This window comes from Labrenzia sp. 011, assembly GCF_003075075.1.
In the GTDB taxonomy this organism is placed as follows: domain Bacteria; phylum Pseudomonadota; class Alphaproteobacteria; order Rhizobiales; family Stappiaceae; genus Roseibium.
Window position 1 is genome coordinate 1 of record NZ_QCYM01000020.1, and the last position, 56966, is coordinate 56966.

Annotated in this window: 50 protein-coding genes, 1 tRNA gene and 2 pseudogenes (1 of these 53 running past the window's edge); 20 read left to right on the forward strand and 33 right to left on the reverse strand. The window is 62.4% G+C overall.

Features of this window, described 5'->3' with window-relative positions; all coding sequences use genetic code 11:
- Positions 1-187, reverse strand: a 187-nt coding sequence (locus tag DCO57_RS23725; protein WP_205756208.1) for a hypothetical protein, incomplete at its 3' end; no start/stop codon positions are given.
- A 253-nt stretch (positions 188-440) separates the two neighbouring features.
- Positions 441-1408: pseudogene (locus tag DCO57_RS18040) on the reverse strand (IS3 family transposase); the annotation flags it as partial.
- A 67-nt stretch (positions 1409-1475) separates the two neighbouring features.
- Between DCO57_RS18040 and DCO57_RS18045 the strand changes: the two are divergent.
- Positions 1476-2489: an IS110 family transposase gene (locus DCO57_RS18045; protein WP_116700372.1), complete on the forward strand. Its 1014-nt coding sequence runs from the start codon at positions 1476-1478 to the stop codon at positions 2487-2489.
- A gap of 248 nt (positions 2490-2737) precedes the next feature.
- Here the strand turns inward: DCO57_RS18045 and DCO57_RS18050 are convergent.
- Together DCO57_RS18050 and DCO57_RS18055 are read right to left on the reverse strand one after the other, a co-directional pair.
- Positions 2738-2854: pseudogene (locus DCO57_RS18050) on the reverse strand (transposase); the annotation flags it as partial.
- 168 nt (positions 2855-3022) lie between these two features.
- A tRNA-Ser gene (locus DCO57_RS18055) sits at positions 3023-3112 on the reverse strand.
- Between the two features lie 321 nt (positions 3113-3433).
- Here DCO57_RS18055 and DCO57_RS23345 point away from each other — a divergent pair.
- From DCO57_RS23345 to pabB, 5 genes are all read left to right on the forward strand, one after another.
- Complete coding sequence (locus tag DCO57_RS23345; RefSeq protein ID WP_133192708.1) at positions 3434-3748, forward strand: hypothetical protein; 315 nt, start codon at positions 3434-3436, stop codon at positions 3746-3748.
- A gap of 214 nt (positions 3749-3962) precedes the next feature.
- Positions 3963-4631, forward strand: a complete 669-nt coding sequence (msrA, locus tag DCO57_RS18065; RefSeq protein ID WP_116700312.1) for a peptide-methionine (S)-S-oxide reductase MsrA — start codon at positions 3963-3965, stop codon at positions 4629-4631.
- 268 nt (positions 4632-4899) lie between these two features.
- Entirely contained in the window at positions 4900-5223 is a 324-nt protein-coding gene (locus DCO57_RS18070; RefSeq protein WP_208978021.1) for a hypothetical protein, read from the forward strand.
- Positions 5220-6710 carry a methyl-accepting chemotaxis protein gene (locus DCO57_RS18075; protein WP_116700313.1) on the forward strand — a complete coding sequence of 497 codons (1491 nt, stop codon included), beginning with the start codon at positions 5220-5222 and terminating at the stop codon, positions 6708-6710. Before DCO57_RS18070 ends, DCO57_RS18075 begins: the two co-directional genes overlap by 4 nt.
- A gap of 190 nt (positions 6711-6900) precedes the next feature.
- Positions 6901-8709 carry an aminodeoxychorismate synthase component I gene (gene pabB, locus DCO57_RS18080; protein WP_116700314.1) on the forward strand — a complete coding sequence of 603 codons (1809 nt, stop codon included), beginning with the start codon at positions 6901-6903 and terminating at the stop codon, positions 8707-8709.
- A 94-nt stretch (positions 8710-8803) separates the two neighbouring features.
- On the opposite strand, the gene DCO57_RS18085 is transcribed toward pabB, so the two are convergent.
- Positions 8804-9445: a nucleotidyltransferase family protein gene (locus DCO57_RS18085; RefSeq protein ID WP_116700315.1), complete on the reverse strand. Its 642-nt coding sequence runs from the start codon at positions 9443-9445 to the stop codon at positions 8804-8806.
- A 152-nt stretch (positions 9446-9597) separates the two neighbouring features.
- Between DCO57_RS18085 and DCO57_RS18090 the strand changes: the two genes are divergently transcribed.
- The 3 genes from DCO57_RS18090 to DCO57_RS18100 all read left to right on the forward strand — a co-directional run bounded on the left by DCO57_RS18090 (position 9598) and on the right by DCO57_RS18100 (position 10812).
- On the forward strand, positions 9598-9936 hold the full coding sequence (locus tag DCO57_RS18090) for a hypothetical protein (protein WP_116700316.1): 339 nt from the start codon (positions 9598-9600) through the stop codon (positions 9934-9936).
- A 55-nt stretch (positions 9937-9991) separates the two neighbouring features.
- Positions 9992-10321, forward strand: a complete 330-nt coding sequence (locus DCO57_RS23825; protein ID WP_208978022.1) for a hypothetical protein — start codon at positions 9992-9994, stop codon at positions 10319-10321.
- 152 nt (positions 10322-10473) lie between these two features.
- Positions 10474-10812, forward strand: coding sequence for a hypothetical protein (locus tag DCO57_RS18100; protein ID WP_116700317.1), 339 nt, complete (start codon positions 10474-10476; stop codon positions 10810-10812).
- Between the two features lie 63 nt (positions 10813-10875).
- On the opposite strand, the gene pheT is transcribed toward DCO57_RS18100, so the two are convergent.
- The 4 genes from pheT to DCO57_RS18120 all read right to left on the reverse strand — a co-directional run bounded on the left by pheT (position 10876) and on the right by DCO57_RS18120 (position 16445).
- Positions 10876-13293 carry a phenylalanine--tRNA ligase subunit beta gene (pheT, locus tag DCO57_RS18105; RefSeq protein ID WP_116700318.1) on the reverse strand — a complete coding sequence of 806 codons (2418 nt, stop codon included), beginning with the start codon at positions 13291-13293 and terminating at the stop codon, positions 10876-10878.
- A 60-nt stretch (positions 13294-13353) separates the two neighbouring features.
- Positions 13354-14007: a phenylalanyl-tRNA synthetase subunit alpha gene (locus DCO57_RS18110; protein WP_116700319.1), complete on the reverse strand. Its 654-nt coding sequence runs from the start codon at positions 14005-14007 to the stop codon at positions 13354-13356.
- A gap of 30 nt (positions 14008-14037) precedes the next feature.
- Positions 14038-15120 (reverse strand): phenylalanine--tRNA ligase subunit alpha, encoded by a 1083-nt coding sequence (gene pheS / locus DCO57_RS18115; RefSeq protein ID WP_116700320.1) that lies wholly within the window; start codon positions 15118-15120, stop codon positions 14038-14040.
- A gap of 407 nt (positions 15121-15527) precedes the next feature.
- Complete coding sequence (locus tag DCO57_RS18120; protein WP_116700321.1) at positions 15528-16445, reverse strand: LysR substrate-binding domain-containing protein; 918 nt, start codon at positions 16443-16445, stop codon at positions 15528-15530.
- Between the two features lie 133 nt (positions 16446-16578).
- Between DCO57_RS18120 and DCO57_RS23585 the strand changes: the two genes are divergently transcribed.
- Positions 16579-16719 (forward strand): hypothetical protein, encoded by a 141-nt coding sequence (locus tag DCO57_RS23585; RefSeq protein ID WP_165814783.1) that lies wholly within the window; start codon positions 16579-16581, stop codon positions 16717-16719.
- A gap of 250 nt (positions 16720-16969) precedes the next feature.
- Here the strand turns inward: DCO57_RS23585 and DCO57_RS23955 are convergent, their stop codons facing one another.
- Together DCO57_RS23955 and lepA are read right to left on the reverse strand one after the other, a co-directional pair.
- Complete coding sequence (locus DCO57_RS23955) at positions 16970-17548, reverse strand: alkylphosphonate utilization protein (protein ID WP_244287970.1); 579 nt, start codon at positions 17546-17548, stop codon at positions 16970-16972.
- A 277-nt stretch (positions 17549-17825) separates the two neighbouring features.
- Positions 17826-19631, reverse strand: coding sequence for a translation elongation factor 4 (gene lepA, locus DCO57_RS18135; RefSeq protein WP_116700323.1), 1806 nt, complete (start codon positions 19629-19631; stop codon positions 17826-17828).
- Positions 19632-19885: 254 nt separating this feature from the next.
- On the opposite strand from lepA, the gene DCO57_RS18140 reads away from it, so the two are divergent.
- Positions 19886-20404: a GNAT family N-acetyltransferase gene (locus DCO57_RS18140; RefSeq protein WP_116700324.1), complete on the forward strand. Its 519-nt coding sequence runs from the start codon at positions 19886-19888 to the stop codon at positions 20402-20404.
- Positions 20405-20468: 64 nt separating this feature from the next.
- On the opposite strand, the gene mepA is transcribed toward DCO57_RS18140, so the two are convergent.
- Positions 20469-21590, reverse strand: coding sequence for a penicillin-insensitive murein endopeptidase (gene mepA, locus DCO57_RS18145; RefSeq protein WP_244287971.1), 1122 nt, complete (start codon positions 21588-21590; stop codon positions 20469-20471).
- Between the two features lie 77 nt (positions 21591-21667).
- On the reverse strand, positions 21668-22753 hold the full coding sequence (locus DCO57_RS18150) for a patatin-like phospholipase family protein (protein ID WP_116700325.1): 1086 nt from the start codon (positions 22751-22753) through the stop codon (positions 21668-21670).
- Positions 22754-23055: 302 nt separating this feature from the next.
- Here DCO57_RS18150 and DCO57_RS18155 point away from each other — a divergent pair, with 302 nt between their 5' ends.
- Positions 23056-24099 carry a M20/M25/M40 family metallo-hydrolase gene (locus tag DCO57_RS18155; protein ID WP_116700326.1) on the forward strand — a complete coding sequence of 348 codons (1044 nt, stop codon included), beginning with the start codon at positions 23056-23058 and terminating at the stop codon, positions 24097-24099.
- A gap of 126 nt (positions 24100-24225) precedes the next feature.
- Here the strand turns inward: DCO57_RS18155 and DCO57_RS18160 are convergent, their stop codons facing one another.
- The 7 genes from DCO57_RS18160 to DCO57_RS18190 form a co-directional block, all read right to left on the reverse strand.
- Positions 24226-24804, reverse strand: a complete 579-nt coding sequence (locus DCO57_RS18160; protein ID WP_116700327.1) for a hypothetical protein — start codon at positions 24802-24804, stop codon at positions 24226-24228.
- 188 nt (positions 24805-24992) lie between these two features.
- Positions 24993-25667, reverse strand: a complete 675-nt coding sequence (locus DCO57_RS18165) for a dienelactone hydrolase family protein (RefSeq protein ID WP_116700328.1) — start codon at positions 25665-25667, stop codon at positions 24993-24995.
- 2 nt (positions 25668-25669) lie between these two features.
- Positions 25670-26941: a TCR/Tet family MFS transporter gene (locus tag DCO57_RS18170; protein ID WP_116700377.1), complete on the reverse strand. Its 1272-nt coding sequence runs from the start codon at positions 26939-26941 to the stop codon at positions 25670-25672.
- Positions 26942-26987: 46 nt separating this feature from the next.
- Positions 26988-28589 (reverse strand): B12-binding domain-containing radical SAM protein, encoded by a 1602-nt coding sequence (locus DCO57_RS18175; RefSeq protein ID WP_116700329.1) that lies wholly within the window; start codon positions 28587-28589, stop codon positions 26988-26990.
- A 118-nt stretch (positions 28590-28707) separates the two neighbouring features.
- Complete coding sequence (locus tag DCO57_RS18180) at positions 28708-30024, reverse strand: tetratricopeptide repeat protein (RefSeq protein WP_116700330.1); 1317 nt, start codon at positions 30022-30024, stop codon at positions 28708-28710.
- 299 nt (positions 30025-30323) lie between these two features.
- Positions 30324-30527: a cold shock domain-containing protein gene (locus tag DCO57_RS18185; RefSeq protein ID WP_116700331.1), complete on the reverse strand. Its 204-nt coding sequence runs from the start codon at positions 30525-30527 to the stop codon at positions 30324-30326.
- A gap of 268 nt (positions 30528-30795) precedes the next feature.
- Positions 30796-31254: a YtoQ family protein gene (locus DCO57_RS18190; RefSeq protein WP_116700332.1), complete on the reverse strand. Its 459-nt coding sequence runs from the start codon at positions 31252-31254 to the stop codon at positions 30796-30798.
- Positions 31255-31466: 212 nt separating this feature from the next.
- Between DCO57_RS18190 and DCO57_RS18195 the strand changes: the two genes are divergently transcribed.
- Positions 31467-32102 (forward strand): peroxiredoxin, encoded by a 636-nt coding sequence (locus tag DCO57_RS18195; RefSeq protein ID WP_116700333.1) that lies wholly within the window; start codon positions 31467-31469, stop codon positions 32100-32102.
- Between the two features lie 108 nt (positions 32103-32210).
- On the opposite strand, the gene DCO57_RS18200 is transcribed toward DCO57_RS18195, so the two are convergent.
- The 5 genes from DCO57_RS18200 to DCO57_RS18220 all read right to left on the reverse strand — a co-directional run bounded on the left by DCO57_RS18200 (position 32211) and on the right by DCO57_RS18220 (position 38507).
- On the reverse strand, positions 32211-33068 hold the full coding sequence (locus tag DCO57_RS18200; RefSeq protein ID WP_116700334.1) for an SDR family oxidoreductase: 858 nt from the start codon (positions 33066-33068) through the stop codon (positions 32211-32213).
- Positions 33069-33896: an RNA methyltransferase gene (locus DCO57_RS18205; protein ID WP_116700335.1), complete on the reverse strand. Its 828-nt coding sequence runs from the start codon at positions 33894-33896 to the stop codon at positions 33069-33071.
- A complete protein-coding gene (locus DCO57_RS18210; protein WP_116700336.1) occupies positions 33893-34846 on the reverse strand; it encodes a class I SAM-dependent methyltransferase in 954 nt (317 codons plus the stop codon). Before DCO57_RS18210 ends, DCO57_RS18205 begins: the two co-directional genes overlap by 4 nt.
- 297 nt (positions 34847-35143) lie before the next feature.
- A complete protein-coding gene (locus DCO57_RS18215) occupies positions 35144-37579 on the reverse strand; it encodes a HAMP domain-containing methyl-accepting chemotaxis protein (RefSeq protein ID WP_116700337.1) in 2436 nt (811 codons plus the stop codon).
- A 169-nt stretch (positions 37580-37748) separates the two neighbouring features.
- Entirely contained in the window at positions 37749-38507 is a 759-nt protein-coding gene (locus tag DCO57_RS18220) for an SDR family oxidoreductase (RefSeq protein WP_116700338.1), read from the reverse strand.
- Positions 38508-38636: 129 nt separating this feature from the next.
- Between DCO57_RS18220 and DCO57_RS18225 the strand changes: the two genes are divergently transcribed.
- Both DCO57_RS18225 and bfr read left to right on the forward strand, forming a co-directional pair.
- Positions 38637-38879: a (2Fe-2S)-binding protein gene (locus DCO57_RS18225; protein WP_116700339.1), complete on the forward strand. Its 243-nt coding sequence runs from the start codon at positions 38637-38639 to the stop codon at positions 38877-38879.
- Between the two features lie 15 nt (positions 38880-38894).
- A complete protein-coding gene (bfr, locus tag DCO57_RS18230) occupies positions 38895-39380 on the forward strand; it encodes a bacterioferritin (protein ID WP_116700340.1) in 486 nt (161 codons plus the stop codon).
- On the opposite strand, the gene DCO57_RS18235 is transcribed toward bfr, so the two are convergent.
- From DCO57_RS18235 to DCO57_RS18250, 4 genes are all read right to left on the reverse strand, one after another.
- Positions 39350-40051, reverse strand: a complete 702-nt coding sequence (locus DCO57_RS18235; protein WP_116700341.1) for an ATP-binding cassette domain-containing protein — start codon at positions 40049-40051, stop codon at positions 39350-39352. The two genes, bfr and DCO57_RS18235, sit on opposite strands and share 31 nt — an antisense overlap.
- A 9-nt stretch (positions 40052-40060) precedes the next feature.
- Positions 40061-41752, reverse strand: a complete 1692-nt coding sequence (locus DCO57_RS18240; RefSeq protein WP_116700342.1) for an ABC transporter permease subunit — start codon at positions 41750-41752, stop codon at positions 40061-40063.
- Positions 41753-42976 carry an ABC transporter substrate-binding protein gene (locus tag DCO57_RS18245; RefSeq protein ID WP_116700343.1) on the reverse strand — a complete coding sequence of 408 codons (1224 nt, stop codon included), beginning with the start codon at positions 42974-42976 and terminating at the stop codon, positions 41753-41755.
- Positions 42977-43109: 133 nt separating this feature from the next.
- Positions 43110-43565 carry an Lrp/AsnC ligand binding domain-containing protein gene (locus tag DCO57_RS18250; RefSeq protein ID WP_116700344.1) on the reverse strand — a complete coding sequence of 152 codons (456 nt, stop codon included), beginning with the start codon at positions 43563-43565 and terminating at the stop codon, positions 43110-43112.
- Between the two features lie 154 nt (positions 43566-43719).
- Between DCO57_RS18250 and putA the strand changes: the two genes are divergently transcribed.
- Positions 43720-46860: a bifunctional proline dehydrogenase/L-glutamate gamma-semialdehyde dehydrogenase PutA gene (gene putA / locus DCO57_RS18255; RefSeq protein ID WP_116700345.1), complete on the forward strand. Its 3141-nt coding sequence runs from the start codon at positions 43720-43722 to the stop codon at positions 46858-46860.
- Positions 46861-46991: 131 nt separating this feature from the next.
- Here the strand turns inward: putA and hrpB are convergent, their stop codons facing one another.
- The 4 genes from hrpB to DCO57_RS18275 form a co-directional block, all read right to left on the reverse strand.
- Positions 46992-49478 (reverse strand): ATP-dependent helicase HrpB, encoded by a 2487-nt coding sequence (gene hrpB / locus DCO57_RS18260; RefSeq protein ID WP_116700346.1) that lies wholly within the window; start codon positions 49476-49478, stop codon positions 46992-46994.
- Positions 49479-49482: 4 nt separating this feature from the next.
- The gene (glk, locus tag DCO57_RS18265; protein WP_116700347.1) at positions 49483-50517 is read right to left on the reverse strand and encodes a glucokinase; all 1035 of its coding nucleotides are present in this window, start codon (positions 50515-50517) and stop codon (positions 49483-49485) included.
- Positions 50514-50945 carry a methylglyoxal synthase gene (locus DCO57_RS18270; RefSeq protein WP_116700348.1) on the reverse strand — a complete coding sequence of 144 codons (432 nt, stop codon included), beginning with the start codon at positions 50943-50945 and terminating at the stop codon, positions 50514-50516. Before DCO57_RS18270 ends, glk begins: the two co-directional genes overlap by 4 nt.
- Before the next feature lie 212 nt (positions 50946-51157).
- A complete protein-coding gene (locus DCO57_RS18275; protein ID WP_116700349.1) occupies positions 51158-52009 on the reverse strand; it encodes a DUF1194 domain-containing protein in 852 nt (283 codons plus the stop codon).
- Between the two features lie 595 nt (positions 52010-52604).
- Here DCO57_RS18275 and DCO57_RS18280 point away from each other — a divergent pair.
- From DCO57_RS18280 to DCO57_RS18295, 4 genes are all read left to right on the forward strand, one after another.
- The gene (locus tag DCO57_RS18280) at positions 52605-53585 is read left to right on the forward strand and encodes a sugar-binding transcriptional regulator (RefSeq protein ID WP_208978024.1); all 981 of its coding nucleotides are present in this window, start codon (positions 52605-52607) and stop codon (positions 53583-53585) included.
- 67 nt (positions 53586-53652) lie between these two features.
- Positions 53653-54654, forward strand: coding sequence for a BMP family ABC transporter substrate-binding protein (locus DCO57_RS18285; RefSeq protein ID WP_116700379.1), 1002 nt, complete (start codon positions 53653-53655; stop codon positions 54652-54654).
- A 157-nt stretch (positions 54655-54811) separates the two neighbouring features.
- Positions 54812-55807, forward strand: coding sequence for a BMP family ABC transporter substrate-binding protein (locus DCO57_RS18290; RefSeq protein ID WP_116700350.1), 996 nt, complete (start codon positions 54812-54814; stop codon positions 55805-55807).
- An 82-nt stretch (positions 55808-55889) separates the two neighbouring features.
- Positions 55890-56966, forward strand: partial view of an ABC transporter ATP-binding protein gene (locus tag DCO57_RS18295; protein ID WP_116700351.1) — the 5' portion only. The gene runs 480 nt beyond the window's last position; 1077 of the gene's 1557 nt are visible here — the first part of the coding sequence; it begins with the start codon at positions 55890-55892; its stop codon lies beyond the right edge, outside the window.

Below are 56966 nucleotides of genomic sequence, written 5' to 3' on the forward strand. Positions count from 1 at the left end.
TTTTATTTCTGTCTCTTTCCGAGACTACCTCTTTATCAATTTTATCAATTCTTCTCAATCTTGAAACGACTTTGTCGCTCAAATCCCGTTTAATACGATCCTCTAATTCAATCTGCTTCTTTATGATATCATCGAGCTTATTATTATAAGCGCCAAAATAATTGTTTATGATTTTTCTTATTATCATTTCTGAATTCCCGAGCTCGATCTTTAAGATAACATAATTTAACGATTTAAGCCTGCATTATTGAAGCCCATTATATAATTGAACTGGGTTTAAGACTCCAGACATGTTGCTAGCTGTGGTTTCTGATCAGGTTGTTCCGTTGAGTGCCTGAGTTGGCGTTTTGTCATTGATGCCCATGTTTGGCCGTTTGTTATTGTACCCGTCAAGTGGTAATGGTTATCATCCCATTTTTGGCGGGTTTTAAAACTGGACTTCAGGCCGCTGTTTTCAGTTTCATTGCGGGTGTGATGCCGCCGATGGCCATGTTGGGCCGCTCGTTGTTGTATGTCCATAGCCAGCGCGTGGCGTGGTCCTGTGCCTCCTCGATCGTTTCGAATATGTATTGTCCGAGCCATTCATGGCGGACGGTTCGGTTGTAGCGCTCGACATAGGCGTTCTGTTGCGGTTTTCCGGGCTGGATGTATTCCAAGCCGATCCCACGTCTTGAAGCCCATATTTGCAGGGCGGCACTGACGTTTTCCGGACCATTGTCCACCCGGATGTTCAAAGGCTGTCCGCGCCATTCGATGATCCGCTCCAGAGTGCGGATAACCCGAAGGGCCGGAATGGAAATAGCCACTTCAATGCCCAGGCCCTCACGGTTGAAGTCGTCCAGAACGTTCAAGGTCCTGAAGCTGCGTCCGTCGGCCAACTGATCCGACATGAAGTCCATAGACCAGGTCATATTGGGGCCATCGGGAACTGCCAGAGGCTCCGGCTTTTCCCGAGCCAGGCGCTTTTTCGGCTTGATGCGCAGGTTCAGTTCAAGCGCCCGGTAAATCCGCCGGACGCGCTTGTGGTTCCATGCGAAGCCTTTGACATTGCGCAGATAAAGGAAACACAAGCCGAAGCCCCAGGTTCGGTGCGTTGCCGTCAGCCGGACCAGCCAGTCCGCGATCTCGGCATTCTCGTCACTGAGTTTGCGCTCATAGCGATAACAGCTCTCGCTGATCTGGAACGTGCGGCAGGCAAGCGCGATGCTCACACCACGCAGATGGATTGCATTCATGGCCATCTCTCGACGCTGAGACGGCCTCAAGGCTTTTTTCCCAGAGCATCCTTCAGCAGTTCGTTCTGCATCGCCATCTCGGCATACTTCTTCTTCAGACGGCGGTTCTCCTCGACCATGGCCTTCATTTCCGCCATCAAGGACGCATCCATACCGCCGTACTTGGATCGCCAGTTGATGGGATGGACGGCTCTCCCTCTACACTCAGTGCTGGAAGCCTTGAATATGGAGGAGAAGACAATGAGACTGCACTATCTTGGGATTGATCTGGCGAAGAATGTGTTTCAGCTGCACGGTGAAGATGCCGAAGGCAACGTTGTCTACCGCAAACGCCTTGGGCGTTCGCGGCTTCTCGAGGATGTCGGTCGATTGCCGGCTTGTCAGATCGGTATCGAGGCCTGTACTGGCGCATTCTATTGGCAGAGAGAGTTTGAAGCGCTCGGCCACTCGGTTCGGATCATCGCCCCACAATACGTCAAACCTTTCGCCCGGCATCAAAAGAATGATCAAAACGATGCAGCTGCTATCTGTACGGCACTGCGTCAGCCGAACATGCGGTTCGTTCCACCAAAATCGCTTGGTCAGCAGGACATTCAAGCATTACATCGTGGACGCCAACGGCTCGTCAATCATCGAACTGCCCTTGTCTCTCAGATGCGCGGATTGCTTCTGGACCGTGGCCTTGCCTTCGGTCTGTCAATTACTCGCGCCAGACGCGAGATCCCGCGTTTGTTGACCATGGAGCGCGGCAGGCTGGGTGATCTGTTCGCCTCTCTGCTAGAGCAGCTCTTTGAGATGTTATGTGAACTGGATCGGCGTGTTGCCTGGTTTGATCGTGAGATCAATCGGGTGTTCCGCAGTAATGAAGCCTGTCAGCGTATCGCCAAGATCCGTGGCGTGGGTCCCAAAACAGCGACTGCTATTGTCGCGGCGATCGGAGACGGAACCGAGTTCAAGAACGGTCGTCATCTGGCCGCGTGGCTTGGTCTAGTTCCAAAACAGCATTCGAGTGGGAACAGGCAAATGCTCCTGGGCATATCAAAGCGTGGTGACCGACATCTTAGAACACTGCTGGTTCACGGGGCACGTGCGGTTCTGCGAACGGCACCAAAGCACCACGATGCGGTCAGTCAGTGGGCCATTGGTCTCCAGGAGCGACGAGGGGCTGCCAAAGCGATCGTCGCAATCGCCAACAAGAACGCGCGGATCATATTTGCCATGCTGCGACAAAACACGGAGTTCCGTACCGCTTAAACAGGAGGGGTACGGCAGAGAGGTGCAAGACTGCGAGAAATGTGACGACCGGTTTGAATCCGGTGTGAAGGGAACCTGAGTATTATAATGGCTCATCGAAGCCGGCCACTTGTCGAGGCCTTCACACACGCGGATTTCCCATTTGGGCGCACCAGCACCGTTCTGGTGACGCCGGATAGATGTTGGCACCCAGATACCGGCTTCGATCAGATCTCAAAAACCTTGCATCGGGAGAGCTGTCCATAGATGTAGTACGTCGCGTTGCTGATCCCGTGTTCCCGGCAAAGATCGGCAACCGGCACACCGCTCTCTCCCTGCTTCAAAATCGTCAGGATCTGGCTTTCCGTAAATCTTGATTTCTTCATGTCGTTCTCCAAGCGCATCAAAGGCCGGAGAAGTCCAATTTTCAACCCAGTGGTTTTTGGGGATGATTACCAACAAGGTAGGCCAAGAGGTGTGATGGTCGCGCAACAGTGAACGCACACGCCAGCGACTCAGTAGGATCGGTGGAAAATCAATTCGATAAAATAAAATGGCGGACAGAGAGGGATTCGAACCCTCGATACGGTTGCCCGTATACACGCGTTCCAGGCGTGCGCCTTCAGCCACTCGGCCACCTGTCCTTTTCAGGCGTTGATCCCGCCTGAGTGCCGCGCAATATACCCATGACGCGGTCAAGCGCAAGCGCCTTGCGGTGTTTTTTTGCAGTTGCCCTCAAGCTTTGGAATTTTCTGGGAAATTTGCCGAACCGGAGACCGGCCGGAGGAGGGCGGCGAAGGGGCTTCGCGGCAGAAATGTTGCGAAATTGTGTTGCATATCAGCTCTTGTAAATTATTTCCGTGCTATTACCCTAGGGGAATGCTCAATAGGGGGCGTGACTGCCTTTTTCGGCAGCGTCACGTGAGTATTAACTATTTAAAATGTAGTGTGTGGGAAGATATACGATGATTAGTGTTTTAAAATTTTTATTCAGGTTACTGGGATACGGATTTCTCGCCGTGGCGATTGTTGCCGGTATTTCGGATGCAAGCACTTCAATTGCTCAATCACAAGTTTATATGGCGCCGCTCGGCTATGTGTGGGCCGGCCTGTCGCCGCAGACCCTGGAGCTGGTTCAACAGTCCGCGCCTGCGGGACTGTGGGGCGTCGCGCAACAGACCGTGCTGCTCTGGCCGGTCTGGGCTGTCCTGGCACCCCTGGGCATGCTGCTGTTGTGGCTGGGTGCCAGACGTCGGCGCCAGCTTGCGCAGTTCGCCTGAGGATCTGCCGTCCGGATGTGAGCGGGACGGCCGGGCGCGCTCAGCCGTTGGCGCCCGGATCGCTAACATGCGTGTCAATTTGGCCGAAGCCTCTTGGAATGGATGGCAAGCTGCGCCACATTTACCGGTGACCATCAACCGGTAAGCGCACCCGGTTCGCCGCCGTCTGTCCCTCCCGGGAAGGGCGCGCGCCTCAGTGCGCCGGAGATCCGCCATGTCTTTCATGACTCTGCTGTCCAAGAAGTTTTCGCTGCCAAGCAAGGAAGAGGCCCTGCCCGGGCGCGCCAATGCGATCGTCCCTGCCGGGCCGCATCACGTCAACGGCCGGGCCCTTGCCGGGCCCTATCCGGCGGGGTTCAGGACCATGATCTTCGGCATGGGCTGTTTCTGGGGTGCAGAGCGCCTGTTCTGGCAGCTCCCCGGCGTCCATGTGACCGCCGTCGGCTATGCCGGGGGGCTGACGCCCAACCCCACCTACAACGAAACCTGCACCGGCCGTACGGGCCATACCGAGGCGGTCCTGGTCGTTTACGATCCCGACCAGGTGACGCGCGGCGATCTTCTGAAGGTGTTCTGGGAAAACCACGATCCGACCCAGGGCATGCGCCAGGGCAATGACACCGGCACCCAATACCGTTCGGCGATCTACGTGCCCGACGAGGAAGACCTCGCGGCCGCGGTGCAGTCGAAGGAGGCCTATCAGCAGGCCCTGCGGGCGGGTGGCGTTCCGGCCTCCATCACCACGGAGATCCGCCAGCTCGATACCTTCTATTTCGCCGAGGACTATCATCAGCAGTATCTGGCCAAGAATCCGGCCGGCTATTGCGGCATCGGCGGCACCGGCATCGCCTGTCCGACGGGCCTCGGGCCGGCCGCCGGATAGGGGGCGTCGAACAATCCCGGGGAGTGCCGGCCGCCTTCCGCCCCCGGCGGCAGGCGCAACCGGAGAGCCGCGCGGGCAGCGATGATGTTTGCGGTGTCTCTGCGTCTGGTGCCCTATGCGTAGAAATCGGCCGCTTCGCGACAAGACGGGCATCAAATCCCTCGCAGAAATATCGATGTTTTTCGGCATTCGCCCCGAGAGCTTCAGAATTTATTAAACCATAAGGTGCAATTCTGTTCACGAAAGCACCCAGGTGAGGTTTGGTTTGATGTCGTCATCCGCAAAGATATTTGCGGTTACCTATTTCCTCGGCGCCAGCATGTTGATGTGTGTCGGCGTGCTCATGCCGGGAGACAAGGGGCTGGTCGCCGTGTTTGCGAAACCGGGTGGCCCGACGGCCGCCGAGGTCATCGCAAGGGCGGACGGTGGGATCATCTTTGTCCGCGACGGATCCTGGGTCGCACTGACCGAGTCGGAAGATCATGAATTCATCGCCAGCCTGTACCGGGCCGGGGCGGGTTTTGTCGCCTCTTCGGCCGTCGCACAGGTCTGCGCGCGCTGGAATGGGTTTTTGGGGGATACTAGGATATGAGTGAAACCGAGAATACGAGAACAGGTCTCGATTCCTTTCGGGACAATTTCGCCAGGATCGTCGTCTGGTTCACATGGCTGAACGTTCTTCTGGTCATCGCAACCGCCTGGCTGGTGGGCACCGTGTCCCTCGTGGCCGTGGGCGGCGCCGCGCTGATCCTGGGCGGGGCGGCCACGCTCACCTGGATGAAATGCGGATCCGGCGTGGAGACGCGCCTTGCAACGGCCATGTCTCTGGCCGGACTGGTGGCCCTGCTGGTCGCCTCCCTCGCCGTACCGGCCGGGCAGAACTCCTATCAGCTTGACGGGCACATGTACTTCTTTGCGGTGCTGGCGATCCTGGCCAGCTGGGTCGACTGGCGGGCCCTGATCGCTTATGCGGCCGTGGTCGCGGTCCATCATATCGTGCTCAATTTCGCCATGCCCTGGGCCGTGTTCCCCGATGGCGCGGATTTCGCCCGGGTGCTGCTGCATGCGACTGTCGTCGTGATCGAGGTCGGCATCCTGTGGTGGATGACCAACAATCTGGCAAAGGCCTTCGATATTTCCGACAAGGCGCGGCACGAGGCCGAGGAAGCCCGGTCCCAGGCGGTCGCCCTGCAGCATCAGAGCGCGGCTCACGATGAAGCTCAGCGCGAAAGGGAAGCCTTCGTCAACGAACGGATCGCCGCCTTCCAGAACGACATTGCCGCCAAGCTGGACGAAGTCGGCCGCAAGGTGCACGAAATGCGCGGCTCGGCGGAAGAGCTGGGGTCCGTGGCCGAAGATACGACCGACCGTGCCGCATCGGTTTCGGACGCCTCCGAAACCGCCTCGTCCAATGTACAGATGGTCGCCTCGGCTGCCGAGGAACTCACCTCATCCATCGCGGAAATTTCCCGCCAGGTCGAGCAGACCACCGGCATCGTGGTCCAGGCGACCGAGAATGCCCAGACAAGCAACCAGAAAGTCGCCGGCCTTGCCGAAGCGGCGAACCGGATCGGCGAGGTCGTCACTCTCATCCAGGCGATCGCCGAACAGACCAATCTTCTCGCGCTCAACGCCACCATCGAGGCGGCACGTGCGGGCGAAGCGGGACGGGGCTTTGCGGTTGTTGCGGCCGAGGTGAAGGAACTGGCGACCCAGACATCCAAGGCGACCGAGGAAATCGGCGCGCAGATTGCCGCCATCCAGGCGGAGACCAAGGATGCGGTCGCCTCCATCGGCCTCATCGCGACGACCATGGACGAGGTCAACAGCTATACCGCGGCCATTGCCGCCGCTGTCGGCCAGCAGGGCTCGGCCACGGCCGAAATCTCCCGCAACGTGGCCGAAGCGGCCGATGGCACCGGCCGGGTCGCGGAGAATATCGGCGGGGTGCGCGAGGCGGTCGAGCGAACCGGCAAGTCGGTCACCTCCATGGTGGAAGCCACGGAAGTCCTCGATGGAGAAACCTCCGATATGCGGCGTTCGATCGACGCCTTCCTGAAGGACGTTGCCGCCGCCTGATCCGGCAGCGCCATTGTGAAAATACCAACAAGGACCGCCGCTCTCGGCGGTCCTTTTTTATGGGTGGCCGCCGCGGTTCTTGACGGATCGCCGTATGGATGTCATGAGCGCCTGTCGCCGAACAGCCGCGCGCTCCGCTGCGTGGCCCGGCCTTCTGCAGCCCCGCTCTCTTCTGCCTGGTCTTTCCCGCATGCCTGACAGCGCATTCCCGTCCGGTTCGGTGTTGCTCCTGGATCTTCTGCAAGAGCGGACAGCCCGGTTTTTCACAGCACCGTTCGAAATCGTCACCTGCCGCCGTCTGGAGGACGTGCGCGCTGCACTGACACGGCTCGAGGCGGCACAGAGGGACGGCGCATATGCGGCCGGGTATCTTGCCTATGAACTGGGGTATGCCTTCGAGGATGCGCTTGCCCGCACCTTCGAGCCAACCGGCGAACCGTTGCTCTGGTTCGGACTCTACGACCGGGCCGAAGCGCTGCCCCTCGAGGCGGCACGGGCCATGCTGAAGGCCGCGGGCGGCGCAGCGCCGCGCGTTTGCGACCCGGTTTTCGACATGGACAGGGCCGCTTATGATGCGGCTTTCCAGCGGGTCCGCGGGCATCTCGCCCGGGGCGATGTCTACCAGGTCAATCTGACACTGCGCGCCGCCTTCCGGTATCTGGGCGCACCGGAGCGCCTGTTCGAGGAACTGATGCACAGGCAGCCGGTCGAATTCGCCGCCTTTGTGCGGACGACGGACCGGACAGTCCTGTCCCTTTCGCCGGAACTGTTTCTCGAGCGGAAGGGCAACGTGCTGCGCACGCGACCGATGAAGGGAACCGCGCCCCGCGGCCGCCATCCCTCAGAAGACGCCGCAATCGCCATCGCGCTGGCGAAGGATCCCAAGCAGCGCGCCGAAAACACCATGATCGTCGACCTGATGCGCAACGACCTGTCGCGCGTCGCCAGGACGGGGAGTGTCGTGGTGACGAAACTGTGCGAGGTGGAGCGCTATCGGAGCGTCCACCAGATGACCTCCACGGTGGAGGCCCGGGCGACGCAGGACACAGGGTTTGCCACGCTGATCGAACGGCTCTTTCCCTGCGGCTCGATTACCGGCGCGCCGAAACTCAGCGCCATGCGGATCGCCCGTGATCTGGAAACCGGTCCGCGCGGCATCTATACCGGCGCCATCGGGCACCTGGAACCGGGCGGCGACTTCCGGCTCAATGTGGCCATCCGTACCCTGGTGCTGCGCGATGATGGAAGCGGGGAGGCCGGAACGGGATCCGGGGTGGTGTTCGATTCCGGGGCTGCGCCCGAATATGACGAATGTCTGCTGAAACTGAAATTCATGACGCAGGCAACGCCGCGCTTCGAGCTGATCGAGACGATGGCCTTCGACCCGGAGGAGGGCTATCTGCTGCTCGAGCGGCACCTGCTTCGGCTCCAGGCGTCGGCGGCCTATTTCGGCTTCCCGTTCGACCGTCAGGCCGTCGAAGCCACGCTTGCGGACCGGGCGCAGGTATTTCGTGGAGCGCAGCGCGTGCGTCTGCTGCTCGGGGCCGGTGGCGATCTTTCCGTGACCGCAACTGCCCTGACACCGCCGGACGGGGCGGCGGTCACGCTGGTGCTTGCCGGCGAACCGGTGTCCTCCACCGACCGCTTCCTTTTCCACAAGACCACAAACCGTGCCTTTCTGGACGACGCCCGCAAGGACCTCCAGGCGCGGACCGGCTGCCGGGAAGTGCTTTTCTGCAACGAAAACGGCTTTCTCACCGAAGGCAGCTACACCACGCTGTTCGTGAAACGCAACGGCCGCCTGTTGACCCCGGCCCTCGGACACGGCCTTCTGCCGGGAACCCTGCGGGCAGGGCTCCTGGAACGCGGTCTGGCCGTGGAGGCGGATCTGATGCCGCGGGATCTGCTCACCGCAGACGCGATCTTCGTCGGAAATTCCGTGCGCGGGCTCATGCAGGCGCGCCTTTTGGAACTCGGTGACCGATTGCAAGACGCCTGATCCGGTCAGGCGGAACTCCGCTGCTTGGGAGGCTGGCCGCCCGTCGGTCGCGGCTCCGGACGGCACGCCCGGAAAAGGACGGGGACAGCCATGTTCACCGCCAGGCAATGACCTCCAGCTCCGGCCACAGCGCCTTCATGCGCTCCGCCTTTTCGGCATAGGTCTGCTTGTTTTCCCGTCCGTAATTGGGCACCAGGCGCATGGCGAAGAGATTCGCGAGGCCGAAGGGCGCATGAAGGAGGAGGCCGTCATCTGCGCTCAGCCGCGCGGCGACTGCATGGGTGCGGGCCGCATAGGTGGTCAGGGCGTCCATGGAACAGTCCAGCGGCCGGCAGGGGTGTCCGAACCGCTTTTCGTACCATAGGTGCACCCGGGCCTGGTTGCGCACCTCCAGAAGGGGCGCAAGATCCGGCAGGGCCGCGCTCACCATGCGGATAACGGTGTCTTCCGCTTCCCATGAAAGGTCCGACCCGTCGAAATAGATGATGTCGAAATCCTTGATGCCGTGCAGATGCGGCCGGCCGGTCAGAACGTTCCAGACGCTCTGGTAGATCCCGCCGGATACCAGCCAGGCGTCGGGCAGGTCGAGATCCCGGATGGTGGCGAGGATCCTCATGACGTGAGGAAGCCTGCGCAGGATCTGCTCGAGCCGTTCGATCCGCGCGTCTTCGCAGGCGGCATAGGAAGCGCCCAGTCTTGTGTCCGGGCCGGCCCTTGTGTCGGTTTCCGCAGTCATGACAGGGACCTGTGTCTCGGGGGAACGGGAGACGAAGAGTAACCGATTCCGCCCGGGTGGAAATCCGGACGCTCAAAATTGCACAGCTGTGGCTTGACTATCGTCCTCCAGACGCCATTTCGCTTTCAGGACCAACGAACCGGGAAACGCACATGAATCATCTGAACAGGGGACGGCTTGCCGGAAAAGGCAGGGTTGCGGGAATCGTTATCGCCGGGGCGGTGCTGACCTTGTCGGCGCTGCAGCCCGCCGGGGCCCAGTCGGGACGGCCGGACTCGCGGTCGATGACCTGCGCCCAGGTTCAATCGCTGATCGCACAGCGCGGCGCGGTCGTCCTGAGCACCGGGCAATATACCTTCGACAGATATGTGGCGAACCGGAACGCCTGCCAGCACGGCGAAATTCTCAAACGCGACTATGTGCCGACCAAGGACAACAACAGGTGCTATGTGCAAAGATGCGCCAGCAACCAGCCGTTTGAATTCGACTGAATGAGCTGATTGTCCGCTGACCCCGGGCCTGTTGCCGATCGGGAGGGATATGCAGATGAAGGGAATGGTCACGATGCTTGCGCGGACGGTGCCGGTCCTTGCCGCTGCCGGAGCATTTTTCCTTCTGCCCGGGCTTCTGCAGGTTCACGCGCAGACCGCGCGGCCGGATACCCGCTCCATGACCTGCACCCAGGCGCAGGCGCTGGTAAAGCAGCGGGGAGCGGTTGTCATGTCGACCGGGCCGACCACATATGAAACCTTTGTCGCCGATGCCCGCTATTGCGTGCCACGGGCGAATTCGGTCCGGGCCAGATTTGCGCCGACAAAAGACGATGCGAAATGTCCGGTCGGCTACAGGTGCTATCAGAACCGGAACAATCGCTAGCGCGGGACGTCGGGTTTTCGGGCGCAACAGCCATTGCAATTAGACCCCGTTTCACAAATATGAAACAAGGAGTGTCAGGGCCCTGGACAGGGGCCGGACATGACGCCCATTTGTAAAATGAATTTGCCTGAAATCCAGAAAAAGGCCTTTTGATGCACGCGAACAACAGCAGGAAGCAGTCTTCAGTTGCGGGGTTCGCCCTTGGGTCGGGGCTCGTTTTCGGCGTTATCTGCCTGACTGGACTGTCCGCGGAGGCGCAGACCCGGCGGCAACCGGACACCACCAGGCTGACCTGCGCGCAAACGCAGGCCCTGATCGAAAAGTTCGGTGCGATCAATCTGAAATCGGGGCCGTACAAGTTCGACCGCTACGTAGCGGGCAGAACTCAGTGTGTTTCGGCAGGCCGGGATATCAGAACGACCTATGTTCCGACCAGCGACGATACCAGTTGTCCGGTCAAGGTCTGCATCGAGCAGGGGCAGCAGCAATAGGCGAAGCAACCGCCGCACGGTTTTGGCCGCGCGGCGTCTGCATCCTGCCCCTCATGCCGCCGGTCAGCCCCTCAGGGTGCCGCCGGTCGCTTTCTGGACATTTGCGATGATCTTGCCTGAGACCGCGTCGATCTCCTCGTCCGTCAGCGTCTTCTGGCGCGGTTGAAGCGTCACATCGATGGCGACGGATTTCTGGCCCTCCGGAACACCCTTGCCTTCGTAGATGTCGAACAGCGTCACGTCGGAAATCAGTGTCTTTTCCGCACCGCGCGCCGCTTTCAGGAGCGCTCCCGCACTCACATCCTTGTCGATGAGGAACGCGAAGTCGCGCCGCACGGGCATGAGATCGCTTGCGTTCAGCGCGCCCTTGGAGCCGCCGCCCTTGCCCTTGGGCTGCGGCAGGGCATCGAGGTAGATTTCGAAGGCTGCCAGCGGGCCGGCGATATCCAGCTTGGCCAGCGTGCGCGGGTGAATTTCCCCGAACACGGCGAGCGTGTTCTTCGGGCCGAGTTTCAGGCAGCCGGAGCGGCCCGGATGGAATGTTGCCGGAGCATCCGCCGTTACCTGCAGCTTGTCGACCGGAGCACCGATTGCCGCGAGCGCGGCTTCGGCGTCGGCCTTGACGTCGAACACATCCACATCGCCGGAGGCGCCCGACCAGTGGCGGCCGGCGCCCTGCAGCTTGGCCGTGCCACGGCGCACGCCCGCGGCTGTCATCTTCTGGCCGTCCGGCGTGTCGTCCTCGAAGACCTGGCCGATTTCGAAAAGGGCGACATCGCCGAAACCGCGGTCGGCATTGCGCTGCGCGGCGGCCAGAAGGCCGGGAAGCAGGCTCGGGCGCATGTCGGACATGTCGGCTGAAATCGGATTGGCCAGAGCCAGAACCGGGCTGCCGCCACCGAAGAGCTCGGCCTGGTCCCTGGCGATGAACGACCATGTGACCGCCTCGTTGAACCCGCGGGCGGCAAGCGCGCGCCGCGCCTTGCTGCGGCGGATCTGGCCGGTGGTCAGGACCTTCTGTCCCACGGTGCCCTGGCGCGGCAGCGGCGTCAGCGGTACGCGGTCGAGGCCGATGATGCGCACGACCTCCTCCACGAGATCCGCCTTGCCCTCGATATCAGGACGCCAGCTGGGTACGGCAACCCTGACGGTATCGCCGGTGCCGGAGATCCAGAAACCGAGGGATTTCAGGACGACATTGGCTTCCGCGTTGGAGACATCGATACCCGACAGCCGCCGGATTTCCGAATAGGGGAAATCGACGATGTTGCTGGTGTCCGGAATCGCTCCGGTCTGGACGGGTTCGGAGGCCTCGCCGCCGCACAGGTCCAGAACCATGCGCGTGGCATATTCCAGTCCCGGCATCATGTAGTCCGGATCGACGCCGCGCTCGAAGCGATAGCGGGCGTCCGTGTTGATGCCGAGCTTGCGGCCCGTGGCCGCGATGGCGTCCTCGTCCCACAGGGCAGACTCGATCAGCACGTTGACGGTCTCGTCGGTGCAGCCGGAAGGCGTGCCGCCGAGAATGCCGCCAAGGCTTTCGACGCCGTTGTCGTCGGAAATGACGCAGACGGTCTCGTCGAGTTCGTAGGTCTTGCCGTTGAGGCCTTCGAGGGTCTCGCCCCTCTTGCCCCGACGGACCACCAGATCACCCCTGACCTTGTCGGCGTCGAAGACGTGCAGCGGCCGGCCCTGATCGAAGGTGATGTAGTTGGTGATGTCCACAAGGATGTTGATCGGCCTCAGGCCGATGGCCGTCAGGCGGTCCTGGAGCCATTGCGGCGAAGGGCCGTTCTTCACGTTCCGGACCATGCGCAGGCCGAAGGCCTTGCACATCGCGGGAGTGCCGGCGAAGTCAAGCTTTACATCGACGGGACAGGGATAGCTGCCGCGGATCTGTGCGTGAGAGCGTTCCTTCAGCTTGCCGAGCCCGGCTGCGGCCAGGTCGCGGGCGATGCCGTAGACGCCCGTGCAATCGGGGCGGTTGGGGGTCAGGCCGATCTCGATGACCGGTTCGTCCAGTCCCGCCCATTCGGCATAGCTCATGCCGACGGGGGCATCTTCGGGAAGATCGATGATGCCGTCATGTTCTTCGGACAGTTCCAGCTCGCGCTCCGAGCACATCATGCCGAAGCTTTCCACGTCGCGGATCTTGCCGACCGACAGGGTGATGTCCAGGCCGGGCACATAATCGCCCGGCTTGCCCAGCACGCCGACAAGACCGGCGCGGGCATTGGGCGCACCACAGACGATCTGGACCGGGTCGCCTTCGCCGGTGTCGACCTTCAGCACGCGCAGGCGGTCGGCATTGGGATGCTGTTCGGCCTCCAGAACCCTGGCGATGCGGAAGGGCTTCAGCCGGTCGGCCCGGTTGCTGACCTCTTCCACTTCCAGCCCGATCATCGTGAGGCGTTCCACGATCTCCTCCAGGCCGGCATCGGTGTCCAGGTGCTCCTTGAGCCAGGATAGGGTGAATTTCATGAGTGTTGCTCTTTGTCGGTCGTGCGGCGGGACCCCACCGCGAATCTGGTGAAATGGCGGCTAGTTGCTGAACCGGTCCAGCTCTGGAATGATCGTGGCGTGGCCGTAGCTGTTGGCGAAGCGGCGGCCGATATCGGACAGGTCCTGGGTCCACAGCCGCACCATGTCCGGTGTGATCTGCTGTCCGGTGGCAATTGCCTGGGCCGCTTCCGTCTCGATCCGGTCCCGCAGGATGCCGAGCTCGAACTGGGCGGAATATTCCGCCCGGTACTTGCCGAGCCAGCCCATGGCGACAATCACCACCATCACCAGAACCGCGGCACTGCTGGCAAGCCCGGCCCATCGGGCCGTACCGCGGATGCGCCGGTCGCTGGCAATCAGCACGATGGAGGCGATGGTCAGAAAGGCGACGATATAGATTGCCTGCAGAAAGCTCTGGTACTTTTCCGCAGAACTGGCCTCATGGGCCGCCCGAAGCCGGGTGATGCGGTCGCGCAGATAGAGCAGCGCATCGGCTTCCGTGCCGAGCTTGTCGCGGAAATAGGTGTCGCAAAAGCGCAGCCGGCCGCGGCTCTCGATCTTTTCGGCGCAGGCCTCAAGAAACGACGTTGGCTTCGCGATGCGGCTGTCCTGATCCTTTGTCTGGGCCGCCGCCGGAAGGAGGGCGGCAAGCGACAGAGCGGCAACAAGAAATAGGCGGGTCAGCAGTGACATGGGTAGGCGCCCCCTTGAAGGTCCTTGCGGTTAACTGGACAATCCGCCGAACAGCGTCGGCAGATCGAGCGGGCGGAAGCCGTAATGCTGGATCCAGCGCACATCCGCGTCGAAGAAGGCCCTGAGATCCGGCATGCCGTATTTCAGCATGGCGATGCGGTCGATGCCCATGCCCCAGGCAAAGCCCTGGTAGACGTCGGGATCGAGGCCGCAATTGCGGATGACATTCGGGTGCACCATGCCGCAGCCGAGAATTTCAAGCCAGTCGTCCCCCTGGCCGATCTTCACTTCGCTGCCCGAGCGGTCGCACTGGATGTCCACTTCCATGGACGGCTCGGTGAACGGGAAGAAGCTCGGGCGGAAGCGCATCTTGATGTCGTCGACCTCGAAGAAGGCCTGGCAGAATTCCTTGAGAACCCATTTCAGGTGACCGAAATGGCTCTCCTTGTCGATGACGAGCCCTTCCACCTGATGGAACATCGGTGTGTGGGTCTGGTCACTGTCGCAGCGGTAGGTCCGGCCCGGGATGATTACGCGGATCGGCGGTTCCTGGCTGCGCATGGTGCGGATCTGCACCGGTGAGGTATGGGTGCGCAGCAGCAGCCGTTCGCCGTCTTCCTTCGGATTGAAGAAGAAGGTGTCGTGCATCTCGCGCGCCGGATGGCCTTCGGGAAAATTCAGTGCGGTGAAATTCAGGTCATCGGTTTCGATATCCGGGCCTTCGGCAATGGAAAAACCCATGTCCGCGAAGATCGCCGTCAGTTCGTCGATCACCTGGCTGACCGGATGAATGCGTCCTGTCTCCGCCGGGGAGGGGCGCAGCGGCAGGGTGATGTCGACCTTCTCGCCGGCAAGGCGGGCTTCCAGCGCGGCTTCCGCCAGAACATCCTTGCGGGCGGCGATGGCCTCGGTGATCTTCGCTTTCAGGCCGTTGAGAGCCGGTCCCATCACCTGGCGTTCTTCCGGGGTCATCTTGCCGAGAGTTTTCATCTGCTCAGAAATGGACCCCTTCTTGCCCAGGGCGTTGACCCGGAGCTCTTCCAGGGCGGCTTCGCTCTCGGCGCTTTCGATGGCGGCCAGAAGATCGGATTCAAGAGTATCGAGATTGGACATGCGTGCTCATACCAAAGAGAGTTGAATGTGACCCATCTTATGGACCATTCCCGGTTCGCGCGCGGCGCGCGCGTGATGTCGAAACAGAAAGTCGGGGTCTTTTAGCGAATATTCGCACACATTGCCACGGCCTCGGCCGCATTATTGCGTGAGATCGCGCATTGAAGAAAAGCGCTGGAATTGAAGCGCATTAGCGCATAAATCGCCCGCAGGCGGGACCCTGCGGCGCAAACAGGCGCACGGTGGCGTCTGTCAGGCGCATGACGCTCCGGCCGGAGCCGGGCTGGCGGATATATGCGGTGCGACAGGTCATGGCAGGCAACTTACTGAACGGCCGGGAGAAGGCAAGCGGAAATGCTTTGGGTGACATGTGCGCGGTCGCGGTCCGGTGAGCCCGGGCACCGGGATCAGTTCGCCACCGCGTCCGCCCCCTTGGCCCTGCCGATGGAACTCTGCAGCTCGTCCCTCAGCCAGTCGCCGAAGGCCTGCTTGGCTTTCGTTTTCGGGGCGTTCCGGCCACCGATCAGCCAGTAGGCCATGCCGGTCGCGGGGCGTTCGGGGAAGGGAGCAACCACCTGGCCGGACTTCACCGCGTAGACGGCAAGCGTTTCCCAGGCCAGAAAGATGCCCTGTCCGGCAATGGCCGCATCGAGACACAGCGATCCATCGGAGAAGGTCGGTCCGTCCTGGAGAATGCTGTCGTCCAGTCCGAAGAGATCCAGCCAGGTCTTCCAGGAGAACATCTGTCCCGGGTCGCGGATGATCGGCAGTGTGCCGATATCTTCCGGCTTCCTGATCTTTTCGGCAAGTGCGGGGCTGCAGACGGGAAAGACCCGCTGGTTGAGCAGTTTTTCCGCATTCAGGCCCGGGTAGGGGCCCCGGCCGACGCGGATGCACAGATCCACGTCGCTGATGTCCGGGTCCACCAGATCGATCGTCGCCTCCACGCGCACCCGGATGCCGGGATGGGCCTTGCCGAAGTTCTTCAGGTGCCAGACGAGCCATTTGCCCGCGAAGACGGGGGCGACGGAAATCGTCAGCGCATCTTCCCTGCCGCGCTGCGTGGTCGCCACTGCTGTCGACAGCGACGTCATGGCTGCGGTCAGATGCGGCTGCATCGCCAGGATATGTGCCGTCGGCAGGAGCAGCCGGTTTTGCCGTTCGAACAGCTGCACGCCGAGCTGGGCTTCCGTCTTCTGCACCTGCTGACTGACGGCGCCGACGGTCACGCCGAGTTCCGCCGCCGCCGCCTTGACCGACCCGAGTCGGGCGACGGCTTCCACGGCCCTGAGGCCGGACAGATGAATGCGATTGAGATTTTTCATTATAGATAATCTAAATCGAAAATCAGAGGAAGTCGATGTAATTCAGCGATAATATTTCCTATATAAGCAGTGTTGCTAAATTCAATAAAGGGATTTGGCCATGGGACGAACAATAATAAGGAGACTTAAGTCCATGATGAAATTCATATTCCGCCGCCGCCAGGCCGCATCGGGAACGCAGGAGGTCTGGGACCGCAGCGATCCGCTCTCCCATCCGGCGATCCAGCGCATGAGCCAGCGCGAACTGGCCGATCTGCCGATGATCCGGCACTGACAGAAGCTGACCGGCTTGCGGGCCGGTCCTGAAGGCCTAGGCCATGACATCTTCCGGTGTGAAACCGCGCGGATGGAGTTTGTAAAATCAGAAAACGGCGCCGGCATCCCCGGCGCCGTTTCTGTTTGCAGGTCTTGACCTGGCGCGGCTCCGGGCCGGTGTCGCACGCGTCGTGCCCGTCTCGCCTACGTCAAATGCATCGAAGGGCGGCGACGGGGCAGATGCTGCCGGTGGACTGATGCTGCCCGGATCAGGACTTCTTGACGAATTCCGTCAGGATGACGATCCGCTGATCGTTCACGCGGCCCTCGATGTGTTCCGGATTGTCGGCCACAAGGCTGATATTGCGCACGGCGGTGCCGCGTTTGGCGGTGAAGCTGGCGCCCTTCACCTTGAGATCCTTGATCAGGGTGACGGTATCTCCGGCGGAGAGAACCGCACCATGGGTATCCTTGTGAACCACGCCGGTGTCCTCATCCGGGGTGGACTCCTGAAGGCCGGCCTTTGCCCAGGCAAGAACGTCGTCTTCCAGGTAGAGCATGTCCAGCAGGTCCCGTGCCCAGCTCTCATCGGGCATTTTCGCCAGCAGCCGGTAGGCGGCGACCTGCACGGCGGGAACCTGGCTCCAGGCGGACTCGTTCAGGCAATGCCAGTGGGTCGGGTCCATCTCCCTGGCCCCGGAGATCTGGTCGGCGCAATCGGCGCTGACAAGGATCGCCATATCAGGGCTTCCGTCTGCCTCCGGCCCGATCTCCAGCACAGTCAGCGCTTCGGTGGAGCCGCTAAGTTCGCAGGCATTCCCGGCGCGTTCACGGAGAATCTGCTCCATGGTCATTTCCTTCATCTCGTCAGTCGTCGTGTTCACAGCCTGGCTGTGAGGCTCAAGGTAATCTGGTCGAGACCAGCCGACGGGCGCCGGCTTTCAGGTCTCGGCGATGCAGCCACGGAACCGCCGTCCGTCCGATGAAGGGCGGCGCTCGTCCTGTGCGCGGGCGAGGCCCGAGCGCATTAGCCTGCTCGACGGCGCCATGCGCCTTATGCTCGCGTGCGTTCGAAGCTCATGAAGGTCCACCGGACCTTCATGCCGGGCAAGGCCCGACTGCTTCTCACTCATCCATCTTCAGGGCCTGGATGAAGGCTTCCTGCGGGATTTCGACCTTGCCGAACTGGCGCATCTTCTTCTTGCCCGCCTTCTGCTTTTCCAGCAGCTTGCGTTTACGGGTGGCGTCGCCGCCGTAGCATTTGGCGGTCACGTCCTTGCGCAGGGCCGAAATGGTCTCGCGGGCGATCACCCGGCCACCGATGGCGGCCTGGATCGGGATCTTGAACATGTGCCGCGGGATCAGCTCTTTCAGCTTCTCACACATGGCCCGTCCGCGCCGCTCCGCCTGGCTGCGGTGCACCAGCATGGACAGCGCGTCCACCGGTTCGTCATTCACCAGGATCGACATGCGGACCAGATCGCCGGCCCGGTAGTCGGAGATCTGGTAGTCGAAGGAGGCGTATCCCTTGGAGATCGATTTCAGCCGGTCGTAGAAATCGAAGACCACCTCGTTGAGCGGCAGGTCATAGGCCACCAGGGCGCGCGAGCCGACATAGCTGAGATCCACCTGGATGCCGCGCCGCTCCTGGCACAGCTTGAGGATGCCGCCCAGATAGTCGTCTGGCGTCATGATCGTCGCCCGGATCCACGGTTCGCGGATCTCGGTGATCTTGACCACGTCCGGCATGTCCGCCGGGTTGTGCAGGTCGATGTCCGAACCGTCCGTCAGCGTCATCTGGTAGACGACCGACGGCGCGGTGGCGATCAGGTCCAGGTCGAATTCGCGGTAGAGCCGCTCCTGGATGATTTCCAGGTGCAGCAGGCCGAGGAAGCCGCAGCGGAAGCCGAAACCGAGGGCCGCGGAGGTTTCCATCTCGAAGGAGAAGCTGGCGTCATTGAGGCGCAGCTTGCCCATGGCGGCACGCAGGTCGTCGAAGTCGTTGGCATCGACCGGAAAAAGACCGCAGAACACCACCGGCTGGGCGGGCTTGAAGCCCGGCAGCGCCTCGGCACAGGGTTTTTTCTCCAGCGTGATGGTATCGCCGACGCGGGTATCGGCCACTTCCTTGATGGAGCCGGTGATCACGCCGATCTCGCCGGCATGCAGTTCGTCCACCTGCAGGAACTTGGGGGTCATCACGCCGACACGATCGATATCGTAAGCGGCGCCTGTTCCCATCATCTTGACCTTCTGGCCCTTTTTCAGCGAACCGTTGATGACACGCACCAGCACCATCACGCCCAGGTAGGTGTCGTACCAGCTGTCGACCAGCATCGCCTTCAGCGTATCGTCCGGGTCGCCCTTCGGTGCAGGCAGCTTCTGGACGATCGCTTCGAGCACGTCCTCCACGCCGAGACCGGTCTTGGCGGAGATCATGCAGGCCTCGGAGGCATCGATGCCGATGACATCCTCGATCTGTTCCTTGATCCGGTCCGGTTCGGCGGCCGGCAGGTCGATCTTGTTGAGAACCGTGACGATCTCGTGATCGTTGTCTATGGCCTGGTAGACATTGGCCAGCGTCTGCGCTTCCACGCCCTGGGAGGCATCGACCACCAGCAGCGATCCTTCACAGGCCGCAAGCGAGCGGGACACCTCATAGGCGAAGTCGACATGGCCCGGCGTGTCGATCAGGTTCAGCGTGTATTGCTGGCCGTCCTTGGCGGTATAGATCAGCCGTACGGTCTGGGCCTTGATCGTGATGCCGCGTTCGCGCTCGATATCCATCGAATCGAGAACTTGGGAAGTCATTTCCCGATCGGTCATCGTGCCGGTCATCTGGATCAGCCGGTCGGCCAGTGTCGACTTGCCGTGATCGATATGGGCCACGATGGAAAAATTGCGGATGTTGGAAAGGGTCTTCGTCGTCATGGCCGCCCGTTTACCACCGCATTTCGGTTTCGACCAGTGAATTGCGCGCGTCCGAAGCCGAAATCTGGTGGTTTTGAAGCAAAATATAGCCAGACGAACGGGCGCGCGACCCTGGTTCCCGTTCCACTGCCGCCGGGATGCCAAAACGGCATGACAGGGCTGCGGCCGGATCCCTTCTTTTCACGGTGAACGCTCTTTAAAGCGGCGGAGAAGTTGTGCTAGCGGTAAATTGATAAAATTGACGGGGGGAAGTAATGCTGATCCGTGAAGCCGCACCGAAGGACATTCCGGCTATTCTGACGATCTACAACCGCGCAGTTCGGGAAACCACGGCCGCCTGGACAACCCGGGAGGAGACCCTTGACGACAGGTTGACCTGGTTCGAGCACTGCAAGAACGAAGGGCTGCCGGTGCTGGTTGCTTCGACACAGTCCGGAGACGTCCTCGGGTTTGCCAGCTTCGGCCCGTTTCGCCCGCGAGAAGGGTACCGGTTCACCGCGGAACACACGGTCTATGTGGATCCTCTGGCGCAGCGTCAGGGCGTTGCCTTCGCCTTGCTGTCCCAGCTCGTCGAGATTGCCGCTGCCAAGGACCTTCACCTGCTCGTGGGCGTTATCGACGGAGACAACGCGGCCTCCATCGCCCTGCATGAAAAACTGGGTTTCGAAGTCACCGGCCGTCTGCCCCAGGCCGGCACAAAATTCGGCCGCTGGCTGGATCTGGTGCTGATGACCCGCGTTCTCAATGCAGGAATGGCGGCACCGGATAAATGAGCGGCGGCACGTCGCTGCCCCGCCTTGCCGTGTCTGCGATAGGGCGCCTTTTCACCGATTTCCGTCAGTCGGCCGTGAGAACCTTCCGGCAATCCTGCGGCAGGGCGGCCAGGGCCATGGGCCGCTTCTTGACCACCTTCGGCTTCTCGCCCGCCTTGGGCGGATTCTTCGGCACCCAGGGTTCGTCCGACAGCCAGTAGGCCAGATTGGCGCCGCAGCCGTCGCCGGGTGGCGGCGGGTTCTGGTTCTTGCATCCGACGCTTCCGGCCGGGCACGAAAGCCGGACATGGAAATGATAGTGATGTCCCCACCACGGACGGATCTTGCGCAGCCAGGCGCGGTCGCGACCTGTCTCGAAGTCGCACAGGGCCTTCTTGATCGTCGGATTGACGAAGATCCGGGCCACGCGCGGGTCCGACGCCGCGCGGCGGATGAGCCGGGCGCGGGTGTCGGTCCATTTGCGCGGATCCACACGCCGGTCCGCTCCCTTCACGTCGAGCGGCCCCTTGAGCATGGAAACCGCCGAGATCTCCTCGCGCTCCTCCCGGCTAAGGCGCCGGTCCGGCATTTCCGTCAGCCAGATATCCGCATCCAGGCCGATCTGGTGGCTTGCATGGCCGGACGTCATCGGTCCGCCCCGCGGCTGCGCCAGATCGCCGACAAGAAGTCCGTTCCAGCCGACCTTGGGCGCATCCCGGGCCAGATCTTCCAGGTAATCGACCAGTTCCGGATGCCCCCAGTTGCGGTTCCGCGACAGCCGCATGACCTGCCAGCTCGGACCGTCCGCCGGCAGGGCAGACCCTCCCGCGAGGCATCCCTTGGCATAGGATCCGATGGACCGGGCCTTGAGCGGCGCGGGGCCGTTCGCTGCACCGAAATAGTCCTTCGCCGGAAGACTGGAATAAAGAACGAGTTTGGGTGTGGCCGCGACATAGCCCTCCGGGACCGCGCGCTTTTTCACCGGCACGGGAATGCCGGCGATGAGCTGCACGCTTGGCCGGAAATCTTCGCCGAGGGTGTCGCTCCAAGGCGCCGGTTTGGCATCGGGCACGGGGGTGACCGCTCCGGCACCCGTAATCGTTGCCGGTAGCGCCAGCAGGGCGGCGATCACTCCCGCCGGTCTGATCCGCCGGCGTTGCCGGTTTGCCGGTGCGGTTTTCCCCGCCGCCGGATTGCGCATGCTCACTGTGGAACCTCGTGCGTCGCGGAGGACCGCCCGCCTTTCGGCGGCTGGCCCTTCAGCTTCATTCTTGAGTCCGTCTGTTACGCAGCATGCACCAGATCGGCAGCTTCCGCACCCGTTTCCGGGGACATGAGATGGGTTTTCATCAGATCCGCAATGTCATCCAGAAGAATCGTGTTGTCACGGATTACCCGGTCGGCGGCACCGTTGAGCGCAATGATGTTGCCGGGGCGGGCGTTGTCCATGGCTTCGGCCTCCGGGGGAAGGACCGCGTCGAGCCGGTGATAGGTGACGCCGGGCAGTTCGCCGAAGAGATGTCGGGCCTGATAGGAGGCCGTCTGCGCTTGCCCGTCCGTGAGGATCGACTGAAGAGGACCGCCTCTGGAAGGCTGCATCCAGCCGAGGGCGCCCCAGCCGATGGCGTTCCTGTAGGGGAAGGCGTGTTCCGCCGCCCGCCCGGTGCCGAGCGACAGGATGACGATCTCGTCCGTCTCCCAGCCGATCTTGCGCGCTTCCAGATAGGCGGCGATCGCCGGGTCGCTCATGAAGACCTCTCCGCCGACCAGCGCTTCCTCGCGCTTGTGCGCCAGATTCTCCACCCTGGCGGGCTCGAAATAGCCGGGCGCGGCAGTGGTGGCGCGTACTGCCTGCCAGAAATAATAATCGTCCGGACGGCTGCCGTTCTCCTCCAGCCCATTGGTCATGAACACGGCGCGCCGCTGTTCGATGTCATAGGCGGTCAGCACCAGCCGGGTAAGACCGCTTGCCATGGAGGTCCAGCCGAAGCGTTCCTTGAGCAGTTTTTCCATCGGACGGGCGTCATAGGTTTCATCGAAGAGGCCGAGAGGTCTGGTCACCGCCCGCGCCATCCGGTCACCGATCGAATGGGTGAAGATGTCCCGGGCCTCGCGCTCGAAGAAGGATCTGAGCTCGGCGATCGTTGCCGCCGCCTCGCCGGCCGAACTGCCGGGACGCGGCGCACAAAGGCCGGCGGCGATCAGCCCGCCGGTGGACGTGCCGGCGACCAGGTCAAATACCCTGTGCATCGGCTCGGTGACACCGCGGTGGATCAGCCGGCTCTCCAGAGCCTCCAGAATGCGCAATGGTATCAGGCCGCGTATGCCGCCGCCGTCAATGGAAAGTATGAAACGTTTTTTCTGGGCCATCTCTTGTTCCCGGCTGGTGAAAAAGAAGAGGCAGACCCTGACCGCATACAGCCGGGCCGCTTCTTGAGCATCATGTTGTACCCCGATTGTTTGTCCCGAATTGCGACGCGGCAATGGCAAAGGGCGAAACGAGCGGCTGTTTGTTGAAAATTCGGCGATCAGACGGTTAATCAATTCGCGCAAATTTGCCGTTTTGCGGACAATCGGGAACGGATTCCGTCGGTCTGCGTCTTCATTCTTTGTCCCGAAGCCTGTTTCGGAATAGGATCGGGCGGATTTTTCAACCCTCAGCAGGAAGTTCCATGAATATCGATCTCCTCCGCCGTCTTTGCGAAACCCCCGGCGTGCCCGGCCACGAGCACAGGGTCCGCGAACTGATCCAGGCTGAAATCAAGGGCCTGTTCGATGAGGTCACGGTCGACCCGATGGGGTCGCTGCTTTGCCGCCGCGATGCCCGCAAGACCACGAAAAAGGGCGCGCCGCAGAAGGTCATGCTGCTGTGCCATATGGACGAAATCGGCTTCCTTGTCTCTCATGTGACGGACAAGGGTTACCTGCATGTGCAGCCGGTCGGCGGCTTTGACGCGCGCAATCTCTTCTCCCGGCGCGTGCTCGTGTCGACGGATGAGGGCGACTTCAAGGGCGTCATGAATCCGGGTGGCAAGCCCATCCATATTTCCTCGCCGGAAGAGCGCAAGAAGATCCCCGAACCGAAGGATTTCGTGGTCGATCTCGGCATGGGCGAGAAGGCAAAGGACATCGTCAAGGTCGGCGACATGGTCACCATGGACGAGCCGCTGATCGAGATCGGCGACAAGGTGGTCTCCAAGGCGCTCGACAACCGCATCGCCTGCTGGCTCGGCATCGAGGCCCTCAAGGGCATCGGCAAGACCAAACACGCCTCGGAAATTCATGTGGCCTTCACCTGTCAGGAAGAGGTCGGTCTGCGCGGGGCGCGCACGGCGGCCTTCGCCATCAAGCCGGATATCGGCTTCGGGGTCGACACCACGCTTGCTTGTGACACACCGGGCGTTCCCGAACAGGACCGAACCACGGTTCAGGGTGAGGGTTTCGGCCTGCACGTCAAGGATTCAAGCTTCATCGCCGACCGGGACCTGGTCAAGGAGATCGAGGCGATTGCCGTGAAGGAAAAGATCCCGTTCCAGCGCACCATGCTGGCGGCCGGTGGCCAGGACGGCGCTGCGGCCCAGCAGGCGGCGGCCGGTGCCAAGGCGGTCGGGATCGTGGTCGGCACCCGCTACATCCATACGGTCACCGAGATGATCCACAAGGCCGACCTTCAGGCAGCGCTTGATATTCTGGTGGCGTATCTGAAAAAGGCCTGAGCCTGAGCAGGTGCGTCAGCCCTGCAACGACGGACGGGGCGCGAATTTAGGAATTTGCGGCCCGTCTTCAGGTGCCTGCGGCGCCCTCGGAGCCTTGAAGGCGGTGGCTTGCTCCGGAACCCTGCCTCAGGCGACCAGCCCGGCCAGGTTGGACACCTGCGCACCGGTGCCGGCGTAAAGTTCGCTGACGGAGGCGCTCTGGTAGTTGAAGGAGCCGCCGTCAAAATCCCCCTCGATGGCCGAGGCGTTTGCCGAACGGACCGAGAGGCCGGTTTCGCTGTCGTAGGACACGCGTTCGAAGGAGACGAACTGCGCGGTGAGCGTTTCACCGCCAATTTCGGCCTCGATGGTGGTGGTCGAGATCGTCGCGCTTTCATAGGCCAGGGAAGCGGCTGCACCGCTCCCGTCTTCTCCGAGCGCCGCTTTCAGCTTGCCTGCGGTGTTCTGATAGTCCTCGACCGTGGCAAGCGCGCCGTCCTCGTCGTCCTCGTCACCGTTTTTCTCGGCCTTGCCCTTTTCCACCGCATCCTGCAGCGCGGCGATCACCACGGCGTCTTCCTCGGCTTTCTTGCTGGCGGCCTCGAGAACGCTGACCGCAGGTGCCTGGGCTTCGTCCTGGCTCTTCGCATCGCCGGATCCGCCGCTCGAATAGGAGGCCGCGAACAGGCTGGAACTCTGGGTGGTGGTCTCGATGGAAATCTGCATGAAGCCCGGATCCTGACGATAGCGGACCCGTCCGGCCCGGCAAGAAGACCCTTCAAGCATGATGCAGAAAACTTAACACGCCATTAACTAATGCTTGTGGTGTTCAAGCAGGTTCATGAAGTCGGTTCAACGCAACATGCTTCATGCTTTATGCGGAGCCGATGGGTTCCTGTTCTTGTCGGTGGGCTTCAGGCGCGGTCCGAAAAGGCTTTCTCCAGAAAGCGCCCTCCGAGCACCATGCCGCGTTCGTCGATCCCGTGACCCAGTCCGCTCAGCGTTTGAAGCGTCGTGGAGACACCGGCTTCGTCGAGAGCCTTGCGGGCGGCTTCGGCGTGATAACAGGCAACTACATCGTCATCGGTTCCATGGACGATCAGGACCGGACTTTGTGTCCGGATGTCCGTCAGACGATCCGCTCCGGGCAGGAGGCCGGAATAGGCCACCAGTGCTGCCGGGGCGGCTGTGCGGCGCAGACCGCACTGGAAGGCCATCATGGCGCCCTGGCTGAACCCCACGAGGGCCAATGCGCTGTCGGTCAGGGAAAGCGCTTCGAGTTCGGCATCCAGAAACCGGTCCAGACACGGCTGGGCGGCTTCCGCTCCGATCCTGAATTCCGCCGGCGAGCGTTCGCTCAGGGCAAACCACTGGCGGCCGCCGAAGGCTTCGAAGGGCAGCGGTTCCGGTGCGTTCGGGGCAATGAAGGCGGCATCGGGAAGCTGGCCCTGCCAGGCACGGCCGATATCGATCAGGTCCACGCCGTCGGCGCCGTAACCGTGCAGGATGACGACAAGCTGCCGGGCCGGCCCGCCGGAGGCAGGGGCCAGACGGGGGCCGTCGAGAAGAGGAGGGGTTTGCAGGGGCATGATCAGGGGTCTCTGGAATTGCGGCTGGCCGGAACGGACTCTGAGAAAACCGGCCGTTCGTCCCGAAAGCGCATGAAGGGCAGGGCAATGAGCATGGACGCCAGAATGAGAAGACCCGCCAGGGCAAAGGGAGCGCCGGGGAAGACAAACGCCGCATCGGGACCGGAGAAATAGGCGAATGTCTGCGTCATCACGAAAGGACTGACCACCATGGACAGCCCGGCGGCACTGGCGATCAGTCCCTGAAGCTCGCCCTGGGCGTTGTCCGCGATGCGGTTGGACATCAACGCGGTGAATGCGGGCGTGGCGAGGGCGCCCAGTGCGGCGAAGGCAATCAGCGCGTAGACCATCCAGCCCTCATCGGCCAACGCGAGTCCGCAAAAAGCCAGAAGATTGGCGCATAGTCCCAGAAGCAGCGTGCGGCCGGTGCCGAGCTTTGGTTCCAGAACCCGGATCAGATAGCCTTGCACGAATACGAAGCCGACCCCGACGGCCGCGAGTGACAGGCCGATATCGGCCGGGCTCCAGGCGAAGACCTCCTCCACATAGTAGCTCCACACGGCGGGATAGACGTAATGGGCGATGTCGAACAGAAAGACCGCAAGAAGCAGTGTGCGGACCGCGGGATAGGCCCCGATCTGCTTCAGCGCGCCGAAGGGGTTCGCCCGCTTCCACTCGAAATTCCGCCGGTTGTCGTCCTTGAGTGTTTCCGGCAGCATGGAGTAGCCAAACAGGAAATTGATCAGGGAAAGCGCCGCCGCCGCATAGAATGGTGCGCGCGGGCCGTATTCGCCCAGGATGCCGCCGACGATCGGACCGAGCACGAAACCGATGCCGAATGCGGCGCCGACCAGTCCGAAATTTCTGGCGCGTTCGTTCCTGGGGGACACGTCCGCGATATAGGCGGAAGCAGCGGAAAAGGTTGCGCCGGAGATTCCTGACAGGGTCCGTCCGACAAACAGCACCGCAAGATGCCAGGACAGTGCCATGATCAGATAGTCCACGGCCATGGTGAACATGGAGACCAGCAGCACCGGACGGCGGCCGAAGCGGTCGGACAGATTTCCGAGGAGGGGGCCGAAGGCGAATTGCATCAGCGCATAGACCACGCTCAACGCCCCGCCCCAGCGGGCCGCATCGCTCACCGGAAGGGCCGTCAGTTCCGTGAGGAGCGACGGCATGACCGGCATCATCAGACCGATGCCCATGGAGTTGATGGTCAGGGTGACCAGAATGAATGCGAGCGCGCTGCGTCTGGAAAGGGGGGAGGGCACGATTGTCTTCCCGCGGAAATGGATCGGCGCTTTGCCCGAAACCGGGTTATTCGGCGGCAACCAGAGCCGGCTGCTCCCAGTGGCCTTTTTCGATGTCCGCGATCTGCTTGTCGATCTGTGCGGTGACGAACCGTGAGAACGGACCAAGATGCACATAGAGCGCCAGCATCATCATCACCGGCTTGATTGCCCGGAAGTTGGTGAAGGCGGTCTTGATCAGCGTTTTCCAGAACGGTGCGCGATACGTCGTTTCCTTGAAGGTCATCGCATAGATCAGGCGGCCGAACATGCGGATGTCATGAAAGAACCCGGCGCCCAGGATCGACCCGTTGGCCCCGCTCATGTTGAGCATGCCCGCAACCTTCTGGACTCTGCCGAAATAGGCTTCCGGTCCGTAGACCCGTTCTATGACCGACTTGAAATCGGCCAGAATTTCTTCGCGCGGCCGCACCGTCTTGAAATTGAGGCCCGCGGTGCACTGGTCGCCATGCTCCGTATCGGGGTCGTCGGTGGCGAAATCCGCGTAGAGGCGTCCTTCCTTGGCGAGCCGCCGCGTGAGCTGCGTGTTCGGCAGGGCGTAGAGAAGGCCTGTCATGGCGACTGGAATGGCGGCTTCCTCGATCAGGGCCGAGATTTCTTCGGCGACCCGGTCGTTTTCCTCGTCGAAACCGACGATGAAACCGGCGAGCACGAAAATGCCCGCGTCGTAGATCTTGTGCACGCTCTTGGCGATGTCGCGGCGGGTGTTCTGCTTCTTGCGCGTCGCGATCAGCACTTCCGGGTCCGGGCTTTCGATGCCGATGAACACCGAGAAGAACCCGGCCTTCTGAAGCATCGTCAGGAGCGCTTCGTCATCGGCCAGATTGAGCGAGGCTTCCGTTGACATTTCGAAAGGATGATTGCGCGCCTTCTGCCATTCCACCAGATCCGGCAGGAAGCCTTTGACCGCGCGTTTGTTGCCGATCAGATTGTCATCGACGAAATCCACGTGGCCGCGATAGCCGAGCTCATGGAGCCGGTCGAGCTCCGCCAGCATCTGCTCGTTGGTCTTGGTGCGCGGCACCCGGCCGTAAAGTTCGATGATGTCGCAGAATTCGCAGGTGAACGGACAGCCGCGCGAATACTGGACGCCGATCTGGACATAGTCCTCGAATTTCAGAAGGTCGAAGCGCGGGATCGGGCTGGAGGTCACGTCCGCCTTGAATTTCTCGGCGGTGAAACGGCCGTTGCGGGCGCCCTCGTTCCAGGCGTCCACGAATGTTTCGAGAATGCCTTCGGCCTCTCCCAGAACGAGAAAATCGGCGGCTTCATAAACTTCCGGAGACGACGTGGCATCCGGTCCGCCGACGACGACGGGCACATTCTTGGCCTGGGCTCTCTGGATGATGGCCAGGCAGTCGGCCTGCTGAGGAAGCATGCCGCCGGTCATGACCATGTCGGCCCAGGCGAGATCGTCGTTGCCAAGCGCGCCGGTGTTGCGGTCGATCAGCCGGACGTTCCAGTCTTCCGGCAACATCGCGGCAACGGTGATCAGTCCGAGGGGAGGAGCAGGATATTTCGCACCGACCAGTTCGCAGGTCGCCCCGTAGTTCCAGAAGGAACCGGCGTTAAAACGCGGGTAGACCAATAAAACGTTGCAGTTCGACATGCAGTTTCCCTCCGGACGGACCATCCGTCCACTCTTGTCGATACCCTAGCAATATTCCGCTTGGGCACAACCGTCTATTGCCGCTCCGGCACATAAATCGGGATCTCGCCCCGGCAAATTACACGCCCAAGGTGGTGTCAGGCTTGCGTAGGTGAAAAATGAGGCCGTGGACCTCTTTTCCCAGTTCCTGTCGAAGGATCACCTGTTTTTCATGCAGATAGGAAAATCCGGCAGTCTCGGCGCTGCGCTCCAGATAGGCGGGCAGATGCGCGTAACGGCCCGTCGGGTCGACCCGGTAGTCCGGTCCGGCCGGATCGGACAGATGCTCCACGCTGGCAATCAGCAGTCCACCGGGTTTGAGGGCGGCATAAAGTGCGTTCATGAAGGGCTGGAGATCGCCCAGATAGCACAGCGTGTCGACGCAAACGGCCAGGTTGAAGCGGGTCGGCAGATCGGAGTTGAGGAAGGCGACCAGTTCGCCCTCCACCAGAAAGTCGTAGACTTCCAGCGCCGCGGCCTTGCGCAGCATGCCGGGCGAAAGGTCGATGCCCGTCAGCTTGCCGCAGTGGTCACGGATGAGCGGACCGCACAGGCCCGTCCCGCATCCCAGGTCGATGACATCCGCAAAGCGGCCGCCCGCTTGCCCGTCCAGGGCGATCACCTCTTCGGCGACAAGCTCGGGCGCGCGGTAGCCGAGATTTTTCAGCACCTCGTCGAAACTGTCCGAAAAACTGTCGAAATGGGTTTTGACATAGTCTTCCGGTGCCTGGTCCAGATTGTCGCCGCGCACGGCGGCGAGCTGATAGCGCGCGACGGTATTGTCCGGGTCCGCGGCAACGACGCCTTCAAGATGCTCGACAGCACGCTCGCGCCGTCCGAGGGCGCACAGGACCCGTGCATGCCAGATCGGGTCTGTCCAGACCTCGGAGCCGAATTCCAGGCATCGCTCCAGGGCATCGGCGGCCTCGTCCCTGTGTCCCGAGAGCATCAGGGACAGGCCGTAATTGTGCCAGGCATTGGGGTTGTCAGGGTCCAGGCGGACGATCTCCGCAAGGATCGGCTGGAGGTCGTCGTTGTTGGTCGCGCCCTCCATCATGACATTGATGTTGCTCCAGGCCTGCTCGTGGCGCGGTTCGATTTCAACCGCCCTGACGTAGGCTTCCAGTGCCTCGGCCTGCTGCTCGCTCAGCTTCAGGATGTTGCCGAGATTGTTGTAGGCCGCCGCATTCTGCGGGTTTTTCTCCAGGGACTTGCGGATCAGCACGACGGCGTTGTCCGCCTTGCCGGCATCGAAATGCAGGAGGCCGAGAAAATGCAGGCCGTCGACGTGGTCCGGATCGGCGGTCAGCACGTCCTTGTAGGCGGCGAGTGCTGCCTCAAGATTGCCGTTCCGATGGGCGGCAACGCCTTCCTGTAATCTTGCGTCTATCTGCATGTAATCTCCCGAAAAGCATCAATGAAAATCACGTCGCTGAATCTGCTTTTCTCCATGCTCCATCTCAGTGGGTGAATTCATAGATGAAGACGAAATGGCATGTGAAGTGGCTCAATCGACCGTCGAAATTTAACTGTAATGCGCAATGTCGTCGTTAAAATGTTTCCATAATCACAAAATCGGCTTTTCAGTGCCGGGGCGCCCCGGGGCACGGCTTCAGTGCGCTGTCTTGATGGCTCATTGCCAACAAAAAAGGGCGGTCGAACCGCCCTCGTTTCCAGATTGAGCTGTAAGCGAGCTTACAGGACTTTCAGATCCTCGGCCACCATCTGACCGCGGCGCCACTCGAGATCGAAGACCACAACCTGGCCTTCCGTCAGAGTGTCGATGCCGGATCGGCGAAGGGCCGAAATGTCGACGAGAATGTTGTCCTCGCCATCTTCTGGTTCGATCGTGCCGATTCCCCGGCCCTGATCAAACCATTTTACGTTTCCATGTTGCATGGATGTGCTTTCCAAATTTCCGCATCAAGGCATTCTGGCGGCGTATGTAGCCGCGCTTAGCAACGTCTTGATGACATTGTTGTTGATAGTGCTAAAGTACTTCTGAAATCCCATACGGAAAAATACGCATGTCCGGGCAGTCGTAATAGACTGTCTCAATCCGAACCGCTGTTTTTGAAAAGTTGGGATTTCGCCGCCCGGAATTCAAACCCGGGACCTCTATAGCTTCAGCTAATATAGTGACGATAAAGTTAATGTCAATACAGGCTTACCTTTCCAGTTTTCCAAGTATGACATACTTGAGGATATCGACCACTTGCCCAGGTGTTTCTGCGGTTGCAAGCGCTGCTGCGTCAACTTCCTTGAGTGGGTGGGTCAGGGAGGGATCGTGCACCACGATCAGCGATTTGCCGAGCGCGGCCGCATAGCCGGCGTCGAAGGCCGCGTTCCATTGCTTGTATTTGTCGCCGAAGCGCACCACGACGATATCGGCTTTTTCGATCAGCGTGCGTGTGCGGATCGCATTCACCTTGGCGCCCTTGTGATCGTACCAGAACTTGTTGCTCTCATCGCCCAGGATCACCGCGCCGCAATCGTCGCTGGCATCGTGATCCGTGACGGGCGCGGAAAAGGCCACCGGCAGGCCAAGGGCTTTCGACTGGTCCGTGATCGTTTCCCGCCAGTCCGTATGGATTTCACCGGATAAATATACGCGCCAGTTGTCCATGGTGTTCTCTCCCGCTTGTTGTCCTGTCACCGACATTCTGTGTCGTCTTGCTGGTCCCAAGCTGGTGGCTGAGCGGGGTGTCGTCAAGCCATGCGTCGGATTGACCCTGCGGGCGCGGGGCTCCGGGGACTGGACAATCCTATGAAATCCCTGAAGGATGACGCGCCCAATTCCGGGTATCTACCCATGCGAAAAATATCAGGAGATCATTGATGTCTGCACTTTTGCTCGGAGACGAGGCTCCGGATTTTGAAGTCGATACGACTGCAGGTCCGATCCGTTTCCACGATGTGATCGAAGGGTCCTGGGCGGTTCTGTTCTCCCACCCGAAGGACTTCACGCCCGTGTGCACCACCGAGCTCGGCATGACGGCCAAGCTGAAGGACAAGTTCGATGCGCGCGGCGTCAAGGTATTCGGTGTTTCCGTCGACCCGATCGAGGATCACAAGGCCTGGGTCGGAGACATCGAGGAAACGCAGGGCGTGGCCCTGAACTTTCCGCTGATTGCCGATCCGGACCGCAAGGTCGCGACCGCCTACGGCATGATCCATCCGAACGCGAATGATACCCTGACCGTGCGGTCCCTCTTCGTGATCGGCCCGGACAAGAAGATCAAGCTGAAGATCGAATATCCGGCCTCCACCGGCCGCAATTTCGATGAAGTCATCCGCGTGATCGATTCCCTTCAACTGACGGCTAACCACAAGGTGGCCACGCCCGCCAACTGGAATTCCGGCGAAGACGTGATCATCGTTCCGGCTGTCAGCGATGCGGAAGCGAAGGAAAAGTTCCCCGAAGGGTGGAAGACGCTCAAGCCCTACCTGCGCATGGTGTCGCAGCCGAAATAGGGTGTTGCCCGCGCCCGTGAAGCAGCGGGCCTTCCGGCCCCTCTCCCGGCGGGAGAGGGAGCCCGGCCGCTTTCGAAGCGGCCGCCGCGCCGGATCCGGCCACTTGCGTCAGACGGTTTCCAGCAGGCTCTTGAGGGCAGTGCGGTAGTCGGGAAAACGGAAGGAATAGCCGAGCTCGTCCTTGACCCTGCGGTTCGAGACCCGCTTGTTCTCGCCATAGAAGGAACGGGCCATCGGCGACAGGTCGGCGGTTTCGAACGGGATCTCCTCGGGCGGCGTCACGCCCAGCAGGTCTGCTGCGAAGGTAACGACATCCTGGGGGGGCGCCGGTTCGTCGTCGGTCACGTTGAAGATACGTGTCGACGGTCTTTCCAGGGCGGTGCTCAGGACACCGGCGATATCGCCGACATGAATGCGGTTGAACACCTGACCCGGCTTGACGAGCCTGCGGGCCGTACCGGCCCTGAATTTCTCGAAAATGTTGCGTCCGGGCCCGTAGATCCCGGAAAGGCGGAAGATCTGCACCGGCAGGTCATTGGCCGAGGCAAACTCAAGCCAGGCCTGTTCGGCGGCAACACGCTGCACCGAGCGTCTGGAAACCGGTTTGCACGGGGTTTCCTCGTCCACCCACGCCCCGTCGTGATTGCCGTAGACGCCGACCGTGGACAGATAACCGGTCCACTGCGCTCCGGCCGCCGCGATATCCTCGCCATGATGGGTCAGGACCGGATCGCCCGTGTCGTCCGGTGCGATCGAGACAAGCACATGCGTGGCGCTTCGCAGCGCCTCCGCGATGCCGTCCCCCTTGCTCCGGCCGTCGAAGACAAAGGGGTCCACCCCCAGGTCCCTGAGGCCTTCGGCCTTTTCCGGCGAGCGCGTGGTGCCGCCGATCCACTCGAACTGGTCGCGGATGGCCTCAACGAACGCTTTCGAGGAATAGCCCGTACCGAAGACGAACAGACGCATTCAAAGCTCCAGTTGATTGCGGCGGATTTCATAGAGTGCGATGCCGGTGGCGACGGCGAGATTGAGGCTGTCGGCCTGACCGGCCTGCGGAATGCGGATCAGCGTGGCACAGGCCGCCGCCATGTCGTCCTCGAGCCCCTGCTGTTCATTGCCCATCACCAGCAGGACCGGCTCCGCGTATTGCGGTGTACGGTAATCGACCGAGCCCTTCAGATGCGTGGCGGCAACCGTGCCGGGCCATTTGCCGGCCAGCGCCTTGAACGCATCCTTGCTCACTTTTGCGAGCGGCACGTGAAAGAGCGACCCCATGGTGGCGCGCACCGCCTCGACCGCAAACGGGTCGGTACAGTCGCCGACCAGCATCACGCCCGCGCCGCCAACCGCGTCCACGGTGCGGATGATGGTGCCCAGGTTGCCCGGATCGCGCACCCGGTCGAGGGCGACCCACGGGCCGGTTCCCGCGGGCTCGATGTCCTTGGCGGTAAGGATCTTCTGTTCGTAGACCCCGACGACCATCTGCGGATTGTCCTTGCGGGTCATGGCGGACATGACGGCCGTGGAGACTTCCAGGATCAGGGCGCCTCTCGCCTTGGCGGTCGCGGCGGCCTTCTGCGCAATTGGATTGTCGCGCGCTTCCGTGCCGATGGCCAGATAGCGCACGCCCCATCCGGCAGCAAGCGCGTCGGTCGCCAGCTTCAGACCTTCGGCGACGAACAGGCCGGACTGGCTGCGATGCTTGCGCTGGGCGACAAGCCCCTTGATTTCCTTGACGATGGGATTGGAGTGGCTTGTGATCTGTTTGACCGCGCCCTGACGCTGTTCGCTCATCGGCTGCTCCAGCGCGAAAACAGCGAGGTGGACAGGGCGCGCTTGCCGTCCTCCTCGCGGATGACCAGCTCACCGGATTCCAGAAGTCCCCCCTGGCGGGCCAGCGTCTCGGCCATCAGCTCGTGAATGGACAGGAAGCTGGAGCGGATCGCATAGGCGGTCAGGATCATGAACAGGGCGTCCCTGGCCAGCAGTTGCTCCAGATCGGCGAGCATGCCCGGCAGACTGGTATAGAGATCCCAGACCTCGCCCTTGGGGCCGCGCCCGTATTTGGGCGGATCCAGTATGATGCCGTCGTAAGTGTTGCCGCGCCGCACTTCCCGTGCGACGAACTTTCCCGCGTCCTCGCAGATCCAGCGGATCGGCAGATCCTCGAGGCCGGACAGCTCCTGGTTTTCCCTTGCATAGCCGATTGCCTTGCGGGAGGCATCCACATGGGTGACCTGGGCGCCTTCGCTGGCCGGCAGCAGGGAAGCCAGCCCGGTATAGCCGAAGAGGTTCAGGATTTTCAGCGGCTTTTCCGGCGCGCGCTGGCGCTCCGCCCGGATCTTGCCGTTCACCCAGTCCCAATGCGCGGCCTGTTCGGGAAAGACGCCGACATGGCGGAAGGACATGAAGCGGCCGTTGTAGCGTACCGGCCCATAGGACATGGGCCAGGTTTCCGGAACGCTGCCTGAAAACTTCCACCGGCCCGGACCTTCTTCTTCCGTGTCGCCGGTAAACACCGCGTCGGCCCGGTTCCAGAAACTCTCCTTCAGCCGGCGGGTGCCCATGGCCTGGGGCTCGGGACGCACGATCGTGAAACGCCCGTAGCGTTCCAGTTTCTCGCCCGCTCCCATGTCGAGTAGCCGGTAGTCCTTCCAGCCTTCCGTTTCCAGAACGACGGGCCAGGACTGGGCAGGGGGAGTGCCGGGCTTGGCGAAGGATGAGGCGCTGGTGCTGTCCGCCACGATGGTCTCTCGTATCTCAGAAAATTGATGCTGCCCCGCCTCGGAGCCTGCTGCGTTCACTTGTGCAGGCACGAAACTCCGGAACGTTTGAATCGGTCAACGGTCGGATGCCCAGTCAATTTCCGCCTGGACATGCGTTGATCTAGTCGCCAGCGGCGGCAAGGTCAATATTTGGAACGCGGGGCGAGGCGCCCTGGGGGCGGGACCCGTTTGGTTCGATCGGGCAGGACAACGAAAAGGGACGGGAGCGCCTGGCGCTCCCGTCCCCTGTTCCGATGGTGCCGGGCCGGACCGGGATCAGGCCGCGGCCACTTCCGACAGGAACTGCTCGACCTCGTGTTTCAGTTCGTCGGTCTTGACCGTGAGTTCGCCGGAGGCGGACAGAACCATGTCGGCGGAGGACGATGTCTGGTCGACGGCCTGGGACAACTGGCTCATGGAGGTGGAAACCGCGCCAGTCCCCTCAGCCGCGCGCTGAACGTTCTGGGAGATCTCCGCGGTGGCGGCACCCTGTTGTTCGACGGCGGAAGCGATTGCCGTGGTGTAGCTGTTGACCTCGGTCATGGTCTCGGCGATCTCGCCGATCGCAACGACCGATTCCTTCGTCGCGTTCTGGATCTCGGTGATCTGCGAGCTGATTTCCTCGGTTGCCTTGGAGGTCTGGGTTGCCAGTTCCTTGACTTCCGCGGCAACGACCGCAAAGCCCTTGCCCGCTTCGCCGGCCCGCGCCGCCTCGATGGTCGCATTCAGCGCCAGGAGGTTGGTCTGTTCGGCAATCGCCTGAATGAGCGTTACGACTTCACCGATCTTGGTGGCCGCTTCCGCAAGACCTTCCACCTTCTGGTTGGTGATCCGCGTGCCGGTGGTTGCCCGGTCGACGATCTCGGTGGTCTGGGCCACCTGACGCGAGATCTCGCCGATCGAGGCCGCCAGCTCTTCCGCCGCGCTCGCGACAGTCTGGACGTTCTGGGTCGTCTCGTTCGAGCTTTCCTGGGTTTCGTTGGCATATCCGGCGCTGTCGCGGGCGATTTCCGTCAGTGCCCGCGCGGTCGAGTCCAGTCCGCCGGCGGTCAGTTCCACCGATCCCAGGGCTTCCTCGGCCGTTGCGCGGAACGACTGGATCAGTCCGTCAATCCGCTGCTGGCGTTCCAGGCGTGCCGCTTCCTCGCGGGTGCTCTGTTCCTGCAGTTGCGCCCGTTCGACGGCATTGTCGCGGAACACCTGAACCGTGCGGCTCATTTCGCCGATTTCGTCGCCCCGGTCGATTCCAGGTATTGCAACTTCATTGTCGCCGTTGGCCAGCCGGTCCATCACGCCGGTGATGGTCCGGATCGGGCGGGTGATGGCAAGGTTCAGGACGACCGCAAGGCCGACGCCACCGGCGATGGCCAGCAGGATCGTGGTGACGATCTGCATTTCCGCAGACGCGGCAGCGGAGGAGGCCGCAGCCGACTGGGAGGCCGAAATGGCGGCGATCTCGTCATTCACCTGACCGGTCAGCGCATCAAGCTGCTGGCGTTTGGCCTGCAGGTCGGCCTGGGCCGTCAGCATTTCCTTGAAGGCCCGGTCGAAAGTGGCGACCGACACGGGAATTTCGTTGATGGCATCCGCCGTGGACGGCAGAACCTTCGCGTAGGACACCAACTCCTCTTCCAGAGCGGCCAGAGCCGCGATCTGGGCTTCGGCGGGCGCGGGGTCATCCAGTCCGAACTGGCCGAAGAGATTGAGGGTTTCCTTTTGTGCCTTGAGCGCGAACTCCTTCAGCATTTCCGCCTTTTCGGCGATCCCGCGGATACTGGCGAGGCGAGTGTTCGCGGTCAGGGCGGTGGCCTTGGATTCGCTCACGGCCGTATTGGCCTGCATGCGGATGTCGCGCGCGATTTCCATCATCGCATCGATGGAGGTGCCGACTGCGGTCCTGGCCTCGTAGGCCTCCGCGAATCCGAGGTCCTCGGAAAGCTTGGCGATTGCCTTGTGCAGCTTGTTGGCCTGTCCGGACAGCTTGGAAACAGACTTGCCCTGGATGCCCTCGATCTGGCGGTAGCGCATTTCCCTGGTCTGGGCGACCAGGTCTTCCGCCGTGCTCAGGGCCGCGGCATGGGCTTCGCCTTCCAGCGAGCCGCTGCCCTTCAGATAGGCGAGCTGAATGGATCCGACGGCTTCCTGGAGCTCGAAGACGCCACGCTGCATGGTGTTCGCGTCATCGAGGGTGCCATTTGCGGTGAAGACCTCGGCGCTGACCTTCTTTTCCTCGGCCAGAACCGCGTCCGAGATGGACGAGGCGAGCGTCTCGAGATTTTCGGCGCTTTCCTGCAGCATGGCAAGACGATCCGCCTGCTGCTGGGTCTGGGTGACGACCTGACCGAAGGTTGCGGAGAACTGGCGGACGGCATCCAGGGCCCGTTCGACCTGCGACTGGGCCACATCGTCATTCGAGACGTCGTGGCTCAGCTCTTCCAGGGTGCCGTTGAGGCGATCGATCTCCTGCTGGACGGCAACGTCGAGTTCAGGCGTGGGATTGTTGAGGTATTCCTCGCGTTTCAGCGATGTCCTCTGAACCTGATTGGCCACTTTGGCCGAATGGTCCGCGACGACAAAAAGCGACGACAGGTTGTGGACCGCCAGGAAACCGACGCCGCCGACAACAGCTGTCAGAAGCAAGATCGCGAAAAATCCGCCACCGACCTTGAAGCCGAACTTCAGGTCCACCAGTAACTTCATAAAACGTTGCATTTCGTCCCCACAGCGCCAAAACAACAGCCTCGATGTTGCCGGACTATCGCGCGGGTCGATGAATATTGGGTAAATTACCTAAGACGTGTCGCCAACTTTTTATAAACCGGCCCTGTCAATACTTCCGGCCTCCTGTCCTGCGCAGGCAATGCCGAATTGCATCGCAGGCCTAAATGTGCTGCCCGCCATTGATGTGTATTTCCGCACCTGTCACGTAGGACGACCTGTCCGAACACAGGTAGTAGATCGTGTCGGCGACTTCCGAAGGCTGACCCAGGCGGCGCAGTGGGATGTCGTCGATCATTTTCTCCGTGCCGGGGGACAGGATCGACGTGTCGATCTCGCCCGGTGCGATCGCATTGACGCGGATACCATGAGGGCCGAAATCGGCTGCCATTTCACGCGAGAGCGATGCAAGGGCGGCCTTCGATGTGGCATAGGCGGTGCCCGCAAAGGGGTGAACCCGCATGCCGGCGATGGAGGTCACGTTGACCACCGAGCCCTTGGCGTTTTTCAGTTCCTTGAACAGGCCCCGTCCCAGAAGTATCGGGGCGAAAAAGTTGACCTGGAAGACTGTCCTCCACTCATGCATGGGCGTGTTGAGGGAGTTGAGGCGTTCGCCTTCGGGCCCTTTCGGGCTGATGCCGGCATTGTTGACCAGCGCATTCAGCCGGGACCCGTTGGCCTCCAGCCGCGTGCGGATTTCCTGAACGGCGAACCCGAGATTTTCCGGATCGGAAAGATCGACCTGAATATGATCCTCCGGGCCCATGGGCCAGGGGCATTTGTCCGAAAACGCGTATCGGGAACAGGTGATCACGCGCCAGCCTTCTGCGGAAAACCGCTTTACGGTCGCATGGCCTATGCCGCGGCTTGCACCTGTCAGCACAAGGGTGGGACGATCATCCTGGGAGGCCTTGCCGGTCATTTCAGATCCTTGCTGGCGTATCCGGGTGGATACGGAAAAAGTTGACTCGGATAGTAGAGTTTCGTTATTGCGCACGAATTCCAGTACGCCAATATGTCCGAATGAAAGGGACGCGGTCCGGAACCTGCGATGATTATATGCTCCTGCAACGTTCTGTCTGACAAGCAGCTTCGCGAAGCGGCGGAAGAAATGCGCGCGGACCCCAACGGTAAACTGCCGACGCCGGGCGCCGTGTTCCGGCATCTGGGATGCCGTCCGAGATGCGGCGGCTGTTTTCCGGCGGTCATTGACATCATTCACCAAAAGGCGTCTGAAGAAGCAAGCGAAAAGGAACCGCTGACCGAGCCGGTCAAGCGGTCTGTCAAACGATAGATTGAAGAGGGCCAAATGAAGGGCGAACCGCGCGTAATCGACTATCTCAACAAGGCCCTTCGCCACGAGCTGACTGCCGTCAACCAGTACTGGCTGCATTCCAGACTGCTGGCGGACTGGGGATTTGGCAAACTGGCGGACAAGGAACTTGAGGAGTCCGCCGAAGAGCGCCAGCATGCGCAGGATCTCATGGACCGGATCATCTTTCTGGAGGGCCTGCCCAACCTGCAGATCCTGGACCCGATGCGAATCGGCCAGTCGGTCAAGGAATGCCTGGAAGGGGATCTCGCGGCCGAATATGTGGCCCGGTCCCTCTATCACGAGGCGCGCGAGGTCTGCCGCGAGCTTGGCGACTACGTCTCCATGCAGCTCTTCGAACAACTGCTGAGCGACGAAGAAAGCCATATCGACTTTCTCGAGAGCGAACTCGGCCTGATCGAACGGATCGGCATCGACAGATATTCTCTTCTTCAGGCCAAATCCGCCGACGCGGCGGAATAGGTCCGGCCCTTGCGGGCCGCCTTTTCAAGCCGGTGAACCTGCCCGCCGGCCGCCAGGCCGTCTTCCTCGTCGTGGGTAACCAGCAGGACGGGCAGTCCCTTTTTCCGCGCCAGGGCGAACACCAGGTCGCGCACCTCCCCCCGGCGCGTGCGGTCGAGGCTGGAAAAGGGCTCGTCCAGCAAGAGTGCGTGCGGTTCGGCAAGCAGCGTGCGCATCAGTGCCACGCGCGTCTGCTGTCCGCCGGACAGCGTTGCCGGATCCCGCGCGCCGAAACCGGCAAGTCCGACATCGGCCAGCGCGCGCTCGGCCAGATCGCGCCGTTCCTGCCGTCGCCTGCATGTTGAAGGCAGGGCGAACATCAGGTTCTGCAGAACGGACATATGCGGAAAGAGCAGGGGAGACTGGAACATCAATCCGATGTGCCGCTCCTGGGCAGGCAGAAGCGTCAGGTCCCGTCCGTTCAGGATCACCCGGCCCTGCGCCCGGAAGTCCGGTTTCAGGAACCCGGCGATGAAGTCCAGCAGGCTGGATTTCCCGCTGCCGCTTTCCCCCATGATCGTCAGCACCGAACCCGGCAGGATCCGGCAATCGATGTCGAGCAGTGGCTGGCCGTCGAGGCGGAGGACGATGTGGTCGAGGACCAGTCCGGATGTGCGGGAGGAAGAAACCATGTCCGGGCGTTACCTTTCCAGGCGCATGGCGGCGCGGTTCCTGAAGGCCAGGGCCGGAACCAGCGCGGCCAGAGTGAACCCGGCGAGCGGGACGGCCAGTTGAAGGAGGGCGTAAAGGGCGGCGATCTGCCGGTTCCCGCCGCTTGCAAGAGCGACGCTTTCCGTCGTGACGGTCACGACCCGCCCCGCGCCGATCATCAGCGTGGGCAGGTACTGTCCGGTGGAAACGGCGGCAGCCACGGCGAAGGTGACCAGAACCGGCCGCAGCAGCAGTGGCAGCTGGACCCGGAAGAAGACCCGTGCCCGGGAGGCGCCGAGAGAACTGGCGGCCTTGGCATAGCGCGGGTCGAGCCGGTTCCAGGGATCGCTCAGGGCCAGGAATGCATAGGGAAAGACGAAGATCAGATGGGCCAGCAGCACGCCCGTCAGCGTACCGCTCAGCCCGGCAATCAGAAAGAACATCTGCAGGCCGAACAGAAAGCCGATCTGGGGCAGCAGGAGGGGCAGGAAGATCAGCACCTTCAGCCGGCCGGTCTCGCGCCTCCCGCGCGCTTCCAGCAGCCAGAGTGCAAGGCCGGTTGCGACCGTGGCGGCGCCGCAGGCAATGATCAGCGTCACTCCGAGGCTCGGACCGCCCGCCCAGAGGGCGTCGAGCATGCGCTCCAGGCTCCATGCCTGGGGCAGGGCGGCGGGGAACCACCACGACCGGGCCAGCGACCACACGCCCAGCAGCGCCATGGAAAGGCTCATGACGGCGAGGATCGTGAGCATCGGCAGGAGAGCGGAGATACGGGCTCCTGCCTCGCGCCCGTGGCGGTGGCCGTTGGCCAGGCGCGGCCGCAGGCAGGCCCCGGCGAGGGCTTCCAGCAGCAGATAGGCCAGCAGTGCGCCGCTGCTGACCAGAAGCTGCAGCAGCGCACCGGCCGAAGCCATGAGGCGCAGGGACAGATTCGGATCGTTCATCCAGCCGACCAGTCGCGGCGCAAGGGGTTGCGGCGTTGTCGGCCCCAGGATCACGGCCACATCGACAACCGATGTGGCATAGGCGATCACCGCCAGGACCGGCAGGCGGATCAGCGGATAGATCTGCGGCAGGACAATCTTGAAGAAGGTGGCCATCCGGCCGTAGCCGAGGCTGGCGCCGGCCTTGAGATACTCCTGGACATGGGGTCTGTTCAGCGCGGCCAGCGTCATCAGGAACAGAAACGGCACCTCCTTGGCCACCAGCCCGAATGTCATGGCAAGACCGAGGGGATCGTGCAGGATCAGAACCTCCGGCGGACGGGTCCAACCCGTCGCCCAGGGCGAGACCAGACGGACCAGAAATCCGGACGGGGCGATCAGGAAGGCAAGCCCGATGGCTGCGGCCGCATGGGGCACCGACAGGAGCGGCGACAGAAACCGTGTCAGCCGCCGGAAGGTATCCGTTCCGGCCCAGGCAGCCGTGAAGACCAGCACGATCGTCAGCGAGATGAGGGAGGCGGCAAGGCCCGTGCCGAACCCGAGCGCGGCCGAGGTCGTCAGGCCCGGCATGGAAACCAGCTTCCGGAAGGGCTCGATCGAGAAGCTGTCGTGGCCAAGGACGGGCAGGTAGCCGAAGGCGGGCAGGACGGTGCCCGCTAGGCCGGCGAGAACCGGCCCGGCCAGCAGGGTGGTGACAAGGACGGTGGCAACGTCCGGAAGGCCGCCGGCTTTTCCCACCTATCGCGAACCGTAACGGGCGCTCCAGGCGTCCTCCAGAGCACTGACCCAGCTGGGGTGCGGCTCCGGCAGCACCGGCCCGAGATCCTGCGGCGAAAGTGCGGCCGGACCCAGATTCTGTGCCTCGAACAGGGCGCGATCGCTTTCCGGCAGGGACGCCACATTCAGCACGGTCGGATCCCCCCAGAATTCCGGGTCACGCTTGCGACTCTGGGCCATTGGGGACAGCAGGAAATTCGCGAAGACCTGCGCGCCCTCCTGGGCGGAGCTGTTGAAGGGGATCGCGACGAAATGCGTGTTGCCGATGGTTCCGCCGTCCGGCACGAAGCTGCGTACGGTCGGCGGCAGTTCCCCGCTGGCGATCGCGGCGGCGGCGTCGCCCGGATTGAAGGAAAAGGCGATATCCAGTTCTCCGTCCGCCAGCAGGCGGCGCATATGCGCGGCATCCTTCGGGAAGGCCTTGCCCTGATGCCAGAGCACCGGGTTGAGCGCGTCCAGATAGGCGAACAGCGGTGCCGTGACTGTGGCGAAGGCGGTTTCGTCGACGGGCCGCGATAGCAGGGCCGGATCCGGAGCGGTGCTGGCCAGGATCTGTTTCAGGAAGGTGGTTCCGTGGAAATTCGGCGGCTGCGGATAGGTGAAGCGGCCGGGATTGGCCTGCGCGAAGGCAAGCAGCTCCTCCAGCGTCGTCGGCGGCGTTTGCAGCCGGGCGCTGTCATGCATGAAGACCAGCTTGGCCATGCCCCAGGGACTTTCCTGACCGTCCGTCGGCACCGTGAAGTCGATGGCCACGGTCGGCATGTTCTCCACGTCGACATATTGCCAGTTGGGCAGGGTCTGCGCCCAGCCGGGTGCGGCCAGCAGGCCGTTTTCCTTCATGGAGGCGAAATTCTCGCCGTTGATCCAGATGAGGTCCACGGCGCCGCCGCTGTCCTTGCCGACCGATTTTTCGGTCAGGACCTGCGACACCACGCTCGCCGTGTCGCTGACCTTCACATGGACCACGCGCACGCCGTAGTCCCGTTCGACCTCGCGACTGGCCCAGCCGATGAAGGCGTTGATGCGCGGCTCGCCGCCCCAGGCATGGAAATAGACGGTCTGGCCCCGCGCGGCATCCAGCGTTGCCTGCCATTCGGCGGTCGGCGCATTGTTCTGGGCCACGGCTGCAACGGATGCCAGAAAGGTTGCGAGCAGGCCAAGGCTGACGGCGAGCAATCGAGACATGTCTTATCCCCTTCTGTTGGTTTCCCTGTCCCTCGCGCAGGCGGCATCACACGGTCAAGACAATGCTTTGTGAACGGCGGCACTCTCCGTCTCCGGAGGGCGCAGCGGCTTCATCAAGGGCCGTTCACCGGCGTCACACCGGCAGGATATGGGTGTCCTTGATCTCTTCCATGACCGCGTAGGTATGGGTTTCCCGGACACCGGGAAGCGCCAGCACCACATCCGACAGGAACGCACGATAGGCTTCCATGTCCTTCACCCGGCTCTTGACCAGATAGTCGAAGCCGCCCGCCACCATGTGGCACTCCAGGATGTCGCTCGAGCGTTCGACCGCACGCCGGAAGGCATCGAAAATCTCCGGTGACGTCCGCTCCAGCCGGATTTCGACGAACACCAGCAGGCCCCGGTCGACCTTTTTCGGATCCAGGCTGGCGGAGAAATGCTCGATATAGCCTTCCCGCACCAGCCGTTTCATGCGTTCCGCCGTGGCAGTCGCCGAAAGGTTCACCCGTTCGCAAAGGTCCGTGTTGGTGATGCGTCCGTCCATCTGCAGAACTCTCAGAATTTTCCGGTCAACCGCATCAAGCATGGTGAAATTCTCTATTAAGATCTAATTATATGATTAAATAACCCGATTAGTGATGAAAAAACAGCGAAAACAGGATCTGTAATTCGGGTATTCTGCTTGTCTGTGATGTCCGTGCTCTCCCCGAGCCTCGCCATGGTGCTGTTTGGAGCTATTCATGACCGCTGCTGCTACCGCCGTAACAACCGCCGACAAGGCGGATCTGCTTCCCTTCCGGGCTGCCTATGCCCCCGATGACAGGACGCTTGTGGAAGCGCTTCTGAAGGAGGCGACAGGCGATCTCGTGGTGGAGAAACTGATCGACCAGCGCGCACGCGGTTACATCGGCGACATGCGCGCGGTGCAGGTCGGTCTCGGCGGCGTGGAAGACTTCATGCGCGAGTTCGGTCTGACGACCCGGGAGGGCCTGGCGATGATGGTCCTCGCCGAGGCGCTTCTGCGCGTTCCGGACTCCGTCACTGCCGACAAGCTGATCGAGGACAAGCTGGCAGCAGCCCGCTTCGACGATCCCTCCGGCCCCAAGTCGGACACCTGGCTGGTGTCGGCATCCTCCTGGGCCCTTGGCATCACCTCCCGGCTCCTGCATCCGGGCGACACGCCGCAAAGTGTTCTGTCCAGTCTGGTCAAGCGCATGGGAATGCCGACTGTGCGTCTGGCGACCCGCAAGGCCATGCATCTGCTCGGACATCAGTTCGTGCTTGGCGAGACCATCCAGAAGGCGCTCGAGCGTGCCAGGACCCAGGAAGGCAAGGGATACCGCTATTCCTACGACATGCTCGGGGAAGGCGCGCGCACCGCTGCCGATGCCGAGCGCTATTTCCAGTCCTACGCCAGGGCCATCGAGGCGATCGGCAAGGCCGCTGGCGACAAGCCGCTGCCCGACCGGCCGGGCATTTCGGTCAAGCTCTCCGCCCTTCATCCGCGCTATCAGGCGGTCCAGGGCGAGCGGGTGCGCGACGAACTGCTGCCGAAACTGCGCGAACTGGCGCAGATGGCCAGGGACCGCAACCTCAACTTCACCATCGACGCCGAGGAAGCCGACCGGCTGGAGATCTCGCTCGACGTCATCGCCGCCCTTCTGGTCGATCCGGTCACCGAGGGCTGGGAGGGGTTCGGCCTGGCAGTGCAGGCCTATCAGAAACGCGCGCCGCAGGTCATCGACTGGCTTGTGGAGGCCGCCCGCAAGACGGGCCGCAGGATGATGGTGCGCCTGGTGAAGGGCGCCTACTGGGATACGGAAATCAAGCACGCCCAGGAAAACGGCACCGAGGGCTATCCGGTCTTCTCCCGCAAGGCGGCGACCGATCTTTCCTATCTGTGCTGCGCGAAGCGCATGCTGGCGGCCCGTGACGTGCTGTATCCGCAATTCGCCACGCATAACGCCCTGACCGTTGCCCAGATCATCGAGCTTTCGGGGAATTCCGCGGAAGGCTACGAATTCCAGCGCCTGCATGGCATGGGGGAAAGCCTCTACAAGTCCGTGTGCGAGCGCGACGGCTTTCCGTGCCGGATCTATGCCCCGGTCGGCGGATACAAGGATCTTCTCGCGTATCTTGTGCGCCGCCTTCTGGAAAACGGTGCCAACTCCTCTTTCGTGACGATCGTCGGCGATGCCTCCGTTCCTGTCGAGGCCATGCTGAAACGGCCTGCCGAGATCCTCGAAAACGGCTTTCATGCGACCAACCGCTCCATTCCCCTGCCTGCGGATCTTTACGGAGAGAGCCGCCGCAATTCCAGGGGGCTGGAATTCGGCTGTGCCGCGGAGCGCAACGCGCTGGTCGCCGGCATGGCCGGTTTCACCGCGCCCTTCACCGAGGCCGGTCCCCTTGGTGCGGGACTGGCCGGAACAGGCGATGCCCATCCGGTCTTCGCGCCGATGGACGGCACCACGCAGGTCGGCACGGTGCGCTTTGCGGATACGCAGACCGCACACACGGCCGTGGAGGTTGCCCGCAAGGGCTTCGAATCCTGGTCGCGCAGGCCGGTCGAGGAACGGGCCGCCGCCCTCGACCAACTCGGCGACCTTCTGGAGGAAAACCGCGACCGGCTGATGGCCATCCTGGCGATGGAGGGCGGCAAATGCCTGACGGACGGCATCGCCGAGATCCGCGAAGCGGTCGACTTCTGCCGGTATTACGCCAATGAAGCCCGCACGCTTTTCGGCGAAGGCCATCTGATGCCCGGACCGACCGGAGAGGAAAACCGCTACCGCCATCGCGGCCGCGGGGTTTTCGTATGTATCTCTCCCTGGAATTTTCCTCTGGCGATCTTTCTCGGACAGATCAGCGCGGCGCTGGTCGCCGGCAACGCCGTGGTTGCCAAGCCCGCCGAGCAGACGCCCCTGATTGCCTTCGAGGCGGCCAGGCTGATGCATCAGGCAGGCATTCCCGAGGATGCCTTCCTGCTGGTGCCCGGTGAAGGCGATATCGGCGCGGCGCTCACCTCTCACCCGGCCGTGGCCGGAGTCGCCTTTACCGGTTCGACGGAGACCGCCTGGGCGATCAACCGTACGCTTGCGGCGAAGAACGGGCCCATCGTGCCGCTGATCGCCGAAACCGGCGGCATCAACGCCATGCTGGTCGATGCGACGGCCCTGCCGGAACAGGTCTGCGACGACGTCATGATGTCCGCCTTCCGGTCCGCCGGGCAGCGCTGCTCGGCCCTGCGGCTGCTCTATGTGCAGGAAGACGTCGCCGACGTCCTGCTGCGGATGCTGGAAGGCGCCGCGAAGGAACTGGTCCTGGGCGACCCGCGCCTGCCCGCCACCGACATCGGCCCGGTCATCGACGAGGAAGCCCGTGACGGGATCATTGCCCATGTCGATGACATGCGGGAAAGCCAGACCCTGCGCTATGCCGGGGACACGCCTAGGGGGCCGCTTGCCAACGGGTCCTGGGTGGCGCCGCATATCATCGAACTGGACGAAGCCGGGGCTTTGACGCGGGAAGTCTTCGGGCCGGTCCTGCATGTGGTGCGCTACAAGGCGAAGGACATCGACAAGGTGCTCGATCAGATCGCCGCCACCGGCTACGGCCTGACGCTCGGCGTCCACAGCCGTATCGATGCGACCGTGAAGAAGGTTGTCGACCGGCTGTCCGTCGGCAATGTCTATGTCAACCGCAACACCATCGGCGCGGTCGTCGGCACCCAGCCCTTCGGCGGCTCCGGCCTGTCCGGCACCGGCCCCAAGGCCGGCGGCCCGGCCTATCTGACACGCTTCGCGCTGGAACAGGTGGTCTCCATCAATACGGCCGCCGCCGGAGGCAACGCCAGTCTGGTGGCTGCGTCCGACGATTGAGGCACGCACTTCGGTTCACCGATGCCTTCGGCGGTCCTGCCATCCTCCCCGTGCCGTCCCGGAGCTGATTCGGGACCTGCAAGGCACGGGGGCGGGCTCGGCTAAGGCCGGCGCGGCCATTTCGTCTTGATTCATGATTTCATACCCTGGCTCCCTCGCGGCTTCACCCGCCGTGTCGCCTCCGCTACTGTCGGGTCATCCGGCCAGGGATGTTTCGGATAGCGGCCCTTCATGTCGGCCTTGACGTCCGCCCAGGATCCCGCCCAGAAACCGGGCAGGTCTTTTGTGATCTGGATAGGGCGCTGAGCGGGGGAGAGCAGTTCCAGGATCAGCGGCAAGCGGCCGCCGCAGACGCTCGGATGGTCCTTGAGGCCGAAGAGTTCCTGCACGCGGATCGACAGGGTCGGCCCGGCCGCCGCGCCGTAGTCGATCGGCACCCGGCTTCCTGTCGGGGCGGTGAAGTGGGACGGGGCGAGCGTGTCGAGCTGCGCGCTGGCGTCATAGGGCAGAAGGGCCGACAAGGCAGTTCCGAGCAGACCGGTATCAATGGCCGTGACACTGGTGCAGCCCGCCAGAAAGGGCTGGAGCCAGGTTTCCAGAGTGTCCCCGAGCGTGCCGTCGGACAGATCCGGCAAATCCGCGCCGCCGTTGTCACGGACATAGGCGACACGCCTGCGCAAGCGCTCCTGGTCCTTGCTCCACGGAAGTCTTGCAACGCCGCGGCGGCGGATTTCCGCAATGAGGGCCCGTGCTATGGCCTCCGGATCCGCCGCCTTGACCGCGACGGCCTGAAGTTCGACGGCCTTGTAGCGCCGCACGCGCCGCGCCTTGAGCGCGCCGTCGCCGGTGACCTGAACCTCCTCTTCCTCGACGATGCCGGCGGCGAAAAGCTCTTCAATCTCGTCTCGCGTGATCGGGGCGCACAGCTGTATGCGGCCGCTGGCCGCCTTGCCCTGGATATCGGCCACCGTCAGGAACGGCTCTGCCGCGAGTCCATGCGCCGGATCCAGTTCCGCTCCCCGGCCGTTGGCGAGGCGGAAGCGCCCGGTCTGGCCGCGCGCCTGCGCCATGCGGTCCGGATAGGCAAGCGCCAGCAGCATGCCGGCGCTTTCGATATCGATATCGCCTCCGGAGCCTCCGGCCTGTTTCAGCCAGCGTTCGGCAAGGAGGCGGCCGTCTTTCGCCCGCTGGCTCCTGTCATGGCGAAGGGAGCGGAGGCGCGCGCGGACGTCCGGATCGCGCCCGCCAAGGCCGGGTTCGGACAGGAGGAGGGCGATCAGCGCGGCGGTCGGGCCGAGACCGCGTGCCGCGCCCTCAAGCACCATATGCGCGAGCCTCGGATGCAGCGGCAGGTTGGCGAGAGCCTTGCCCTGCTCCGTCAGCCGGCCGGCCGCATCGAGGGCCTGCAGGTCGCGCAGCAGCGCGCTGGCTTCCGCCCATGCGGCGCGCGGCGGCGGATCGGCGAAGGCGAGACTGTCCGGGTCGGAGGTTCCCCAGGCGGCCAGATCCAGAACGAGGCCCGAGAGGTCGGCTTCCAGGATTTCCGGCGTTTCCGATTGCGGCAGGGCGGCACTCTGGGCTTCGTCCCACAGCCGGTAGCACACGCCGGCTTCGGTCCGGCCCGCGCGGCCGCGCCGCTGGTCGGCGGAGGCGCGGGACACGCGCACGGTTTCAAGCCGGGTGAGGCCGGTCTGCGGCTCGTATCGCGGCACGCGCGCCAGGCCGCTGTCGATGACCACCCTGACGCCTTCGATGGTCAGCGAGGTCTGGGCGATGGCACTTGCGAGCACGATCTTTCGTGTTCCTGCCCGGGCGGGGCGGATTGCCTCGTCCTGCGCCCTTGCGTCGAGCCCGCCGTAAAGGGGCGCGATGTGACATCCGGCAGGCAGCTTTCCGGCAAGCAGATCCGCGGTGCGGCGGATCTCGCCCTGGCCCGGCAGGAAAACCAGAAGGGAGCCGGGTTCTTCCGCGAGAGCCTTGTGAACGGCGCGGGTCACCTGCGGTTCGATGCGCTCGTTGGGCGTCCGGCCGAGATAGCGTGTTTCGACGGGAAAACTCCGCCCCCTGCTTTCGATCACCGGGGCATCGCCCAGCAGTTTCGAAATGCCGGCGGCATCCAGGGTCGCGGACATCGGCAGAAGGCGCAGATCTTCGCGCAGGGCCGATTGCACATCGAGCGCGAGCGCCAAGCCGAGATCGCCGTCCAGCGTGCGTTCATGGAATTCGTCGAACAGGACGGCGGCAACGCCGGTCAGCTCCGGGTCGTCCAGAATGAGCCGCGTGAACACGCCTTCGGTGATGACCTCGATCCGGGTCCGGGCGCTGACCCTGCTTTCCATGCGCACCCGGTAACCGACGGTATCGCCTGCGCGTTCGCCCAGCTCTCCGGCCATGCGCCGGGCTGCGGCCCGGGCGGCAAGACGCCTGGGTTCCAGCACCAGGATTTTCCCGTCCTGCCGCCAGGGGGCGCCGAGCAACGCCAGCGGCACCCGCGTGGTCTTGCCGGCGCCCGGTTCGGCCACCAGAACCGCGTTGGGGGTGCGCTCCAGCGTGTCGGTGAGCTCGCCGAGGACGCTGTCAATCGGCAGGGGGGCCGCGAAAGCGGGAACGCTCACCATCGCATCAGGTCTGCGCGGCGGCACTTCTCCAGTGCCGGCCCTGCATGTCGACGGCAAAGGCATGCGGGGTCTTGGCGAAGGAGACCAGACCTTCCAGCGCCGGGTTCGGGTGGCGGACGATGAAGGTCGGGATCGTGGCCATCAGCGCCTCATGCGGTGCTTTCGCCTCGAAGGCGGCCCGGAAGCCGCCGTCGGTCAGGAAACGGGTGATCCTGGGCGTGATGCCGCCGGTCAGATAGACGCCGCCGCGGGCCAGGACTGTCAGCGCGAAATCCCCGGCAACCCGTCCGAGGCAGCGGGCGAAGACCTCCAGGGTTCTGACCGCGACCGGATCGTTGTCATGCGCGGCGGCGGTGATGCTGGAGGGCGTTTCGAAGGCGGGTTCGCTGCGCATCTGGAGAGCGACCGCCCGGGCCAGGCGCGGCAGGCCGGTTCCGCTCAGAAGCTGCTCGGCGCCGAGACGGCCGCCGACTCTTTCAATATGCGGCCAGATCTCGAAATCCTCGGGCGTGACCGGTCCCAGTTCCACATGCCCGCCTTCTCCGGGCACCGGGACCCATGTATCGGCGGCGTGAATCATTGCAGCAGCGCCCAGACCCGTGCCCGGGCCGAGCACGAATTTTGCGGTGGCATCGTGAATGGTGCCCGGTCCGATCTGCTCGACATCGCCGCCGCTGTAGGCGGGAAGCGCAAGCGCCTGGGCTTCGAAATCGTTCAGCACGACGACTTCATGCAGGCCGAGGTCGGTGATCATCTTCAGCGGTTCGATCACCCAGGCTGCGTTGGTCAGCGGAATGACGTCGCCGGTCACCGGGCCGGCCACGGCGATGATCGCGGTTCTGGGGGCCAGATTCGTTCCCTTCAGGACCGCCTTGCGGATCGCCGCTGAAATGTCGCTGTGATCGGAGGTTGACGTCTTTCCGCACATGCGGATCGGCGCATCCGGGCCGTCCACCAGGGCAAAGCGGGCGTTGGTGCCGCCGATGTCGGCCACCAGAACAGGGTAGGCGAAGGACTTTGGAGTTGTCTGAAATCTCATGATGTAAAGGCGCCCACTTCCGGAGTCCCGGAGGTTGTCTTGAGGCCGGTGAGGCGGGCGGACCGCAGAAGGATATCGGCCGTGGAGGGGTTCAGCGCCATCGGCATGTCATAGACCACCGCCAGACGCGTGAGGGCCTTGACGTCCACATCATGAGGCATAGGGGACAGGGGGTCGACGAAGAAGATCAGCCCCTGGAGCTTGCCTTCCGCGATCATCGCGCCGATCTGCTGGTCGCCGCCGAGCGGGCCGCTTTTCAGCCGGGTGATACCGAGCGCTGGGCAGGCCTCGAGAATGCGTCCGCCGGTCGTGCCGGTTCCCACAAGGTTGAAATCGCTCAGTTTATCCTGGTGCCGCCGGGCGAATTCGACCATGGCATCCTTTTTGGCGTCATGTGCGACGAGCGCAAGGGTGGGTTTGGAAGGCATCAAGGATCCTCTTTTCGCAAAGGCAAAGGGGCCGCATGTGTTTAGCCGCTCAAAGCGCTTTAGGCAAAGGAAGATGGGAGGAATTTCGCAAAATCACGGGAGCAGGGGCCCGTGTCGGCCAAAAGAAAGGTCCGGAGAGTCCCGCGTGCATGGGGAAAATGCCGCGCTCCGCTGCGGAACGCGGCAGGAAAATCAAGGAGAAGGCGTTGGTTTCAGTCGAACAGATTGCAGCGGACCGGTTCGCGGCCGGCAACCTTGTGGAGCCGGGCGTGGTCTTGCGGCAGCGTCAGTCCGGCAATTTCCATGACCAGTTTCATGCGGATCGCGTCGGCAAAGCCCTCCTGCGACCGCACCGGGATGGCGAAGGACCCGGGGCCGCCGATGACGCAATCCTCGTAATAATGGTCGAGGTTGAGCATGGCCTGCCAGGTGTTCTTGTTCGATTTCATCATCAGCGGCAGACCGTTGATGGTCACGCCCGTGGCGATCATGCGGTCCCGCATTTCCGTGACCGATCCGCCCTGGTTGTTCGGTCCGTCTCCGGAAATGTCGATGACCTGACGAAGGCCCATGTACTGGTTGCCCTGCACCAGTTGAACGGATTTCTCCAGTGCTGAGGCGATCGAGGTTCGCTGGACCTGCCGGAGCGGAGCCTCTGCGATCTTGGAAGCAAAATGGGCTGCTGTGCCCGCGTCCCGGATCACGGTCCAGTCGGCGACGATGAAATGCTCGTCCACGCCGCCCCATTCCATGTAGGTCACAGCGACCCGGCCGATCGGACCGACCTGGATGGCATCGAGGAATTCCCGGGAAGTCAGGGCGGCAATATAGCCGGCGCGCTGGACTTCCTGTTCTTCCGTATCCATGGACTGGGAGATATCGACGGCCAGGACGAGCTCGACATCCACTTCGCTGTCCGGGTCATAGGTATATTGTGAAGAGGCAATGGGAACCGGGCGGTAGTCCCGCGCGGTCGAAGGTGCGGTGACAAGAACAACCGCACAGAAGAGGGTCAGTAATTTCGCAAACGCGAGCGCACACAGTTTCGTTATCTCGAGACGCATTGTTTTTCTCCTTAACGTCAGCCTTGCGGCTGGGCTGCTACGTCTCCCCATGATATTTTCTTGTTGTATTTCTTTGCTTGTCGTTCCTTGTGAAACTTACGTAGGTCGTCGGAATGAATTGGTTCAGGTTGCAGGTTTACTTTGCAATCCACATGCCAACCGTAGTCGAAAAAAATTAACCGGCAAAATCAAATGCGCACGCAGTGCATGTTATTCACAGATAGGAATTTTTTACCGGTTTGTTAGGCAGAAATTGCCGGTTTTGGCCGTTTTGCGGGACTTGTCCGGCAGAAAGTGCCGGTTTCGCTCACGCAATAAGCAAGAGGCAGAGTTGCCTGAAAATGCGCCACTTGTGCGAAAAATCGGCAGTTTTTTAGGTTGACGCCGACCGTGCGGCTGGTCATGATCTGAAGAAATTCTCAGTTGGTGAATATTTTTTCGGGCGCTTCCCTGTGGCGGTGTCCGGCAAAACAAATCGCTTCAAAAGCGAAGCGGGACGCGGGCAGGCGGTTGTCGGAGAACGGACCTGTCTGCCTGTCTGGGGCGCAATGATCCGGTGGTGCCGGTTTCTGTCAGGAGAGGGTGTCGGGGCGAAATGCAGGCAGGCGACGACGACTGGACATCGCATATGGCCATCCGGGCAGCCTGGCTCTCTTTCGTGGGTGGCCGCACGCAGGGAGAAATCGCTGCTCAGCTCGGCGTGTCGCCGGCAAAGGTCCACCGCCTGATTGCTCATGCCCAGAAGGCCGGATATGTGAAGTTTCAGGTCGACGGCCGGCCGATGGAATGCCTGAAGCTGGAGGCCGAACTTTCCGACCGGTTCCAGCTGACCAACTGCATCATCGCACCGGATCTGGGCGGGGACGACGACAGTGCCGTGCGGGCGGTGGCCGCTTCCGGCGCTCAGTTCCTGGCGGCGCTGCTGGGGGGCTCGAATCTGACCAGGCTTGGCGTGGGCATGGGGCGCACGCTCACTGCCGCGGTCGAGTCCCTGCCGAAAATCGCCCGTTCCGATCTGGAAATCATGTCGATCTGCGGGTCGCTGACACGCACGCTTGCCGCCAACCCCTATGACATCATCCAGAAGATGCAGGAACGCACCGGCGGTACCGGCTATTACCTGCCCGTGCCCTATTTTGCCGAAAACCGCGACGAGAAGGCGATGTTCCTGACCCAGCGCAGCGTGCAGGATCTCATGGCCCGTGCCGGCGGGTCCGATGCCTTCCTGATCGGTATCGGCTCGGTGGAAAATGAAGGCCACCTCGTCCAGCGAGGCATGATTTCCAAACAGGAACAGGAAGAATTGCTGTCAGTCGGTGCCGTCTGTGATTTGATGGGCCGGTTCTTGACGCTTGAAGGAAAGCTGGCGCCCGATACGCTCGGCGATTGCGCCGTCGGGCTGCATTTCGACGAAGTGCGCGGCAGCCGCGTGATTGCGCTGGTGGGTGGGGAAAGCAAGGTGGACGCCACGCTTGCAGCCCTGCGCACCGGTGTCATTACCGACCTCGTGACCGACGAGACCCTTGCGAGGGCTCTGAGCACACGGGCCGGATTGAAGCTGGCACAGTCCGCATGACGCGGCTGGGCCACGAGGGGAAACGGGCCGGCCAAGGGCAGGCCCCCGCATGTCGGAGGACATACACGTGAAAAAGTTTCTAACCATCGGTACGGCGCTTGCCGGACTGGCGCTGTCTGCCTTGAGTGCGGCGGCGGCGGATATCAAGCCGGCCGTTCTCTACGATCTGGGCGGACGTTTCGACAAGTCGTTCAACGAAGGCGCATACAACGGCGCGGAAAAGTTCAAGGAAGACACCGGTATCGAATACCGGGATTTCGAGATCCAGAACGACAGCCAGCGTGAACAGGCCCTGCGCAACTTCGCCAAGCGCGGCATGAACCCGATCGTTGCCATCGGCTTCTCCCAGGCCAATGCGGTGGAAAAGGTCGCCAAGGAATTCCCCGATACCCAGTTCGCGATCGTCGACATGGTCGTGGATCTGCCGAACGTGCGCTCCATTCTCTTCAAGGAACAGGAAGGCTCCTACATTGTCGGCCTGATGGCGGCGATGGCCTCCGAAACCGGCAAGGTCGGCTTTGTCGGCGGCATGGACATTCCGCTGATCCGCAAATTCTCCTGCGGTTACAAGCAGGGCGTTCTGGCCGTGAACCCTGATGCGGAAGTCTTCGAGAACATGACCGGCACCACGGGTGCGGCCTGGAACGATCCGGTCAAGGGTGGCGAACTGGCCAAGTCGCAGTTCGACCGCGGCGCGGATGTGGTCTATCACGCAGCGGGCGGCACCGGCATCGGCGTGCTGCAGGCAGCGGCCGACAGCGGCAAGCTCGGCATCGGCGTCGACAGCAACCAGAACGGCCTGCATCCCGGCTCGGTTCTGACCTCCATGCTGAAACGGGTCGATATCGCCGTCTATCAGGCTTTTGAAGATGCGCAGAACGACGCTTGGACGTCCGGCTTCGAAGTTCTCGGACTGAAAGAGGGCGGTGTCGACTGGGCTCTGGACGACAACAATGCCGAACTCGTTTCCGACGAGATGAAGGCGGCGGTCGAGGAAGCCACCCAGAAGATCATCTCCGGTGAAATCGTCGTGCATGACTACATGGCCGACCAGTCCTGCCCGAACTGAGGCAGATAAACTCCGCACATGAGGGTCGATCTGCTTCGACGGGCTAACCCGGAGAGGCAGGTCGGCAGATCTGAAAGTGCCGGAGCATCTCCGAGGGATTATCCGACGCGGGATGCTCCGGGAATGCCTGCCGTCCCGGCAGGTTGAGAGGGACCGAATGATCCGTTTCACGTCTGGCGTCTTCTGCGCGGTGATCGCAGCCGCGATCACCGTCGCCTCCGCCGTCGCCGAACCGGCGATCATTTACTCCGTCGGCGGCAAGTTCGATGGCTCCTTCAACGAAAGCGCCTATTCCGGCGTGAAGCGGTTTCAGGACGAGACCGGCAGCGTAGTCCGCGAGTTCGAGCTGGAACGGGATGCGCAGAGCCTGCAGGCGCTGCGCAATTTCGCCAGCCGCGGCTTCGAGCCGGTGGTCGCGATCGGCTTCAATCAGGCCAATGCGCTCGCCCAGATGGCCCCGGATTTCCCGGAAACGGATTTTGCCATTGTCGACATGTTCGTCGACCGGCCCAACGTTCGCTCCTACGTGTTCAAGGAGCAGGAAGGTGCCTATATCGGCGGTCTGCTTGCGGCCATGGCCTCGAAAAGCGGCACCATCGGGTTTGTCGGCGGCATGGATATTCCCATCGTCCGGCGCTTCCTGTGCGGCTACAAGCAGGGCGCGCTGGCGGTCAATCCGGACATCAGGGTGCTCTTCAACATGACCGGCGACACGCCGGCCGCCTTCGCCGATCCGGTGCGCGGCGGCGAACTGGCGATGGGGCAGATCAGGCAGGGCGCCGATGTCATCATCCAGGCGGCGGGCGGCACGGGCATCGGTGTGCTGCAGAAGGCGGCCGACGCCGGAATTCTCGGCATGGGCACCGACAGCAACCAGAACGGCCTGCATCCGGGCAAGGTCCTGACCTCCATCCGCAAGCGGGTCGACAACGCGGTCTTCGACAGTTTCATGGCGGCCCGGGAGGGAACCTTCACGCCTGGCGTCCGGGTGCTGGGCGTCGCGGAGGGCGGCATGGACTGGGTGCTGGACGACAACAACAGGGACCTCATCTCGCCGGACATGAAAGCGGCGGCCGAGGCGGCGATCGCGGGTATTTCCGACGGGTCCGTCAAGGTGCACGATGTCGTTACCGAAGGGGCGTGCCCATTCTAGACATGGGCGTCGCGGGACGGAGCGGCGAGATCCGAAGAGGCAGAACAATGACACAGAAAAACCGTCAGGCCTGGGGGAAGGCATGAGCGAAACGCCGGCAATCGAACTGCGCGGGATCAGCAAGAGTTTTGGTCCGGTTCACGCCAACAGGAATATCGACCTTGTCGTGAAAAAGGGCTCCATTCACGGCATCGTCGGAGAGAACGGCGCGGGCAAGTCGACGCTCATGTCGATCCTCTACGGTTTCTATCACGCCGACGCCGGTGACATTCTCGTCAACGGCAAAACGGTGACGATTGCCGATTCCAAGGCTGCCATCGGCATGGGGATCGGCATGGTGCATCAGCACTTCATGCTGGTCGACAATTTCACCGTCCTGGAAAACGTCGTGCTGGGGGCGGAAGACAGCGCCATGCTGGCCGGCGGGCTGGACCGGGCACGCGTCGAGCTGAAACGTCTGGAAGAGGAATACGAGCTGCGCGTCGACCCGGACGCGCTCGTTCAGGATCTGCCGGTCGGTCTGCAGCAGCGGGTGGAAATCCTCAAGGCGCTCTACCGCAGCGCCGAGGTCCTGATCCTCGACGAACCCACCGGCGTTCTGACGCCTCCGGAAGCCGATCACCTGTTCAAGATCCTCGAGGTCCTGAAGAACGAGGGCAAGACCATCCTGCTGATCACGCACAAGCTGCGCGAAATCATGGCCGCGACGGACAGTGTCTCCGTCATGCGCCGCGGCGAGATGGTGGCGACCCGCGAAACGAAAGACACCTCCATGGAAGAGCTGGCCGAACTGATGGTCGGCCGCAGCGTGCTCCTGCGGGTCGACAAGAAGCCCGCGTCTCCCGGCGCGCCGGTCATGGAGGTGGAGAACCTGTGTGTCACCGACCAGCGCGGTGTCCAGGTGGTCAAGGATGTGAGTTTTTCCGTCCGTGCCGGCGAGATCGTCGGGATTGCCGGCGTCTCGGGCAACGGCCAGTCGGAACTGCTGGAAACCCTTTCCGGCATCCGCCGCGCCACGGCGGGCACGCTGAAGATCAACGGCGAGACCATCGATCTGGGCACCAGCGCGCTGGATGCGGCGGACATGCGCGCCAGGAGCATGGGGCATGTGCCAGAGGACCGTCACCGCATGGGGCTGATCAACAGCTTCGCCGAATAC

Bases quoted from the DNA above. Each gene is read 5' to 3' on its own strand.
- DCO57_RS18045 (WP_116700372.1), top strand. From the start codon at position 1,476: ATGAGACTGCACTATCTTGGGATTGATCTGGCGAAGAATGTGTTTCAG.
- DCO57_RS23345 (WP_133192708.1), top strand. From the start codon at position 3,434: ATGATTAGTGTTTTAAAATTTTTATTCAGGTTACTGGGATACGGATTT.
- msrA (WP_116700312.1), top strand. From the start codon at position 3,963: ATGTCTTTCATGACTCTGCTGTCCAAGAAGTTTTCGCTGCCAAGCAAG.
- DCO57_RS18070 (WP_208978021.1), top strand. From the start codon at position 4,900: ATGTCGTCATCCGCAAAGATATTTGCGGTTACCTATTTCCTCGGCGCC.
- DCO57_RS18075 (WP_116700313.1), top strand. From the start codon at position 5,220: ATGAGTGAAACCGAGAATACGAGAACAGGTCTCGATTCCTTTCGGGAC.
- pabB (WP_116700314.1), top strand. From the start codon at position 6,901: ATGCCTGACAGCGCATTCCCGTCCGGTTCGGTGTTGCTCCTGGATCTT.
- DCO57_RS18085 (WP_116700315.1), bottom strand. From the start codon at position 9,445: ATGACTGCGGAAACCGACACAAGGGCCGGCCCGGACACAAGACTGGGC.
- DCO57_RS18090 (WP_116700316.1), top strand. From the start codon at position 9,598: ATGAATCATCTGAACAGGGGACGGCTTGCCGGAAAAGGCAGGGTTGCG.
- DCO57_RS23825 (WP_208978022.1), top strand. From the start codon at position 9,992: ATGAAGGGAATGGTCACGATGCTTGCGCGGACGGTGCCGGTCCTTGCC.
- DCO57_RS18100 (WP_116700317.1), top strand. From the start codon at position 10,474: ATGCACGCGAACAACAGCAGGAAGCAGTCTTCAGTTGCGGGGTTCGCC.
- pheT (WP_116700318.1), bottom strand. From the start codon at position 13,293: ATGAAATTCACCCTATCCTGGCTCAAGGAGCACCTGGACACCGATGCC.
- DCO57_RS18110 (WP_116700319.1), bottom strand. From the start codon at position 14,007: ATGTCACTGCTGACCCGCCTATTTCTTGTTGCCGCTCTGTCGCTTGCC.
- pheS (WP_116700320.1), bottom strand. From the start codon at position 15,120: ATGTCCAATCTCGATACTCTTGAATCCGATCTTCTGGCCGCCATCGAA.
- DCO57_RS18120 (WP_116700321.1), bottom strand. From the start codon at position 16,445: ATGAAAAATCTCAATCGCATTCATCTGTCCGGCCTCAGGGCCGTGGAA.
- DCO57_RS23585 (WP_165814783.1), top strand. From the start codon at position 16,579: ATGATGAAATTCATATTCCGCCGCCGCCAGGCCGCATCGGGAACGCAG.
- DCO57_RS23955 (WP_244287970.1), bottom strand. From the start codon at position 17,548: ATGGAGCAGATTCTCCGTGAACGCGCCGGGAATGCCTGCGAACTTAGC.
- lepA (WP_116700323.1), bottom strand. From the start codon at position 19,631: ATGACGACGAAGACCCTTTCCAACATCCGCAATTTTTCCATCGTGGCC.
- DCO57_RS18140 (WP_116700324.1), top strand. From the start codon at position 19,886: ATGCTGATCCGTGAAGCCGCACCGAAGGACATTCCGGCTATTCTGACG.
- DCO57_RS18150 (WP_116700325.1), bottom strand. From the start codon at position 22,753: ATGGCCCAGAAAAAACGTTTCATACTTTCCATTGACGGCGGCGGCATA.
- DCO57_RS18155 (WP_116700326.1), top strand. From the start codon at position 23,056: ATGAATATCGATCTCCTCCGCCGTCTTTGCGAAACCCCCGGCGTGCCC.
- DCO57_RS18160 (WP_116700327.1), bottom strand. From the start codon at position 24,804: ATGCAGATTTCCATCGAGACCACCACCCAGAGTTCCAGCCTGTTCGCG.
- DCO57_RS18165 (WP_116700328.1), bottom strand. From the start codon at position 25,667: ATGCCCCTGCAAACCCCTCCTCTTCTCGACGGCCCCCGTCTGGCCCCT.
- DCO57_RS18175 (WP_116700329.1), bottom strand. From the start codon at position 28,589: ATGTCGAACTGCAACGTTTTATTGGTCTACCCGCGTTTTAACGCCGGT.
- DCO57_RS18180 (WP_116700330.1), bottom strand. From the start codon at position 30,024: ATGCAGATAGACGCAAGATTACAGGAAGGCGTTGCCGCCCATCGGAAC.
- DCO57_RS18185 (WP_116700331.1), bottom strand. From the start codon at position 30,527: ATGCAACATGGAAACGTAAAATGGTTTGATCAGGGCCGGGGAATCGGC.
- DCO57_RS18190 (WP_116700332.1), bottom strand. From the start codon at position 31,254: ATGGACAACTGGCGCGTATATTTATCCGGTGAAATCCATACGGACTGG.
- DCO57_RS18195 (WP_116700333.1), top strand. From the start codon at position 31,467: ATGTCTGCACTTTTGCTCGGAGACGAGGCTCCGGATTTTGAAGTCGAT.
- DCO57_RS18200 (WP_116700334.1), bottom strand. From the start codon at position 33,068: ATGCGTCTGTTCGTCTTCGGTACGGGCTATTCCTCGAAAGCGTTCGTT.
- DCO57_RS18205 (WP_116700335.1), bottom strand. From the start codon at position 33,896: ATGAGCGAACAGCGTCAGGGCGCGGTCAAACAGATCACAAGCCACTCC.
- DCO57_RS18215 (WP_116700337.1), bottom strand. From the start codon at position 37,579: ATGCAACGTTTTATGAAGTTACTGGTGGACCTGAAGTTCGGCTTCAAG.
- DCO57_RS18220 (WP_116700338.1), bottom strand. From the start codon at position 38,507: ATGACCGGCAAGGCCTCCCAGGATGATCGTCCCACCCTTGTGCTGACA.
- DCO57_RS18225 (WP_116700339.1), top strand. From the start codon at position 38,637: ATGATTATATGCTCCTGCAACGTTCTGTCTGACAAGCAGCTTCGCGAA.
- bfr (WP_116700340.1), top strand. From the start codon at position 38,895: ATGAAGGGCGAACCGCGCGTAATCGACTATCTCAACAAGGCCCTTCGC.
- DCO57_RS18235 (WP_116700341.1), bottom strand. From the start codon at position 40,051: ATGGTTTCTTCCTCCCGCACATCCGGACTGGTCCTCGACCACATCGTC.
- DCO57_RS18245 (WP_116700343.1), bottom strand. From the start codon at position 42,976: ATGTCTCGATTGCTCGCCGTCAGCCTTGGCCTGCTCGCAACCTTTCTG.
- DCO57_RS18250 (WP_116700344.1), bottom strand. From the start codon at position 43,565: ATGCTTGATGCGGTTGACCGGAAAATTCTGAGAGTTCTGCAGATGGAC.
- putA (WP_116700345.1), top strand. From the start codon at position 43,720: ATGACCGCTGCTGCTACCGCCGTAACAACCGCCGACAAGGCGGATCTG.
- hrpB (WP_116700346.1), bottom strand. From the start codon at position 49,478: ATGGTGAGCGTTCCCGCTTTCGCGGCCCCCCTGCCGATTGACAGCGTC.
- glk (WP_116700347.1), bottom strand. From the start codon at position 50,517: ATGAGATTTCAGACAACTCCAAAGTCCTTCGCCTACCCTGTTCTGGTG.
- DCO57_RS18270 (WP_116700348.1), bottom strand. From the start codon at position 50,945: ATGCCTTCCAAACCCACCCTTGCGCTCGTCGCACATGACGCCAAAAAG.
- DCO57_RS18275 (WP_116700349.1), bottom strand. From the start codon at position 52,009: ATGCGTCTCGAGATAACGAAACTGTGTGCGCTCGCGTTTGCGAAATTA.
- DCO57_RS18280 (WP_208978024.1), top strand. From the start codon at position 52,605: ATGCAGGCAGGCGACGACGACTGGACATCGCATATGGCCATCCGGGCA.
- DCO57_RS18290 (WP_116700350.1), top strand. From the start codon at position 54,812: ATGATCCGTTTCACGTCTGGCGTCTTCTGCGCGGTGATCGCAGCCGCG.